The 55529-nt window shown below is 67.2% G+C and carries 56 protein-coding genes and 2 tRNA genes (1 of these 58 running past the window's edge); 41 read left to right on the top strand and 17 right to left on the bottom strand.

Going from position 1 to position 55529, the window contains the following annotated elements; all coding sequences use genetic code 11:
* On the top strand, positions 1-861 hold the 3' portion of the coding sequence (locus CYU89_RS15320) for an FAD-binding oxidoreductase (RefSeq protein WP_296282333.1). Its footprint begins 435 nt before the window's first position; the window shows 861 of its 1296 coding nt (coding positions 436-1296); the start codon falls outside the window, past its left edge; the stop codon is at positions 859-861.
* Positions 858-1202 carry a tRNA-binding protein gene (locus CYU89_RS15315; RefSeq protein WP_296282332.1) on the top strand — a complete coding sequence of 115 codons (345 nt, stop codon included), beginning with the start codon at positions 858-860 and terminating at the stop codon, positions 1200-1202. The genes CYU89_RS15320 and CYU89_RS15315 overlap by 4 nt, the downstream gene beginning before the upstream one ends.
* Before the next feature lie 66 nt (positions 1203-1268).
* Here CYU89_RS15315 and CYU89_RS15310 read toward each other — a convergent pair whose 3' ends face one another.
* Genes CYU89_RS15310 through CYU89_RS15300 form a run of 3 tightly spaced genes read right to left on the bottom strand, consistent with a single transcriptional unit; the run spans position 1269 to position 5529 of the window.
* Positions 1269-2474 (bottom strand): acetyl-CoA C-acyltransferase, encoded by a 1206-nt coding sequence (locus tag CYU89_RS15310; protein WP_296282330.1) that lies wholly within the window; start codon positions 2472-2474, stop codon positions 1269-1271.
* A 26-nt stretch (positions 2475-2500) separates the two neighbouring features.
* The gene (locus tag CYU89_RS15305) at positions 2501-4873 is read right to left on the bottom strand and encodes a 3-hydroxyacyl-CoA dehydrogenase/enoyl-CoA hydratase family protein (RefSeq protein ID WP_296282328.1); all 2373 of its coding nucleotides are present in this window, start codon (positions 4871-4873) and stop codon (positions 2501-2503) included.
* A 26-nt stretch (positions 4874-4899) separates the two neighbouring features.
* Positions 4900-5529 (bottom strand): TetR/AcrR family transcriptional regulator, encoded by a 630-nt coding sequence (locus CYU89_RS15300; RefSeq protein ID WP_296282326.1) that lies wholly within the window; start codon positions 5527-5529, stop codon positions 4900-4902.
* Between the two features lie 219 nt (positions 5530-5748).
* Between CYU89_RS15300 and ndk the strand changes: the two genes are divergently transcribed.
* The 9 genes from ndk (at position 5749) to moeB (ending at position 14886) form a co-directional block, all read left to right on the top strand.
* Complete coding sequence (ndk, locus tag CYU89_RS15295) at positions 5749-6174, top strand: nucleoside-diphosphate kinase (RefSeq protein WP_162337947.1); 426 nt, start codon at positions 5749-5751, stop codon at positions 6172-6174.
* A gap of 10 nt (positions 6175-6184) precedes the next feature.
* Entirely contained in the window at positions 6185-7408 is a 1224-nt protein-coding gene (gene rlmN, locus CYU89_RS15290; protein ID WP_296282322.1) for a 23S rRNA (adenine(2503)-C(2))-methyltransferase RlmN, read from the top strand.
* The gene (gene pilW / locus CYU89_RS15285) at positions 7398-8219 is read left to right on the top strand and encodes a type IV pilus biogenesis/stability protein PilW (protein ID WP_296282320.1); all 822 of its coding nucleotides are present in this window, start codon (positions 7398-7400) and stop codon (positions 8217-8219) included. The genes rlmN and pilW overlap by 11 nt, the downstream gene beginning before the upstream one ends.
* Positions 8216-9034 carry a helix-turn-helix domain-containing protein gene (locus tag CYU89_RS15280; RefSeq protein WP_296282318.1) on the top strand — a complete coding sequence of 273 codons (819 nt, stop codon included), beginning with the start codon at positions 8216-8218 and terminating at the stop codon, positions 9032-9034. Before pilW ends, CYU89_RS15280 begins: the two co-directional genes overlap by 4 nt.
* 61 nt (positions 9035-9095) lie before the next feature.
* Positions 9096-9731, top strand: a complete 636-nt coding sequence (locus CYU89_RS15275; protein WP_296282316.1) for a tetratricopeptide repeat protein — start codon at positions 9096-9098, stop codon at positions 9729-9731.
* Positions 9731-10915, top strand: a complete 1185-nt coding sequence (gene bamB / locus CYU89_RS15270; RefSeq protein WP_296282393.1) for an outer membrane protein assembly factor BamB — start codon at positions 9731-9733, stop codon at positions 10913-10915. The genes CYU89_RS15275 and bamB overlap by 1 nt, the downstream gene beginning before the upstream one ends.
* Before the next feature lie 183 nt (positions 10916-11098).
* On the top strand, positions 11099-12499 hold the full coding sequence (gene der, locus CYU89_RS15265) for a ribosome biogenesis GTPase Der (protein WP_296282314.1): 1401 nt from the start codon (positions 11099-11101) through the stop codon (positions 12497-12499).
* A complete protein-coding gene (gene glp, locus CYU89_RS15260; RefSeq protein ID WP_296282312.1) occupies positions 12496-13713 on the top strand; it encodes a gephyrin-like molybdotransferase Glp in 1218 nt (405 codons plus the stop codon). Before der ends, glp begins: the two co-directional genes overlap by 4 nt.
* An 18-nt stretch (positions 13714-13731) precedes the next feature.
* Entirely contained in the window at positions 13732-14886 is a 1155-nt protein-coding gene (gene moeB, locus CYU89_RS15255; protein WP_296282311.1) for a molybdopterin-synthase adenylyltransferase MoeB, read from the top strand.
* Here moeB and CYU89_RS15250 read toward each other — a convergent pair whose 3' ends face one another.
* Positions 14887-15837 carry an AraC family transcriptional regulator gene (locus CYU89_RS15250; protein ID WP_296282309.1) on the bottom strand — a complete coding sequence of 317 codons (951 nt, stop codon included), beginning with the start codon at positions 15835-15837 and terminating at the stop codon, positions 14887-14889. It lies immediately after the preceding gene.
* Between the two features lie 112 nt (positions 15838-15949).
* On the opposite strand from CYU89_RS15250, the gene CYU89_RS15245 reads away from it, so the two are divergent.
* The 4 genes from CYU89_RS15245 to CYU89_RS15230 all read left to right on the top strand — a co-directional run bounded on the left by CYU89_RS15245 (position 15950) and on the right by CYU89_RS15230 (position 20171).
* Positions 15950-16723 carry an SDR family oxidoreductase gene (locus CYU89_RS15245; RefSeq protein ID WP_296282307.1) on the top strand — a complete coding sequence of 258 codons (774 nt, stop codon included), beginning with the start codon at positions 15950-15952 and terminating at the stop codon, positions 16721-16723.
* Between the two features lie 99 nt (positions 16724-16822).
* Entirely contained in the window at positions 16823-17074 is a 252-nt protein-coding gene (locus CYU89_RS15240) for a hypothetical protein (protein ID WP_296282305.1), read from the top strand.
* 27 nt (positions 17075-17101) lie between these two features.
* On the top strand, positions 17102-18286 hold the full coding sequence (locus tag CYU89_RS15235) for a low temperature requirement protein A (protein WP_296282304.1): 1185 nt from the start codon (positions 17102-17104) through the stop codon (positions 18284-18286).
* Between the two features lie 40 nt (positions 18287-18326).
* Positions 18327-20171: a monovalent cation:proton antiporter-2 (CPA2) family protein gene (locus CYU89_RS15230; RefSeq protein WP_296282302.1), complete on the top strand. Its 1845-nt coding sequence runs from the start codon at positions 18327-18329 to the stop codon at positions 20169-20171.
* A gap of 6 nt (positions 20172-20177) precedes the next feature.
* Here CYU89_RS15230 and CYU89_RS15225 read toward each other — a convergent pair whose 3' ends face one another.
* The gene (locus tag CYU89_RS15225) at positions 20178-20972 is read right to left on the bottom strand and encodes an alpha/beta fold hydrolase (protein ID WP_296282300.1); all 795 of its coding nucleotides are present in this window, start codon (positions 20970-20972) and stop codon (positions 20178-20180) included.
* Positions 20965-21261 (bottom strand): DUF1244 domain-containing protein, encoded by a 297-nt coding sequence (locus tag CYU89_RS15220; RefSeq protein WP_296282299.1) that lies wholly within the window; start codon positions 21259-21261, stop codon positions 20965-20967. Before CYU89_RS15220 ends, CYU89_RS15225 begins: the two co-directional genes overlap by 8 nt.
* A gap of 70 nt (positions 21262-21331) precedes the next feature.
* On the opposite strand from CYU89_RS15220, the gene folD reads away from it, so the two are divergent.
* The 4 genes from folD (at position 21332) to tadA (ending at position 25944) form a co-directional block, all read left to right on the top strand.
* Positions 21332-22189, top strand: coding sequence for a bifunctional methylenetetrahydrofolate dehydrogenase/methenyltetrahydrofolate cyclohydrolase FolD (folD, locus tag CYU89_RS15215; protein ID WP_296282298.1), 858 nt, complete (start codon positions 21332-21334; stop codon positions 22187-22189).
* 195 nt (positions 22190-22384) lie between these two features.
* Positions 22385-23842 (top strand): IMP dehydrogenase, encoded by a 1458-nt coding sequence (gene guaB, locus CYU89_RS15210; RefSeq protein WP_296282391.1) that lies wholly within the window; start codon positions 22385-22387, stop codon positions 23840-23842.
* A 60-nt stretch (positions 23843-23902) separates the two neighbouring features.
* Complete coding sequence (gene guaA, locus CYU89_RS15205; RefSeq protein WP_296282296.1) at positions 23903-25468, top strand: glutamine-hydrolyzing GMP synthase; 1566 nt, start codon at positions 23903-23905, stop codon at positions 25466-25468.
* A complete protein-coding gene (gene tadA, locus CYU89_RS15200) occupies positions 25468-25944 on the top strand; it encodes a tRNA adenosine(34) deaminase TadA (protein ID WP_296282294.1) in 477 nt (158 codons plus the stop codon). Before guaA ends, tadA begins: the two co-directional genes overlap by 1 nt.
* On the opposite strand, the gene CYU89_RS15195 is transcribed toward tadA, so the two are convergent.
* On the bottom strand, positions 25941-26405 hold the full coding sequence (locus CYU89_RS15195; protein WP_296282292.1) for a DUF2721 domain-containing protein: 465 nt from the start codon (positions 26403-26405) through the stop codon (positions 25941-25943). The two genes, tadA and CYU89_RS15195, sit on opposite strands and share 4 nt — an antisense overlap.
* Positions 26406-26505: 100 nt before the next feature.
* On the opposite strand from CYU89_RS15195, the gene orn reads away from it, so the two are divergent.
* Positions 26506-27069 carry an oligoribonuclease gene (gene orn, locus CYU89_RS15190; RefSeq protein WP_296282290.1) on the top strand — a complete coding sequence of 188 codons (564 nt, stop codon included), beginning with the start codon at positions 26506-26508 and terminating at the stop codon, positions 27067-27069.
* 64 nt (positions 27070-27133) lie between these two features.
* Here orn and CYU89_RS15185 read toward each other — a convergent pair whose 3' ends face one another.
* Together CYU89_RS15185 and ppsA are read right to left on the bottom strand one after the other, a co-directional pair.
* Positions 27134-28084 (bottom strand): mechanosensitive ion channel domain-containing protein, encoded by a 951-nt coding sequence (locus CYU89_RS15185; RefSeq protein ID WP_296282289.1) that lies wholly within the window; start codon positions 28082-28084, stop codon positions 27134-27136.
* 95 nt (positions 28085-28179) lie between these two features.
* On the bottom strand, positions 28180-30552 hold the full coding sequence (gene ppsA / locus CYU89_RS15180; RefSeq protein ID WP_296282288.1) for a phosphoenolpyruvate synthase: 2373 nt from the start codon (positions 30550-30552) through the stop codon (positions 28180-28182).
* Positions 30553-30706: 154 nt separating this feature from the next.
* On the opposite strand from ppsA, the gene CYU89_RS15175 reads away from it, so the two are divergent.
* Both CYU89_RS15175 and CYU89_RS15170 read left to right on the top strand, forming a co-directional pair.
* Positions 30707-31528 carry a pyruvate, water dikinase regulatory protein gene (locus tag CYU89_RS15175; RefSeq protein WP_296282287.1) on the top strand — a complete coding sequence of 274 codons (822 nt, stop codon included), beginning with the start codon at positions 30707-30709 and terminating at the stop codon, positions 31526-31528.
* Between the two features lie 103 nt (positions 31529-31631).
* Positions 31632-32114, top strand: a complete 483-nt coding sequence (locus CYU89_RS15170) for a DUF1249 domain-containing protein (protein WP_296282286.1) — start codon at positions 31632-31634, stop codon at positions 32112-32114.
* Between the two features lie 23 nt (positions 32115-32137).
* Here CYU89_RS15170 and CYU89_RS15165 read toward each other — a convergent pair whose 3' ends face one another.
* The 3 genes from CYU89_RS15165 to CYU89_RS15155 all read right to left on the bottom strand — a co-directional run bounded on the left by CYU89_RS15165 (position 32138) and on the right by CYU89_RS15155 (position 32736).
* Positions 32138-32365, bottom strand: a complete 228-nt coding sequence (locus CYU89_RS15165) for a hypothetical protein (protein ID WP_296282284.1) — start codon at positions 32363-32365, stop codon at positions 32138-32140.
* A gap of 168 nt (positions 32366-32533) precedes the next feature.
* Positions 32534-32609: transfer RNA gene (locus CYU89_RS15160), tRNA-Glu, on the bottom strand.
* 51 nt (positions 32610-32660) lie between these two features.
* Positions 32661-32736 (bottom strand) — tRNA-Ala (locus CYU89_RS15155).
* Positions 32737-32873: 137 nt separating this feature from the next.
* Between CYU89_RS15155 and CYU89_RS15150 the strand changes: the two genes are divergently transcribed.
* From CYU89_RS15150 to CYU89_RS15060, 19 genes are read left to right on the top strand one after another with little or no spacing between them, the layout of a single operon-like run.
* Entirely contained in the window at positions 32874-33611 is a 738-nt protein-coding gene (locus CYU89_RS15150; RefSeq protein WP_296282282.1) for a beta-ketoacyl synthase chain length factor, read from the top strand.
* Complete coding sequence (locus CYU89_RS15145; RefSeq protein ID WP_296282280.1) at positions 33604-34401, top strand: lysophospholipid acyltransferase family protein; 798 nt, start codon at positions 33604-33606, stop codon at positions 34399-34401. Before CYU89_RS15150 ends, CYU89_RS15145 begins: the two co-directional genes overlap by 8 nt.
* On the top strand, positions 34388-34648 hold the full coding sequence (locus tag CYU89_RS15140; RefSeq protein ID WP_162337822.1) for a phosphopantetheine-binding protein: 261 nt from the start codon (positions 34388-34390) through the stop codon (positions 34646-34648). The genes CYU89_RS15145 and CYU89_RS15140 overlap by 14 nt, the downstream gene beginning before the upstream one ends.
* Before the next feature lie 23 nt (positions 34649-34671).
* Positions 34672-34926 (top strand): acyl carrier protein, encoded by a 255-nt coding sequence (locus tag CYU89_RS15135; protein ID WP_296282276.1) that lies wholly within the window; start codon positions 34672-34674, stop codon positions 34924-34926.
* 17 nt (positions 34927-34943) lie between these two features.
* Complete coding sequence (locus tag CYU89_RS15130; protein ID WP_296282274.1) at positions 34944-35495, top strand: hypothetical protein; 552 nt, start codon at positions 34944-34946, stop codon at positions 35493-35495.
* A complete protein-coding gene (locus CYU89_RS15125) occupies positions 35488-37173 on the top strand; it encodes an AMP-binding protein (protein ID WP_296282273.1) in 1686 nt (561 codons plus the stop codon). The genes CYU89_RS15130 and CYU89_RS15125 overlap by 8 nt, the downstream gene beginning before the upstream one ends.
* A complete protein-coding gene (locus CYU89_RS15120; protein WP_296282271.1) occupies positions 37163-37942 on the top strand; it encodes a glycosyltransferase family 2 protein in 780 nt (259 codons plus the stop codon). Before CYU89_RS15125 ends, CYU89_RS15120 begins: the two co-directional genes overlap by 11 nt.
* Positions 37939-38883 (top strand): acyltransferase, encoded by a 945-nt coding sequence (locus CYU89_RS15115; protein ID WP_296282269.1) that lies wholly within the window; start codon positions 37939-37941, stop codon positions 38881-38883. Before CYU89_RS15120 ends, CYU89_RS15115 begins: the two co-directional genes overlap by 4 nt.
* Complete coding sequence (locus tag CYU89_RS15110; protein ID WP_296282267.1) at positions 38876-40417, top strand: aromatic amino acid ammonia-lyase; 1542 nt, start codon at positions 38876-38878, stop codon at positions 40415-40417. The genes CYU89_RS15115 and CYU89_RS15110 overlap by 8 nt, the downstream gene beginning before the upstream one ends.
* Complete coding sequence (locus tag CYU89_RS15105) at positions 40407-40838, top strand: thioesterase family protein (protein ID WP_296282389.1); 432 nt, start codon at positions 40407-40409, stop codon at positions 40836-40838. Before CYU89_RS15110 ends, CYU89_RS15105 begins: the two co-directional genes overlap by 11 nt.
* A 41-nt stretch (positions 40839-40879) precedes the next feature.
* Complete coding sequence (locus CYU89_RS15100) at positions 40880-41461, top strand: outer membrane lipoprotein carrier protein LolA (RefSeq protein ID WP_296282388.1); 582 nt, start codon at positions 40880-40882, stop codon at positions 41459-41461.
* A complete protein-coding gene (locus CYU89_RS15095) occupies positions 41439-43820 on the top strand; it encodes an MMPL family transporter (RefSeq protein ID WP_296282265.1) in 2382 nt (793 codons plus the stop codon). The genes CYU89_RS15100 and CYU89_RS15095 overlap by 23 nt, the downstream gene beginning before the upstream one ends.
* A complete protein-coding gene (locus CYU89_RS15090) occupies positions 43817-45049 on the top strand; it encodes an NAD(P)/FAD-dependent oxidoreductase (protein ID WP_296282263.1) in 1233 nt (410 codons plus the stop codon). The genes CYU89_RS15095 and CYU89_RS15090 overlap by 4 nt, the downstream gene beginning before the upstream one ends.
* A complete protein-coding gene (locus CYU89_RS15085) occupies positions 45037-45585 on the top strand; it encodes a DUF3261 domain-containing protein (protein WP_296282261.1) in 549 nt (182 codons plus the stop codon). The genes CYU89_RS15090 and CYU89_RS15085 overlap by 13 nt, the downstream gene beginning before the upstream one ends.
* Positions 45582-46772 (top strand): beta-ketoacyl-ACP synthase, encoded by a 1191-nt coding sequence (locus tag CYU89_RS15080; protein WP_296282259.1) that lies wholly within the window; start codon positions 45582-45584, stop codon positions 46770-46772. The genes CYU89_RS15085 and CYU89_RS15080 overlap by 4 nt, the downstream gene beginning before the upstream one ends.
* Positions 46769-47227 (top strand): hotdog family protein, encoded by a 459-nt coding sequence (locus tag CYU89_RS15075; protein WP_296282257.1) that lies wholly within the window; start codon positions 46769-46771, stop codon positions 47225-47227. Before CYU89_RS15080 ends, CYU89_RS15075 begins: the two co-directional genes overlap by 4 nt.
* Complete coding sequence (gene fabG, locus CYU89_RS15070) at positions 47224-47958, top strand: 3-oxoacyl-ACP reductase FabG (RefSeq protein ID WP_296282256.1); 735 nt, start codon at positions 47224-47226, stop codon at positions 47956-47958. Before CYU89_RS15075 ends, fabG begins: the two co-directional genes overlap by 4 nt.
* Positions 47955-49196: a beta-ketoacyl-ACP synthase gene (locus CYU89_RS15065; RefSeq protein WP_296282254.1), complete on the top strand. Its 1242-nt coding sequence runs from the start codon at positions 47955-47957 to the stop codon at positions 49194-49196. The genes fabG and CYU89_RS15065 overlap by 4 nt, the downstream gene beginning before the upstream one ends.
* A 51-nt stretch (positions 49197-49247) precedes the next feature.
* Positions 49248-49688 carry an excinuclease ATPase subunit gene (locus CYU89_RS15060; RefSeq protein ID WP_296282252.1) on the top strand — a complete coding sequence of 147 codons (441 nt, stop codon included), beginning with the start codon at positions 49248-49250 and terminating at the stop codon, positions 49686-49688.
* Positions 49689-49735: 47 nt separating this feature from the next.
* On the opposite strand, the gene CYU89_RS15055 is transcribed toward CYU89_RS15060, so the two are convergent.
* The 5 genes from CYU89_RS15055 to CYU89_RS15035 all read right to left on the bottom strand — a co-directional run.
* A complete protein-coding gene (locus CYU89_RS15055) occupies positions 49736-52117 on the bottom strand; it encodes a heavy metal translocating P-type ATPase (protein WP_296282251.1) in 2382 nt (793 codons plus the stop codon).
* A complete protein-coding gene (locus CYU89_RS15050; protein WP_296282250.1) occupies positions 52114-52509 on the bottom strand; it encodes a heavy metal-responsive transcriptional regulator in 396 nt (131 codons plus the stop codon). Before CYU89_RS15050 ends, CYU89_RS15055 begins: the two co-directional genes overlap by 4 nt.
* Before the next feature lie 86 nt (positions 52510-52595).
* Positions 52596-53108: a DUF411 domain-containing protein gene (locus tag CYU89_RS15045; RefSeq protein WP_296282248.1), complete on the bottom strand. Its 513-nt coding sequence runs from the start codon at positions 53106-53108 to the stop codon at positions 52596-52598.
* An 11-nt stretch (positions 53109-53119) separates the two neighbouring features.
* The gene (locus tag CYU89_RS15040) at positions 53120-54019 is read right to left on the bottom strand and encodes a copper resistance protein B (protein WP_296282246.1); all 900 of its coding nucleotides are present in this window, start codon (positions 54017-54019) and stop codon (positions 53120-53122) included.
* Positions 54016-55529, bottom strand: a 1514-nt coding sequence (locus CYU89_RS15035; RefSeq protein ID WP_296282244.1) for a copper resistance system multicopper oxidase, incomplete at its 5' end; no start/stop codon positions are given. The genes CYU89_RS15040 and CYU89_RS15035, both read right to left, overlap by 4 nt.

Genomic DNA, 55529 nt, shown 5'->3' with positions numbered 1-55529 from the left:
CAGGCATTCGGACGTGACTGGCAATGGCGGGATCGTGACCAGGTACGCCGCGACCTTTTGACGGACCGGTACCACGATGCCCTGTTCGAACCGCAGGCGTTCCACTTCCATCCGTTGAAGTACGCGAACGGGCTCGTACGGGTGGCGACGGCGCAAGGCGTCTCGATCTTCGCCCGGTCGCCCGCGACATCGCTTGAGCGCGCCGGTGAGGGTTGGCGCATCACCACGCCGTCGGGCAGCGTCGAGGCCCGGCATGTCGTGCTGGCATGCGGCGGCTATCTCGCGGGCCTGCATCGCCAGGTCGATGCAGGCGTGCTGCCGATCGCCACGTACGTGATGGTCACCGCGCCGCTGGGCGCGCGCATGGACGAGGCGATGCGCACGCGCGCCGCGGTCTACGACACCCGCTTCGCATTCGATTATTACCGGCCGTTGCCGGACTCACGCTTGTTGTGGGGAGGCCGCATCTCGGTCCTGGACCGTTCGCCCCACGCGGTGAAACGCCTGCTGTACCGCGACATGCTCAAGGTATTCCCACAGCTCGATGGCGTCGAGGTCGACTACGCGTGGTCGGGGCTGATGAGCTACGCCCGTCACGAGATGCCGCAGATCGGTCAGGTGGAACCCGCTCTGTGGGTCGCGCAGGCCTTCGGGGGGCATGGTGTGGCGCCCACCACGCTCGCAGGCGAGCTGATTGCCGCTGCCATCGCGGAAGGCGACGAGCGCTGGCGCTCCTTCTCCCGCTACGGACTCGTGTCTGCCATGAAGCCTGCCGGCTTCCTGGGAGCCCAGCTGAGTTACTGGTGGGCGGAGGCGAAGGACGCCTGGAAGGCCCGCCGTGAAAAGGCGACTGAGGCATGAGTGCGCCGGAAGACGTCATCGGCTTGGATGACTTCATGCGTGTGCACCTGTGCGCGGGAACCGTGCTGCGGGTCGAGCCGTTTCCCGAAGCGCGCAAACCCGCGTGGAAGGTATGGGTCGACTTCGGCCCCCACGGTGTGAAGAAGACCAGCGCGCAGATCAGGGGTCTGTATGCGCCCGAAGACCTCGCGGGACGACAGATCGTCGGTGTCATCAATTTCCCGCCCAAGCAGATCGGGCCGTTCTCCTCGGAATTCCTGTTGACGGGATTCCCGACCGACGAGGGCGTGGTGGTGACGACGATCGAGCGCCCGGTGCCGGATGGAGCCCGCATGGCATGAGCGTGCTTCGCGGCAAAGAAATGGCGCCTTGCGGCGCCATTTCCATTTCTGCCTTGAAGACACGGCTTACAGCGATTCGAAGATCCCGGCTGCACCCATGCCCGTACCGATGCACATGGTGACCATGCCGTACTTCTTCTGGTGGCGACGCATGCCGTGCACGATCGTTGCGGTGCGGATGGCGCCGGTGGCACCCAGCGGATGGCCCAGGGCGATCGCGCCGCCGAGAGGGTTGATCTTCGAGGCATCCAGTTCGCTGTCACGGATCACGGCCAGTGCCTGCGCGGCAAAGGCTTCGTTGAGTTCGATCCAGTCCAACTGGTCCTTGGTCAGGCCTGCCTGCTTCAGGGCTTTCGGAATCGCCGCTATCGGGCCGATGCCCATCACTTCCGGGCGCACGCCGGCGACCGAGAAGCTGACGAAGCGTGCCAGCGGAGTCAGGCCGTAATCCTTGATCGCCTGCTCGGAGGCGAGCAGCACGCCGGCTGCACCGTCGCTCATCTGCGACGACGTGCCCGCGGTGACGGTGCCGCCGAACTGCGGGTTGCGGAACACGGTACGCAGCTTCGCCAGGCCCTCCAGCGAAGTATCGGCGCGCGGGCCCTCGTCCTGTTCGACCAGCAGCTTCTTCAGGCGCACCGTGTTGCCGGCGAGGTCTGGCTGGCGCGAGATCACCTCATAGGCGCTGATCTCGTCCCGGAACTCGCCCGCGGCCTGCGCTGTCAGGGCCTTCTGGTGCGAAGCCACGGCAAACGCATCCTGGTCTTCGCGCGAGATCTTCCATTCCTCGGCCACTTTCTCGGCGGTGATGCCCATGCCGTAGGCGATGGCCACGTGGTCGTTGTCGAACACGCTGGGCGCCATGGCGATCTTGTTGCCCATCATCGGCACCATGCTCATGCTCTCGGTACCGCCGGCGAGCATCAGGTCGGCGTTGCCGAGCCGGATCTGGTCCGCCGCCATCGCCACGGCCTGCAGGCCGGACGAGCAGAAGCGGTTGATGGTCTGCGCAGCGATCGTGTTCGGCAGGCCTGCCAACAGCAGGCCGATGCGCGCCACGTTCATGCCTTGCTCGGCCTCCGGCATCGCGCAGCCGATGATCGCGTCGTCGATGCGATTGACGTCGATGCCCGGCGCCTGCGCCACGACCGACTTCAGCACGTGCGCCAGCATGTCGTCCGGGCGGGTGTTGCGGAACACGCCCTTGGGCGCCTTGCCGACCGGCGTGCGGGTGGCGGCGACGATATAGGCTTCTTGTACTTGCTTGCTCATGTCTCGGTGTCCTGTGTCGTCGTCGGTCAATTACGCAGCGGCTTGCCGGTCTTCAGCATGTGCGCGATGCGGGCCTGGGTCTTTTCCTGCTGGGCCAGTTCGACGAAGTGCTTGCGTTCCAGCGTGAGCAGCCACTCCTCGTCGACCACAGCGCCGCGATCCACTTCGCCCCCGCACAGCACGGTGGCGATGCGAACCGCGATCTCGTAGTCGTAAGGGCTGATGAAGCGGCCTTCCAGCATGTTCACCAGCATCATCTTGAAGGTGGCGATGCCGACGTCGCCGGCCACCTGGATGCGGCGGGCGGGCAGGGGCGGGCGGTAGCCGGTCTCGGCCAGCGCCAGCGCTTCCTGCTTGGCGATGTGGAGCAGCTCGTAGGCATTGAAGGCGACCTTGTCGCCCGCGCGCATCAGGCCCAGTTCCTTGGCCTCGACGGCGGAGGCGGAGACCTTGGCCATTGCGATGGTTTCGAAGGTCTTCTTCAATTCGGCGAAGACGTCGCCGCCCGGACCGGCGGCTTGCGACGCCCGTACGGCGAGTTCCTTCAGGCCACCGCCGGCGGGCAGCAGACCCACGCCCGCTTCGACCAGGCCGATGTAGCTTTCGAGGTGCGCCACGGTGCGCGCACTGTGCATCTGGAATTCGCAGCCACCGCCCAGGGCGAGACCACGCACGGCGGCCACGACCGGCACCAGCGAGTACTTGATGGCCTGGCTGGTGGCCTGGAAGTTGGCCACCATCGCTTCGAACTCGGCGATCTTGCCGGCCTGCAGGGCGCCCAGCGCACCGGCCAGATCGGCGCCGGCGGAGAAGGGCTCCTTCGGCTGCCAGATCACCAGGCCCTTGAAGCGACGCTCGGCGATCGCGACCGATTCCTGCACACCGGCCAGCACCGCGTCGGACACGGTGTGCATCTTGGTCTTGAAGCTGATCACGCCGATGCCGTCGCCGTCGGTCCACAGGCGGACACCGTCATTCTCGAAGACGGTCTCGCCCTGCGGGAACACTTCGCCCAGCAGCGGATCCGGGAAACGCTGGCGCTGGTACACCGGCAGGGCGGAGCGCGGGAGCTTGGCATTCTTCGCGGGGCTGTAGCTGCCTTCGGGGGCGTGCACGCCCTCGCGTCCGTCGAACACCCAGTTCGGCAGCGGGGCGCTGCTCATGGCCTTGCCGGCCACGATGTCGTCGGCGATCCACTGGGCGATCTGTTTCCAACCGGCGGCCTGCCAGGTCTCGAACGGCCCCAGCGACCAGCCGTAGCCCCAGCGGATGGCCAGGTCGACGTCGCGCGCAGTCTCGGCAATGTCGGCGAGGTGGTAGGCGCTGTAGTGGAACAGGTCCCGGAACACCGCCCAAAGGAACTGCGCCTGCGGGTGCTGGCTCTCGCGCAGCTTCGCGAACTTCTCGGCCGGGTTCTTGATCTTCAGTATCTCGACCACCTCCGGCGCCGCGGTGCGGTCGGACGCGCGGTAGTCCTGCTTCTCCAGGTCGAGGACCACGATGTCCTTGCCGACCTTGCGGAAGATGCCGGCACCGGTCTTCTGGCCCAGCGCGCCCTTGGCGATCAGGGCCTCGAGCCACTTCGGGGACTTGAAGTAGGCGTGCCACGGATCGTCCGGCAGCGTATCGGCCATGGTCTTGATGACGTGGGCCATGGTGTCCAGTCCGACGACATCCGAGGTGCGATAGGTCGCCGACTTCGGCCGGCCGATCAGCGGACCGGTGACCGCGTCCACTTCGTCGAAGCCCAGCTTGAACTCACCGGTGTGGTGGGCCGTGGCCAGGATCGAGAACACGCCAATGCGGTTGCCGATGAAGTTCGGGGTGTCCTTGGCGTACACGACGCCCTTGCCGAGGGTGGTGGTGAGGAAGGTCTCGAGGCCTTCCAGCACCGAGGCGTCGGTGGACTTCGCCGGAATCAGCTCGGCCAGGTGCATGTAGCGGGGCGGGTTGAAGAAATGCACGCCACAGAAGCGATGGCGGAGTTGTTCGGGAAGGACTTCCGCCAGCTTGTTGATGCCCAGGCCCGAGGTGTTGCTGGCCAGGACGGCGTGGTCGGCCACGAACGGCGCGATCTTCCTGTACAGGTCCTGCTTCCAGTCCATGCGTTCGGCGATCGCTTCGATGATCAGGTCGCAGCCCTTGAGGTGCTCCAGGCCGGTCTCATAGTTCGCAGGGGTGATCGCTTCCGCCAGCGACTTGCTGGCGAGAGGCGCGGGGCTGAGCTTGGCCAGGTTGGCGATCGCTTTCTGCACGATGCCGTCGGGATGGCCGTCCTTGGCGGGCAGGTCGAACAGCACGGTGTCGACGCCGGCATTGGTCAGGTGCGCGGCGATCTGGGCGCCCATCACGCCGGCGCCCAGCACGGCCGCCTTGCGAACTAGCAGGGGTTTGGACATGGAATTTCCTCGGATTGCAGGGGGTGTCAGGTGTGGTCGGCGCGCAGGCCGGCCTCGGCGAAGCGGATGAGTTCGCGGGCGGCGCGTTCACGATGCGCCGCCTCGGTCACGCCCGTGGGGCGCTTGATCAGGCCGAAATCGGCCATGGCGTAGGTCAGGGCGCCGGAGAAGAAGTCCAATCGCCAGTACAGCTCTTCCTTGCTCAGGCCCGGCACGCAGGCGGCGATGGCCTTGCCGAATTCACGCAACACGTGGCCGTAATGATCGGAAAGGAACTTTCGCAGGCCATCGTTCTTCTCGGCGTAGGCGCGGGCGATCACGCGCACGAAGGCCCCGCCGCCGTGGCGGTCTTGGGCGAGGGCCAGGGCGGGTTCGACGAACGCCGCCAGGATGGGCTCCAGTGCACCCGGGTGCTCGACGAGCGCTTTTTCCAGCAGCGTCAGGCGCGCGGCGGTCATGTCGTCCATGCGGCGGCGGAAGACCTCATTGACCAGGTTCTCCTTGCTGCCGAAATGGTAGTTGACCGCGGCGATATTGACGTCCGCGCGGCTGGTGACCTGCCGCAGGGACGTGCCTGCGAACCCGTGCTGGGCGAACAGCTCTTCCGCTGCGCCCAGGATCCGCTCCTTGGTGGAAAAATGCGTGGTGCCGCCCATGACGCCTCCGGGACTGAATCAAACGCTTGTTTGACTCATTGTCGGCGGGGCGCCCCGGGCTGTCATGCTGCGTGGCAGCAATTCCTGCCCGGGCGGCTGCAAGCCGCGGCCGGATACGTTAGAATCTCGCTACGCTTTCTGGTCTAAGCCCGCGTTTCGACGCGGGTTTTTCATGTTAACCTCGGGTCTTCAGTGGCCCGCCCAACGGAGATAATCCCCATGGCGCTGGAGCGCACCCTGTCGATCGTCAAGCCCGATGCCGTCGCCAAGAACGTCATCGGCGAAATCTATGCCCGTTTCGAAAAGAACGGCCTCAAGATTGTCGCCTCGAAGATGAAGCACCTGTCGCGTCGTGAAGCGGAAGGCTTCTACGCCGTCCACCGCGAGCGTCCGTTCTTCAACGCGCTGGTCGAATTCATGATCTCCGGCCCGGTCGCCATCCAGGTGCTGGAAGGCGAGAACGCCGTTCTGAAGCATCGCGACATCCTCGGCGCGACCAATCCGAAGGACGCTGCGCCGGGCACGATCCGCGCCGACTTCGCCGATTCGATCGACGCCAATGCCGCGCACGGTTCGGACTCGGTCGAGAACGCCAACATCGAGATCGCATACTTCTTCGCCGCCACTGAAGTGTTTTCGCGCTGAGCGACATGCGATGAGCAGCCACGAACTGCCGCCGATCGAGTTGAAACTGGCCACGGACGCTCCGTCCGTGGCCATCGGCGTGCCCGTGTCTGCGAAGCAGAACCTGATGGATCTTGACCGCGAAGGACTGGAACAGTTCTTCGTCGGCAAGCTCGGCGAGCAGAAGTTCCGCGCGCACCAGGTGATGAAATGGATCCACCATCGGTACGTCACCGATTTCGATCAGATGACCGATCTCGGCAAGAACCTGCGCGCGAAACTGCAGGAACATGCCGAGGTCGTCGTACCGCAGGTGGTGTTCGACAAGCCCTCGTCGGATGGCACACACAAGTGGCTGCTGGGTATGGGCGTGGATGGCAAGAACGCCGTCGAAACCGTCTATATCCCCGACAAGAACCGCGGCACGCTGTGCGTTTCGTCGCAGGTGGGCTGTGGCCTCAACTGTACGTTCTGCTCGACGGCCACGCAGGGCTTCAACCGCAACCTCACCACCGCCGAGATCATCGGCCAGGTATGGGTGACGGCGCGGCATCTGGGCAACGTGCCTGCGCAGAACCGTCGCCTCACCAACGTCGTGATGATGGGGATGGGCGAGCCGCTGCTGAATTTCGACAACGTCGTGCGCGCGATGAACATCATGCGCGACGACCTGGGTTATGGCTTGGCGAGCAAGCGCGTTACGCTCTCGACGTCCGGCCTGGTGCCTATGATCGATCGTCTGTCCACCGAAACCGACGTTTCGCTGGCCGTCTCGCTGCATGCGCCCAACGATGCGCTGCGTGAACAGCTGGTGCCGCTCAACAGGAAGTACCCGATCGCCGAGCTGATGGCGTCCTGTGTGCGCTACCTGCGTGCGAACAAGAAGCGCGATTCGGTGACGTTCGAATACACCCTGATGAAAGGCGTGAACGACCAGCCCGAACACGCGCGCCAGCTCGCGCAGCTGATGCGCAAGTTCAGCAACGCCGCGCAGTTGAAGGACGCCGGCAAGGTCAATCTCATCCCGTTCAATCCATTCCCCGGAACGCGCTACGAGCGCGCGCCGGAAGAAGACATCCGTGCGTTCCAGAAGCTGCTGCTCGACGCGCAGGTGCTGACGATGGTGCGCAGGACGCGCGGCGACGACATCGACGCCGCCTGCGGTCAGCTGAAGGGGCAGGTGATGGATCGCACGCGCCGCCAAGCCGAGTTCCGGCGCCAGTTGCAGGAACAGGGCATCGACGATGCGGCATAAGGCGCTCTGCCTGCTGCTGATTCCCATCCTGCTAGCGACCGCCTGCAGCCGCCTGACCTTCGTTCGCCCGAAAGGCAAGATGGGCCAGTTGGCGGGTCAGGAAGAGGTAGAGGACTATGAGGTTCGGGACAGTCCCGAGGTCAAGCGCCGCCAAGCGGTTCACACGATCCTTGCCCGTTCGATGCAACGGTTGCAGGCAGGCGAGTTCGAGGCTGCCGGGAAGGAAGCCCGCGCCGCGCTGAAGCTCGATCCGGGTTCGGCGGATGCGCTTACCCTCCTGGCCGTGAGCGAGGATCGCCAAGGGCGCCTGCAGAGTGCAGGGGAGCTCTATCGGCGTGCGGCTGACGTGGCGCCCCGCGATGGGTCGACACAGAACAACTATGGCACTTGGCTGTGCGCCAACGGATTTGCGGCGGAGTCGCTCGTCTGGTTCGATCGTGCGGTCCAGGCGCCCGGCTATGCGACGCCGGCCGCCGCACTGGCGAACGCCGGAAGCTGCGCGCTGAAGGCGGGCCAAGTGGAGCGCGCGTCGCGCGACCTGCGTCAATCGCTGGCCATGGATTCCGCGAACGCCGTGTCGCTGGAAGCCATGGCCGAGCTCGAGTTCCGTCGCCAGCAGTACCTGTCGGCCCGCGCGTTCGTGGAGCGCAGGCTTGCGGCTGGCCCGGCCAGCCCGGCGGTGTTGAAACTCGCATCACAAATTGAAGAAAGACTCGGCGACAAGGCCGCTGCCAGTCGATATGTTCAGCGGATTCGGGCGGAGTTCCCCGACGCGCAGGACGTCAATTCTGGGGGAAATGCAGGGCCATGATGCAATCGGTAGTCGGGGATGTGTCTCCGTCGCAGGGGTGCGGCGAGGCGTTGAAGCAGGCACGCGAGCAGGCCGGCCTGTCGGTTCAGGAGGCCAGTACGCGGCTCAAGATGCCGGTGAAGGTGCTTCAGGCGCTCGAGGCCGGCCAGTGGGAGCAGTCCGGTGGCGCGGTGTTCGTGCGCGGGCAATTGCGCAGCTATGGCCGACTTCTGAAGGTGGACGTCGAGCCGTTCCTGCAGCAGGCGGACGCCGTGGTATCCAGGCCGGCCGAACTGGTCAGCCATTCGCATACGCCCCGCGTCCAGTACGTGTTCGAGAGTTTCAAGCGGCGTGCCGTCTATGTCGTGCTGACCCTGGTGATCGCCACCCCGGTGTGGATGGCGCTGCGACCCACCGCGGGGCCTGGCCCCGATGCGGCAACGGCCTCGCTGGATGTCGTTCCGGCGTCCAACCGCTCCGGTGAAGCAGGCGCAGAGGTTTCTGCGCCCGCCAGTCGGCCGCAGGCTGCGCCTTATGTCGCGTCCCTGACTCCGGTGCCGCGCGCTACGCCATCGTGGTTGACCTTGACGTTCAAGGGCGACAGCTGGGTGGAAGTGAATGCACCCGACGGTCGCAAGGTCGAGCACGCATTGCTGCGTGCGGGCGAAGAGCGTCGTTATGCACAGGGCGAAGTCGGGCGAGTAAAACTGGGCGACGCGACGGCGGTCGAGGTTCAGCAAGCCGGGAGTACGGTGGACTTGGCGCCGTACCAGCGAGCGAACGTTGCACGCTTTACGGTATCCTCTGAGGGTTCCCTGGCGCCGGTCGTTGACTGACCCGCGTGCGGGTCTGTCCAACCTAGACCGAGACCCCGCATGAGACGGGGCAAGAGAGCGCATGGCGATTGATGATCTGCTCGACGAGCACGAACAAAGCGAACGTGTCCGCAGCTGGCTGAGGAGCAACGGTGCCGGCCTGCTGGGCGGCGTGGTCCTCGGCCTCGGCGTGATTCTGGGCTGGCAGTGGTGGCAGAAGGATCGGGCCGCCAAGCAGGAACAGGCCTACCAGGGTTACCAGACGGCCGTCGAAGGTCTCGCCAAGGGAGATCTGAAGCAGGCGGCGGGCGCGGTGGATGCGCTGGTCAAGGCAGACGAACTTTATGCGGACGCGGCCGGCCTTCAATTGGCGAAGGCGCAGCTCCAGGCGGGTGAGCGCGATGCCGCCATCGCCACCCTGCGCGCGCTGACGCCCGATGAGGCGCTCCGTCCGTTGGTCAACCTGCGCCTGGCGCGGCTGTTGATCGATGCCGGCAAACATGATGAAGCGCTGACCTTGCTCGCCAAGGCAGACGATGCCTCGAGTCTAGAAGTGCGCGGCGATGCGCTGCTTGCGACGGGCAAGGCGAAAGAGGCGCAGGAGGCCTATACCCGCGCGCTCACGACGCTGGATGCGGTGTCTCCGCAGCGCAGGCTGGTCGAACTCAAGCTGATCGACGCCGGCGGCACGCCGCCGAAGTCGGGGGGTGCGGCATGATGCGCCAGATTTCCCCGGTCGTCCGTCTGGCCGCCGCCGCCGCGCTCGTTGCGGCACTCGGTGGCTGCAGCACCGTCAAGGGCTGGTTCTCCGGCAAGGACAAGGAAGGCGAGAAGCCAGTCGAGCCGGCTGAACTCGTTGACGTGATCCCCACCGTTACGGTCGCGAAACTGTGGAGCGCCAACGTGGGTAAAGGCGAAAAACGCCTTGGCCTGCAGCAGGCCCCCGTGGTCGATGGTGGCCGCGTCTATGCCGCCGCCGTGGAGGGCGGCGTACGCGCTTTCGACCTGCAGTCCGGCAAGCAAGCGTGGCAGTACAAGTCCGACCTGCGCCTGTCCGGCGGGCCTGGTGCGGGGAATGGCCTGGTCGTCGTGGGCACCCTCGATGGCCAGGTGATCGCACTGGATGCGGCCACGGGCGCCGAGAAGTGGCAGGCCAAGGTGCCGAACGAAGTCATCGCGGCGCCCGTCGTCGGCGACGGCGTGGTGTTCGTCCGCAGCAACGATGGGCGCGTGACGGCGTTGGCGGCGGATACGGGTGAACGCCGCTGGTTCTGGACGAACGAACTTCCCAGCCTGACCGTGCGCGGCAATGCGCCTGTGGTCGTCGGCCCTGGCATCGTGTTCACGGCGGGCGACGACGGCACGGTCACCGCGCTTTCGGCGAGCGATGGCCGGTCGATGTGGACCCAGACGGTCGGCACGCCGGAAGGGCGCAGCGAACTTGAGCGCATGGCGGATGTCGATGGTGCGCCGGTGCTCGAAGGCACCACGCTGTACGCGACCAGCTACAAGAAGGAAACGGTCGCGATCGAAGGGCCCTCCGGCCGTCCGCTCTGGACGCGCGACAACGGCGGCGTCGGAGGGCTGGCGGTGACCAGCAGCGCCGTCCTCGTGTCGGATCCTGCCGGAACGGTATGGGCGCTCGACAAATACAGCGGCAGTGCCCTGTGGTCCAACACCACGCTGGCACGTCGCTCGCTCACCGCCCCGACGATGCACGGCGACTACGCCGTGGTAGGCGATTACGACGGTTATCTTCACTGGCTGAAGACGGACAACGGCGAAGTGGCGGCGCGCGCGCGCGTAGGCGGCAAGGCCATCCGAGGCAAGCCGGTCGCCGCAGACGGGATCCTGGTGGTCCAGGACGTGGAAGGCGGGCTGACGGCCTTCGGCTTCAAGTGATCCATCAGGGAGAGTGGCCACGCCACCTCCCCCTTGTTGACGAAAAGGGCCGCATTGCGGCCCTTTTTCGCGGAGGGGGGCGTATTCCGATACCATGGCCGCCCCTTGCCTGACCGGACCGGTCGCGCCTTCCGCGCGATGCCGGGCGCCCGGCGCCCCTCATTCCTCACGGTTGCTCCCTGCATGTTGCCCCTCGTCGCCCTGGTGGGCCGTCCCAACGTTGGCAAATCCACCCTGTTCAATGCGCTGACGCGCAGTCGTGACGCGCTGGTGCACGACCAGCCGGGCGTGACCCGCGACCGCAATTACGGCGTCTGCCGCGTGGACGAGGACGTCCCGTTCCTGGTCGTCGATACCGGCGGCATCGCCGGCGAAGAAGAGGGGCTGGCCGGCGCCACGGCACGACAGGCGCGTGCGGCGGCGGAAGAGGCCGACCTGGTCCTGTTCATCGTCGATGGTCGTGAAGGCGCTTCCGCGCTCGACGACGAGATCCTCGCCTGGCTCCGCAAGACGGCCCGTCCGACCTTGCTGGTCATCAACAAGATCGATGGCATCAATGAGACCACCGCGCTCGCGGATTTCGCGCGCTACGGCTTCGCCGATGTCATCACCATTTCCGCCTCGCACCGCCAGGGTATCGACGACCTGCTGGAGGAGGTGCACGAGCGGCTGCCGGAGGAAGGCGCGACGGCAGGCCTGGACAACGATCCGAACCGCATGCGCATCGCCTTCGTCGGCCGTCCCAACGTCGGCAAGTCCACGCTGGTGAACCGGCTGCTGGGCGAGGAGCGCATGATCGCCTCCGAGGTGCCGGGGACCACGCGCGATTCGATCGCCGTGGACATGGAGCGCGACGGTCGCCAGTACCGGCTCATCGATACCGCGGGCCTGCGCCGCAAGGGCAAGGTGGAAGAAGCGGTCGAGAAGTTCAGCGTGGTCAAGACGCTGCAGGCCATCGAACAATGCCAGGTGGCCGTACTGCTGCTGGATGCGACCGAAGGCGTGACCGACCAGGACGCCAGCGTGCTTGGCGCGGTGCTCGATGCCGGACGCGCACTGGTGGTGGCGATCAACAAGTGGGACGGGCTGACCGCCTACCAGCGCGAACAGGCCGAAGCCTTGCTCGCCCGCAAGCTGGGGTTCGTGGAATGGGCCGAGGTGGTGCGCATCTCCGCGCTGCACGGTTCGGGGCTGCGCGAGCTGTTCAAGGCCATCCATCGCGCGCATGCGTCGGCCACGAAGGAATTCGGCACCAGTGAAGTCAACAAGGCGCTCGAGATCGCCTACGAGACCAATCCGCCGCCCAGCATCCGCGGGCATGTCTCCAAGTTGCGCTATGTGCATCCGGGCGGGGCGAACCCGCCGACCTTCATCGTGCACGGCACGCGCCTCAAGGTGCTGCCGGAGTCGTACAAGCGGTACCTGGAGAACTTCTTCCGCAAGCGCTTCAAATTGGTGGGCACGCCCGTGCGTTTTGTCTTCCGCGAGGGCGCGAACCCCTACGAAGGCAAGAAGAACGTGCTGACCGAGAAGCAGATCGCCAAGAAGCGCCGCCTGATCCGGCACGTCAAGCGCGGCAAGTGACGGGCTACCCGACCCGCATCGATTTCGCCACCGCTGCGGAGATCGTCCGCAGCGTCGCAGCCAACCGCATGCTGAAGGCCGAGCGCGTACCCGTCACGCGCGCCAGCGGCCGCATACTGGCCGAAGACATCATCTCGCCGATCGCGCTGCCCCCGTTCGACAACAGTCGCATGGACGGCTTTGCGTTCGCACATGCCAGTCTGGCCGGGGATGGCACGACGTCGCTGCGCTTGATCGGTGAACAGTTCGCGGGTCGCCTGCAGAGCCTGGTGGTCGGCATCGGCGAATGCATCCGCATCACCACCGGCGCACCGTTGCCGGCGGGCGTCGATACGGTCGCGCTCAAGGAAGACTGCGTCGAGGAAGGTGGGGCTGTCCGCGTGCCGGCAGGTATCGCCCGCGGCGCAGACGTCCGTCCAAGTGGCGAAGATGTTCATGCGGGCGTACGCGTCCTCGAGCACGGGCAATGGCTGACGCCGGCGCGGGCGTCGCTCGCCGCCGCCCTCGGCATCGCATCGCTCACCGTCGCCCAGCGCCCGACCGTTGCGGTGTTCACCACCGGCGACGAACTGGTCGAGCCAGGCCTGGCGTTGGCACCCGGCCAGATCTACAACAGCAATCGCGAGCTGCTGATGGGGCTGTTGCGGGCGGAAGGTCTTGAGCCGACCGCGTGGCCGTCGCTGCCTGACGATCCGGAGCGCATGAAGACCTTGTTGGCCGATGCCGCGGCGGCGTTCGACGTGGTCATCACCTGCGGTGGCGTATCGGCGGGCGAGAAGGACCATCTGCCCGGCTTGCTTGCCGCGCATGGCCGCATCCACTTCTGGAAGGTGCGGATGAAGCCGGGCATGCCGGTCTTGTTCGGCGAAATGGATCGCGCGCTGTTCCTGGCACTGCCGGGAAATCCGGTGTCCGTGCTGGCGACCTTCCTGACGCTCGGCCGCGGCCTGCTGGACGGCATGCAGCGTCGCCGCGAACCCAGGACGCGGTGGACAGCGGTATTGGGAGCACCCTGGCGGAAATCCCACGAGCGCCTGGAGTTCCTGCGCGGTTGGCTGGCCAGCACGGCGGATGGCCGCTTGCAGGTCATGCCCAATGCGGCCGATGCCTCGCATCACTTGCGGGGAGCGGCCGACAGCAATGCCCTGATCGTGCTGCCGGAAGGCGCGCGCGACTATCGCGCCGGCGACATCATCGAAGTGATCGCCTGCTGAGGCCGACCGCGCCGCGACTTGCGCGATAATCGCCGCATGGCCATCCGTGAAATCGATCCCCGGGACGTTGCCGCGCTGCTTGCGCAGGGCAGTGTGTTCATCGACGTGCGCGAGGAGCACGAGCGCGCCGGCGGGCAAGCCGAGGGCGCGCGCGGCATCGCCAAAGCCGCACTCGAAGGCGATCCCGCCGCGCACCTTCCGGACCGCGCTGCCAGCATCGTGCTGATCTGCCAGAAAGGCGGCCGTTCGCTGGAGACGGCACGCGTACTCGAAGCGGCGGGCTATACCCGACTGGCCTCCGTCGCGGGCGGAACGTCGCGCTGGATGGACGAGCATCGTCCCATGGTCGTGCCTGCGATGTCTGCGGACGCGCGTGATTTCAACGAGCGCTACTCGCGGCACCTGCTGCTGCCCGAGGTCGGCGACGCCGGCCAGCGACGCCTGCAGCAGTCGCGGGTCCTGATGATCGGTGCCGGTGGTCTGGGTTCGCCAGCCGCGTTCTACCTGGCGGCTGCCGGGGTAGGGCAGTTGCGGATCGCGGACGATGATGTGGTCGACCGCAGCAACCTGCAGCGGCAGATCCTGCACACCGAGGCGCGCATCGGCGAGCCGAAGGTCGCCTCGGCACGGGCAACGCTCGCGGCGCTCAACCCGCGCACGCAGGTGGACGCGGTGGCGGAGCGTGTCACCGCCGACAACGTCGAACGGCTGCTGGAAGGGGTGGACGTCGTGCTGGATGGCGCCGACAACTTCCCGGCCCGCTACCTGCTCAACGATGCCTGCGTGAAGCTCGGCAAGCCGCTGGTGTATGGCGCCGTGCAGCGTTTCGAGGGCCAGGTGAGCGTGTTCGACGCGGGACGCCATCGCGGCGAACAACCTTGCTATCGCTGTCTGTTCCCCGAGCCTCCGTCGCCCGAATTCGCACCGAACTGCGCTGAAGCCGGCGTGCTGGGCGTGCTGCCCGGCGTGATCGGCCTGCTGCAGGCCACGGAAGTGATCAAGTTGCTGCTGGGCGTCGGTGACACGCTGGCGGGCCGGCTGCTGCACTTCGATGCGCTGGCCATGCGCTTCCGCGAGACCCGTCTGCGCCACGATCCTGACTGCCCCGTGTGTGCCGCCGGGCGCCCCTTTCCCGGCTATATCGATTACGCGGCATTCTGCCGGGCGAGCTGATCAGTCCAGCGGGCGCATCCGCAGGCCATCGCGGAACTGGCGGGGCGTGATGCCCGCGTCGCGCTTGAACGAGGCGCTCAGGTGGCTGTGGCTGGCGAAGCCGCACGCGAGGGCGATGGCGGTGATGTCATCGTTCCGGTTGAGCAGGTACCAGCGTGCGCGGCGCAACCGCTGCGCCAGGATGTATTGCGCCGGCGTGGTGCCGAACGTGCGGCGGAAAGCGATGAGCAACTGGTGCACGCTCATGCCGGCGAGTGCCGCGAGCGTGGACAGTGCGATGCGTTCACCGAGGACGGTTTCGATGTGGTCGCTGAGTCGCCGTGCAACGGGCGGCGACAGAACGACGGGCGAAGTGACCGGCGTGGCCGGCAACCGGTAGGCGTCGTAGAGGTGCTGTCGCAGCAGCAGCTGCAGACGCTCGGCCATCATCGCCGACAGGTCGTCGCCCTGCTGGCTGAGCCGTACGAGGCGAGCGACGCTGTAGTGCAGGAATTCATCGCGATGGCCGAGTCGCGGCATCAGGCCCTCGATCGCGGCGCGGCGATCGGTCCCCATGTCCACCTCGGCGGTGGGCGAAACGCGCAGCTCCGCGTACGTGATGATCTGACCGGATGCCTGGCTGGCATAGCGCTTTCCGGCAGGCACCAGCCAGATGTCGCCCGGCGAGGGAGGCATGTGGGTGGCGCCGACCCCTTCGATCTCGGTATCGAGTTCGCGCATGGTTCCGCCGAGATGGACGATGACGGTGTGACGCGGCTCGTCGATGGACCAGAGCGTGCGTTGGCGTATGTCTTCCTTGCACAGCAGCACTTCCACGCCCGGCCAGTGCGCTTGCGCCAGCACGCGGTACTGCGGCGTCTGGCCGGGTTCCGGATCGGTGGCGGTCGCGGGGGCATCGTGCGCGTCACTAATGTGAGTCGAGGCCGGAGAATTTGATAGCGCAGGGGACATCGTGAAAGCCCGCCGGAATGCGTTCACCTCATCTTAGGCGCGCCTCGCCGCTCTTGCCCACCCTGTCGATGGGCATCGCCGCGAAGGTCCGTCCCAAGCCAGGAGCATTTCCATGACTGATCATTCCATCCGGGGCAAGGTCGCCCTGATCGCCGGAGGCGCCAAGAATCTCGGCGGCCTGATCGCCCGTGACCTCGCGCAGCAAGGCGCTGCCGCCGTTGCGATCCACTACAACAGCGACGCGACCCATGCCGACGCCGAGAGGACCATCGCCGCGGTCCGCGATGCCGGCGCCCGCGGCGTCGCGATCCAGGGCGATCTGACCACGGCGGGCGGCGTCGAGCGCCTGTTCGCCGACGCCATCGCGATGGTGGGCAGGCCGGACATCGCCATCAATACGGTCGGCAAGGTATTGAAGAAGCCGATCACCGACATCTCGGAAGCCGAGTACGACGCAATGTCGGCGGTCAACGCGAAAGCGGCGTTCTTCTTCCTGAAAGAGGCTGGCAGACATGTCAACGACAACGGCAAGGTGGTCACGCTGGTGACGTCGTTGCTCGGAGCGTTCACACCGTTCTATTCCTCCTACGCGGGCACGAAGGCACCGGTCGAGCACTTCACGCGTGCGGCAGCGAAGGAGTTCGGCGCGCGCGGCATATCGGTGACTGCGATCGGCCCTGGTCCGATGGACACCTCGTTCTTCTATCCGGCAGAAGGCGCCGACGCCGTCGCGTACCACAAGTCGGCGGCCGCGCTGTCGCCCTTCAGCAAGACCGGCCTGACCGACATCGAGGATGTCGTGCCCTTCATCCGCCACCTGGTCAGCGACGGCTGGTGGATCACGGGCCAGACGCTGCTCATCAATGGCGGGTACACCACCAAGTGACCCCTGCGGCGGGTGGTCCCGTACCGCCCGCCCATGCCGAGGGTCCGCCCCTCCGTTGACGTAGGAGCGGGCCCTCGGCCACCGCACAGGACCTTATCGATGCGCACCCTGATCTTCATCCTCGCCGGTCTGCTGCTGGTGGGTATCGCGATGTGGCTGGCAACGCCGGCCAAGCGACGCTCCGTCGCGGCGGTCTTCAGCGTCGGCTGGCTCGTCGCCGTCCTGTGGAACCTGCGCACCGGCATGTCGCACGGCTATTCGCTGCAGGAAGAGCTACCCATCCAGGCCTTGATCTACGCGGTTCCGGTGGCGACGGGAGCGTGGCTGGCGTGGAAGGCCACGAAGCACTGAATCTTCCCCCCGCCGGGAGTCGACTGCTTGAACACCTCGCAGCACCCGTTGCTCCGCACGCTCGGGCAACCCGCACGCGTGGCCAGCGTTGAACTGTTCTTCGACCTGGTCTACGTGTTCGCCATCACCCAGCTGTCCCACTACCTGCTGGAGCACCTGTCGTGGCCCGGCGTCCTGCAGACAGCGACACTGTGGTTCGCGGTCTGGTTGGGGTGGCAGTACACCGCGTGGGTCACCAACTGGTTCAATCCCGAGCATCTGGTCATCCGCACCATGCTGATGGTGCTGATGGCGCTGGCCCTGCTGGTGTCCGCCGCCATCCCGGACGCTTTTGGCGAGCGGGGGCTGCTTTTCGCCTGCAGTTTCGCCGCCATCCAGGTGGGGCGCACCCTGTTCGTGCTGTACAGCCTGGGTCCTGGGCATGCATTGACGCCCAATTTCCTGCGCATGCTGTGCTGGTTGCTGGTGTCCGCCGCGCTGTGGATCGCCGGTGGTGTGAACGAGGGATCTTCTCGCCTGGTGCTGTGGTTGCTGGCGGTGGGCTGCGAGTACCTCTCGCCGATGGCGGGTTTTCCGGTACCGGGCCTCGGACGCTCGCAGACGTCGGACTGGACCATCGATGGCGGCCATCTGGCGGAACGCTGCCAGTTGTTCGTCATCATCGCGCTGGGCGAATCGGTACTGGCGACGGGCGCATCCTTTGGCCATGCGGCCCATCCCGGACTGGCAGTGTGGATCGCATTCCTGGTGTCGTTCATCGGTTGCGTCGCCATGTGGTGGATGTACTTCGACACCTCAAGCGGCGACGCCGCACACGTAATCGAGCATTCGGACGACCCGGGCCGGCTGGGTGCCTACTTCCACTACGTCCATGTGGTGCTGATCGCCGGCGTCATCGTGTGCGCAGTGGCGGATGACGTGGTGGTGGCGCATCCGCTGGAGCCGGTGAAGGCCCGGTACGCCGCCGTCGTGGTTGCCGGTCCGCTGGTTTACCTGCTGGCCAATGCGTGGTTCTCGCGCGTCGTCCACGGACGCTTTCCGTGGCCGCATGCCCTCGGGATGGGAGCATTGCTGGCGCTGTGGTCGCTGCTGCCGCGCCTCAACCTGCTGACCGCAGGCGCACTCACCACGGCGGTGATGGTGCTGGTGACGATGTGGGTGGCCTACCACCGGCGGCAGGACGCCGCGGCGACGCGGCGTTCGGATTCCTGACGGAAGACGCGGGCCGGGAGTCCTCCGGTAGACTCCCCGGATGAGCGCAGAATCCGGTGCAAGCCAGCTGGTCAGTGTCGTCGCCCTGCTGGGTGCCGCCGTCGTCGCGGTGCCTATCTTCCGGCGACTGGGCCTCGGCTCGGTGCTCGGTTACCTGGCCGCCGGGCTGGCGATCGGCCCGTTCGGCCTGAAGTGGTTCTCCGACCCCCAATCCATTCTGCACGTCGCCGAACTCGGCGTGGTGATGTTCCTGTTCGTGATCGGCCTGGAAATGCGGCCGAGCCACCTGTGGAGCCTGCGCAAGCAGATCTTCGGCCTGGGAGCACTGCAGATCGCGGTATGCACGCTGTCGCTGACGGGGGTGGGCCTGGTCTTCGGTTATTCGCTGCCGGTGTCCTTCATCGGCGGCATGGGCTTCGTGCTGACCTCCACGGCGGTGGTGATGCAGTTGCTCGCCGAGCGAGGGGATGTCGCGCTGCCGAATGGGCAGAAGGTCGTCTCGATACTGCTGTTCGAGGACCTGCTGATCGTGCCGCTGCTGGTGCTGGTCGCCTTCATGTCGCCGCAGGTGGCGCAGCCGGAGGAGGGTTCCCGCTGGGTGTCGATCGGCATCGCGGCTGCGTCGCTCGGCGGTCTGATCGCCGCCGGCATCTGGCTGCTGAATCCGTTCTTCCGCATCCTCGCCGCCGCCAAGGCGCGCGAGGTGATGACCGCAGCCGCGCTGCTGGTCGTGCTGGGCGCCGCGCTGCTGATGCAGTTGGGTGGCCTGTCGATGGCGATGGGCGCCTTCCTCGCCGGCGTTCTGTTGTCCGAATCGACGTTCCGCCACCAGATCGAAGCCGATATCGAGCCCTTCCGCGGCATCCTGCTGGGTCTGTTCTTCCTCGGCGTCGGCATGGCGCTGGACCTCGGCGTGGTGGCGAGCAACTGGCCGCTGATCGTCGGCGCGGTGCTGGCGATGATGGCGGTCAAGGCGGCCTGCATCTACGTCGTCGCCCGGGTGACGCGCAGTCCGCACGCCGAGGCGCTGGACCGCGCGGTACTGATGGCGCAGGGCGGCGAGTTCGCGTTCGTGCTGTTCGCCGCCGCGGCCTCGGCAGGGATCATCGATGCCACCGTCAATGCGAACCTGACCGCCATCGTCGTGCTTTCGATGGCGCTCACGCCATTGTTCGTGCTGCTGCTGCGCCGCTTCACTCATCCCGATGCCCCGTCGATGGAGGGGATCGAAGAGGCCAAGGGCCTGAGCGGCAGCGTGCTGATCATCGGCTTCGGGCGCTTCGGCCAGGTGATGAGCCAGTCGCTGCTGGCGCGCGACGTGGACGTGACCATCATCGATACCGACATCGAGATGATCCGCAGCGCCGAGGAGTTCGGCTTCAAGATCTACTACGGCGACGGCACGCGGCTCGACGTGCTGCGTGCCTGCGGTGCGCAGACGGCGCAGTCCATCGCCATCTGCATCGACGACAAGGACGCCGCGAGCCGCATCGTGGAACTGGTCAAGCACGAGTTCCCGCAGGCCCAGGTGCTGGTGCGCTCGTTCGACCGCGAGCATTCGCTGGCGCTGATCGGCGCAGGCGTCGACTACCAGATCCGCGAAACGTTCGAGTCCGCGGTGGAGTTCGGCAAGGCGGCGCTGATGAGCGTCGGCATCGCGCGCGAGGATGCCGATGCCATTGCCCTGGAGATCCGTCGACGCGACGCCGAGCGCCTGGAGCTCGAGATCGCCGGTGGCGACCTGCGATCCGGCATCCCGGCGCTGTATGGCAATGCGAAGCACACCAAACCCACACCGACGCCGTTCACCAAGCCCAAGCGTGAAGCGAAGGCCCTCAACGAGGAAGCCGCCGAAATTATCGGCGAGGAAGAAGAAGAGGAGTAGCCGGCGCTAGTCGGCGTCGCGCTGCAGGAAGTTGCGGATCGCCGGCCAGTAGGCCGCGTCCGCCGACAGGTCGTCGTGGCTGGCGCGCGGGAAGTCCACGATCTGTGCCTGTCCTCCGTAGGTGGTCAGCAGCCGGTCGGTGTGCGGCGGCGGCACGACGGCATCGCGACCGGCGCGAAGCACCAGCAAGGGACCGCGGTAGCCGGGCAGCCGCGCGGCCGAGTCGTAGCGGTCGGTGAGCAGCCATCGGACCGGAAACACCGGATAGTGCGACTGGGCGACCGCCGCCAGACTGTCGAACGGCGTCACCAGCACCAGCGCCGCCACATCGCGCTGCGAGGCCACGTAGGTCGCCACACCGCTACCGAGGCTGCGCCCCACGACGGCGATCCTGCCGCCGGGATGCCGGCGTGCCACATCGTCGTACAGGGCGAGGGCATCGGCGAACAGCACGGCTTCCGATGGCTCCCCGTCGCTCGCGCCATACCCGCGGTAGGCCAGCAGATACACCGAGTGCGACGGCAGCCAGTGCGCGAAGGGTTCGCGGTTGGCTTCGACACGCTCCGCATTGCCGCCGAAATACAGCACGGCATCGGCGCGACCGGGCGTTGCGACCCCGCCCCGCAACACCGCATCCGGCCGCGCGAGCGAGAAGGTCGTCCGCGCCCGATCGGTCTGGGTGAACTGGGGGTAATAGATCAGGCGGTGCTGCTGCAGGTAGAGCAGGGCGCACAGCCCGAAGTAGGCCACGAGCGCCAGCACCACGAACCACGCCAGCACGCGCCGTGCGCGGTCAGCCATGCCGTTCCTGCGCCGCCTTGAAGGCGGCCAGCTGCTCGGGCGTGGCATCGCGATGGTGCAGGGCCTTCCAGTCCGCGAACGGCATGCCATAGACGCGTTCGCGCGCCTGCTCCTTGTCCATCGCGACCCCGGCCTCTGCTGCCGCTTCGCGGTACCAGTCGGCCAGGCAGTTGCGGCAGAAGCCGGCCAGGATCATCAGGTCGATGTTCTGCACCTCCGGGCGATCCTGGTTGAGGTGCTGCAGCAGGCGGCGGAAGGCGGCGGCGTCTAGGGCAGTGGTATCGGTCATGGTGTCCGTGGGTCGCGTTCGGGCGGGTTAATCGGGGACAATACGCGCCGACTCTACACTGCGCCCCTCCATGATTGCCCGAATCCTCGATGGCCGCCGCATCGCCGAGAACCTGTTGGACCAGTTGAAGGTCAGGGTCGACGCACGCGTTGCCGCAGGGCAGGGTCGGCCTGGCCTGGCGGTGGTGCTGGTCGGCGGCGATCCTGCCTCCACGGTCTATGTGCGAAACAAGCGTCGCGCCGCTGAAAAGGTCGGCATTGCCGCCTACGACTACGACATGCCGGAAGGTACCTCCGAGGCCCAGTTGCTGGCATTGATCGACGAGTTGAATACGGACCCGAAGATCCACGGCATCCTGGTGCAACTGCCGCTGCCGGGGATTCCCGATGCCAGCCGCCTGATCGAGCGCATCGACCCGCGCAAGGACGTGGACGGGTTCCATCCGGCCAATGTGGGCCACCTGGCGCTGCGCCAGTTCGGTCTGCGCCCGTGCACGCCACGCGGCATCACCACCTTGCTTGGCTACACCGACCAGCCGGTCCGCGGCCGCAACGCGACGATCGTCGGCGTCAGCAACCATGTGGGCCGCCCGATGGCGCTGGAACTGCTGATCGCCGGCTGCACCGTGACCAGCTGCCACAAGTTCACCCCCCGCGACGTGCTGCAGGCCAGGGTCGGCGATGCCGACATCCTGGTCGTGGCGGCGGGCAAGCCGGGGCTGATCCCGGGCGAATGGGTCAAGCCGGGCGCCGTGGTGATCGATGTGGGCATCAACCGACTGGAAGACGGTCGGCTGGTTGGCGATGTCGGCTTCGACGCGGCCGCACAGCGGGCCAGTTGGATCACCCCGGTCCCGGGCGGCGTGGGGCCCATGACGGTCGCCACGCTGATGCAGAACACGCTGGAAGCAGCCGAAGCGGGCCTCTGAGCCGCCGCTTTTTGCTGGTCGTGGGAGCGACGTAAGTCGCGATGAAGTGCCCGGACTCCCCCATCGCGACTTACGTCGCTCCCACAGGTGCCCGGATGATGTGTGCGGGAAAGCATTGTTCCGGCTTTGGCGGCAGCCGGAAGCCCCGCCGATCAGGGTATAATGCCGCGCTTCCCCAACTATCCGGGCCCGCCGATGCTGCGCATCCAGGCTGAAGCACTGACGTACGACGACGTCTCCCTTGTCCCCGCCCATTCCACCGTCCTGCCCAAGGATGTCAGCCTGGAGACGCGCCTGACGCGCGACTTGCGGCTGAAGCTGCCGATCGTCTCGGCCGCCATGGATACGGTCACCGAGGCCCGCCTGGCCATCGCCATGGCCCAGCTGGGCGGCATCGGCATCCTGCACAAGAACCTGACCGTTGAGCAGCAGGCCGCCGAAGTGGCCAAGGTCAAGAAATTCGAAGCCGGCGTCATCAAGGAGCCCTTCACCGTCGGGCCCGAAACCACCATCGCCGAAGTGCTCAAGCTCACCCGCGCCCGTAACATCTCCGGCGTGCCGGTGGTGGACGGCGGCCAGCTGGTCGGCATCGTCACCAGCCGCGACATGCGCTTCGAAACGAAGCTCGACGATCCGGTCCGCCACATCATGACCAAGAAGGATCGCCTGATCACCGTGCGCGAAGGCGCCAGCGACGGCGAAGTGCTGCAGCTGCTGCACAAGCACCGCATCGAGAAGGTGCTTGTGGTCAATGACGCGTTCGACCTGCGCGGGCTGATCACGGTCAAGGACATCCAGAAGAAGACCGACAACCCCAACGCCGCCAAGGACAGCGCCAGCCGCCTGGTTGTCGGCGCCGCGGTGGGTGTGGGCGGCGATACGGACCAGCGCGTCGAGGCGCTGGTGGCTGCAGGCGTGGACGTCATCATCGTCGATACCGCGCACGGTCATTCGCAGGGCGTGCTGGACCGCGTCAGCTGGGTCAAGAAGCGCTTCCCGCAGCTGCAGGTCATCGGCGGCAACATCGTCACCGGCGACGCTGCGCTCGCGCTGATGGACGCCGGCGCGGACGCGGTGAAAGTCGGCGTGGGCCCGGGTTCGATCTGCACCACGCGCATGGTCGCCGGCGTCGGCGTGCCGCAGATCACCGCGATCGACATGGTCGCAGAAGCATTGCAGGACCGCATTCCGCTGATCGCCGACGGCGGCATCCGCTACTCGGGCGACATCGGCAAGGCGATCGCCGCCGGTGCGTCGACGGTGATGATCGGTGGCCTGTTCGCGGGCACCGAAGAGGCGCCGGGCGAAGTCGAACTGTTCCAGGGTCGCAGCTACAAGAGCTACCGGGGCATGGGCAGCCTGGGCGCGATGGAGAAGGGGTCCAAGGACCGCTACTTCCAGGACGCCAGCGACGCCGACAAGCTCGTGCCGGAAGGCATCGAAGGTCGCGTGCCTTACCGCGGTTCGGTCGGCGGCATCATCCACCAGCTCGTCGGCGGCCTGCGCGCCACGATGGGCTACGTGGGCTGCGCGACCATCGAGGACATGCGCAGCAAGCCGAAGTTCGTGGTCATCACGGGCGCCGGCCAGCGCGAGAGCCACGTGCACGACGTGCAGATCACCAAAGAGCCACCGAACTACCGGATGGGCTGATCGTTGCCAGAGAAGGGAGACGCCAGCGTTTCCCTTCTTCGTTTATAGCCGCAGGACACCATGACGAATATCCACACCGACAAGATCCTCATCCTCGATTTCGGCGCGCAGTACACGCAGCTGATCGCCCGCCGCATCCGCGAGATCGGCGTCTACTGCGAAATCTGGGCGTGGGACCACGACCCGGACGAAATCGCGAAGTTCGGCGCGAAGGGCATCATCCTGTCCGGTGGCCCGGAGTCGACCACGCAGCATGGCGCACCCGCGGCGCCGCAGCAGGTGTTCGACAGCGGCCTGCCGATCCTCGGTATCTGCTACGGCATGCAGACCCTGGCCGCGCAGCTGGGAGGTGCGACGGAAGCCGCCGACGCGCGCGAGTTCGGCCACGCCGAGGTGCAGCTGGTCGCACACGATGCGCTACTGGGTGGCCTGAGCGATCACCAGGGTGCGCCGCGCATCGACGTGTGGATGAGCCATGGCGACCACGTCGCAAAGGCGCCGCCGGGCTGGACGATCACCGCCACCACCGACCGCATCCCGGTCGCGGCGATGGCGTTGGAAGAGAAGCGGTGGTACGGCGTGCAGTTCCATCCGGAAGTGACGCATACCAAGCAGGGCCAGACCCTGCTGCGCCGGTTCGTCGCCGAGATCTGCGGCTGCCAGACCCTGTGGACGGCGGCCAACATCATTGACGACCAGATCGCGCGCGTGCGCGAACAGGTCGGCTCGGACGAGGTGATCCTTGGCTTGTCCGGCGGCGTGGATTCATCCGTCGTGGCTGCGCTGCTGCACAAGGCGATCGGCGACCAGCTGACCTGTGTGTTCGTGGATACCGGCCTGTTGCGCTGGCAGGAAGGTGACCAGGTGATGGCGATGTTCGCCGAGCACATGGGCGTCAAAGTGGTGCGCGTCAACGCGGCCGATCGCTACTTCAAGGCGCTGGAAGGGGTCGCCGATCCGGAAGCCAAGCGCAAGATCATCGGCAACCTGTTCGTCGAGATCTTCGAAGAAGAGTCGAACAAGCTGAAGAACGCCAAATGGTTGGCGCAGGGCACGATCTATCCGGATGTGATCGAGTCGGCCGGCAGCAAGACCGGAAAGGCGCATGTCATCAAGAGCCACCACAACGTCGGCGGCCTGCCCGAGCACATGAAGCTGGGCCTGGTCGAACCGCTGCGCGAGCTGTTCAAGGACGAAGTGCGCCGCCTCGGCGTCGAACTCGGCCTGCCGCGCACGATGGTCTATCGCCATCCGTTCCCGGGCCCCGGCCTGGGCGTGCGCATCCTGGGCGAAGTGAAGCCCGAGTACGCCGAACTGCTGGCCAAGGCCGATGCGATCTTCATCGACGAACTGCGCAAGGCCGATCTGTACGACAAGACCTCGCAGGCGTTCGCCGTGTTCCTGCCGGTCAAGTCGGTGGGCGTGGTGGGCGATGCGCGTGCGTATGAGTGGGTGATCGCGCTGCGCGCGGTCGAGACGATCGATTTCATGACCGCGCACTGGGCGCACCTGCCGTACGACTTCCTCGGCACCGTCTCCAACCGCATCATCAATGAGCTGCGCGGCGTCTCGCGCGTGGTCTACGACATTTCGGGCAAGCCGCCGGCCACCATCGAGTGGGAGTGATGGCCGGCCACGACGACGAGCACTGGATGCGGCACGCGTTCGCCCTGGCGGACCGTGCCGAGCGCGAGTTCGATGAAATCCCTGTCGGCGCCGTGTTGGTGGGTGCCGATTGCCAGGTGCTGGGCGAAGGCTGGAACCGCAACATCCTCGACCACGATCCGACGGCGCATGCCGAGATCGTGGCGATGCGTGAAGCGGGCAAGGCGACAGGCAATCATCGGCTGATCGACAGCACGCTCTACGTGACCCTGGAGCCGTGCGCGATGTGCGCCATGGCGCTCGTGCACGCCCGGGTCGCGCGCGTGGTCTACGGCGCCAGCGACCCCAAGACCGGCGCTTGCGGCAGCGTATTCGACCTGATCGCCGATCCGCGGCACAACCACCGCATCGAGGTCCGGGGCGGTGTGCTGGGCGATGAGGCAGGGCGCCGCCTGACCAACTACTTCCGCGCCAAGCGCGGGCGACCGCTCGTCTAGGGTGTCGGGAACTTCCGTTTCACCTTGCGGTGGTCCATCTCTTCGTTGATGGCCGTGACCGCCAGTGTCGACTCGCGTGCGAGCAGCAGGCTCGCCGCCAGCATGGCCACTACGCCTAGGGCGGCCAGCCACGTGGGCAGCGAGCCGAGCCGATGGCCGGTGAACGTGTCCACGGCAACGGCCAGACTGGTGCCGACGAAGCAGCTGATCGCGCCATAGAGCAGCTGGCCCGCGCGCAGGATGATCAGACTGCGCAGGCGCTGCAGTCCGATGCGCTTCTCGAGCAGCGTGCGGTCGGCTTCATCTTCCGCGTCGGCCAGTTCGCGCAACAGGGTGCGTGCCCGGTCGATGATGCGCGCCAGGCGGTTGTTCGCCGACAGCAGCAGCGATGCCGTTGCGGTCAGGAAGAATGCCGGTGCCAGCATCGCGGTGAGCACGGCATGGTCGGTGGAGGGATTCATGGGCCGGTCGCCGGGGTGGTCTGCGTTATGATGACATGAAGCGGTGTTGCCGCATCCCCGGTGAGGATTCCCGGGCTTTCTCTCCGTCACGGATTCCCGCATGGCCTCGAACAACGCGAACAATGACCGCCTGATCTGGATCGACCTGGAGATGACAGGGTTGGATACCGATCGCGATTCCATCCTGGAAATCGCCACCGTGGTGACCGATTCGAAGTTGAACGTACTGGCGGAGGGCCCCGAGTTCGCGATCGCGCATCCGGTCTCCGTGCTGGAGGCGATGGACGACTGGAACCGGAACCAGCATGGCCGGTCGGGGCTGTGGAAGCGCGTGGTGGAAAGCGACGTGTCGCTGGGGCAGGCCGAAGCGCAGACGGTGGCCTTCCTGGCCGAGTGGCTGCCGGCGGGCGCTTCGCCGATGTGCGGCAACTCGATCTGCCAAGACCGCCGCTTCCTGCATCGGCTGATGCCGAGGCTGGAGAAGTACTTCCACTACCGCAACCTGGACGTCAGTACGCTGAAGGAGCTGGCGCGACGCTGGGCGCCGCAGGTGCTGGAAGGGGTGCGCAAGCAGGCCAGCCATACGGCACTTAGCGACGTGCGCGATTCGATCGAGGAACTGCGCCACTACCGCAAGCACATGGCGGCGCTCGCCGGCGAGTGACCTGGTGTGCGCCATGCGCACTCCGCTCTGGAACCATCACCGCGCGTCGGGCGCAGGTCGTACGCTACGTGGCCGGTTTCGCCACGTCGCCGTCGTCGGCCACGCCCTTGGTGACGATATCGCCCAGCGGCGCACCATCGCCGTTGTGGTGGTAGACGTGCAGGTCGCGTTGCGGATAGGGGATGTTGAGCCCTTGGCCGATGATTTCGGTGCGTACGGCCTCGGTGAGGTCGCTCCTGGCCTCGCCGAAATCCTTGGTCTTGGCCCACGCCAGCAGGATCAGGTCGACGCTGCTCTCGCTCAGCTTGCTGACGATCACGCTCGGCGCGGGCTCGTCCAGCACGAGGGGATGGTCCTGTGCGATCTTCAGCAGGATGGACTTGGCCTGCTTGAGATCGTCGTCATAGCCGACGCCCACCGGGATGTCGACACGGCGATGCGGCTTGGCAGTGAAATTGATGATCGGCGCGGTGGTGATCAGGCTGTTCGGAAGCACGATCAGGCGGTTGTCGAGCGTGCGCATGCGGGTCTGGAAGATGCGCACCTCCTCGACGATGCCTTCCAACCCGCCGGCTTGCACGAAGTCGCCATCGCGGAAAGGGCGCAGCACGATCAGCATCACGCCGGAGGCGATGTTCGATAGCGAATCCTTCAATGCCAGGCCCACCGCCAGGCCGGCGGCACCGAGCACCGCGAGCATCGAGGTCGGGTTGACGCCCAGCGAGGTGAGCGCGGTGATGATGACCAGCACCATCATGGCCGCGTAGCTTGCGCGGCGCAGGAAGCCTCCCAGCGTCGCGTCCGCATGCGTGCGGCCCAGCACGCGCTCGAGGCCCGCGCTCAGGCGTTTGGCCAGCCACATGCCGATCAGGAAGATGACGGCCGCGGCCAGCAGCTTCAGGCCCCAGGTCTCTAGGAGCTGGAGCCAGTCGATGCCGCGCAGCTCCTTGAGCAGGACGTCGGGTTGGGTGGGAATGGCGGGGAGGGCCGGGGGCGAGGCGGGGGATGCGGACATGCAGGACTCCTGAAATGCAGCACGCCCCATCAGGGGCGTGCTGTGTCTACAGGGCGATGGTAACCGCGTTCGCGTGAAGACGGTCGCGCGGGCGGTCAGCCCGCCTTGGTCTTCGCCAGGCGCAGCCAGGTGTCGACGACCGTGTCGGGATTCAGCGATACCGATTCGATGCCTTCGGCCATCAGCCACTCGGCGAGATCGGGATGGTCGCTGGGGCCCTGGCCGCAGATGCCGACGTACTTGCCCTTGCTGCGTGCGGCCTTGATCGCCATCGAGAGCAGCTTCTTGACCGCCGGGTTCCGCTCGTCGAACAGGTTGGCGACGATGCTGGAATCGCGATCCAGTCCGAGTGTCAGCTGGGTCAGGTCGTTCGAGCCGATCGAGAAGCCGTCGAAGATGTCGAGGAATTCCTCGGCGAGCAGCGCGTTCGACGGCACCTCGCACATCATGATGATCTTGAGTCCCTTCTCGCCCTGGCGCAGACCGTGCTTCGCGAGCACGTCGATGACCTTGCGGCCTTCCTCCAGCGTGCGCACGAACGGGATCATCACCCACAGGTTGTCCAGGCCCATGTCGTCGCGCACGCGCCGCACGGCCTGGCATTCCAGCGCGAACGCCGGTTCGAACGACGGATCGACGTAACGGCTGGCGCCGCGGAAGCCGATCATCGGGTTTTCTTCATGCGGCTCGTAGCGGCTGCCGCCGATCAGGTTGGCGTACTCGTTGGACTTGAAGTCCGACAGGCGCACGATCACCGGATGCGGCGCGACCGACGCGGTGATGGTCGCGATGCCCTCGGCCAGGCGATCCACGTAGAAGCTGACCGGATCGGCGTAGCCGGCGGTCTTGGCGTCGATCTTCCTGCGGACATCGAGGTCCTGGCGGTCGTACTCCAGCAAGGCGAGCGGATGCACGCCGATGTGGCTGGCGATGATCATTTCAAGTCGTGCCAGGCCGATGCCCGCATTCGGCAACTGGCCGAAATCGAACGCGCGCTCGGGGTTGGCCACGTTCATCATGATCTTCAACGGCGCTTCGGGCATCGCCGCCAGATCGGTCGTGGTGCGCTCGAAGGGAAGGTTGCCGGCGTAGATGAAGCCAGTGTCGCCTTCCGCACAGCTCACCGTGACCTCGACGCCGTCGTCGATCAGGTCCAGTGCGTTGCCTGTCCCGACCACGGCCGGCACGCCGAGCTCGCGCGCGATGATCGCCGCGTGGCAGGTGCGGCCGCCGCGGTTGGTGACGATGGCGCTGGCGCGCTTCATCACCGGCTCCCAGTCGGGGTCGGTCATGTCCGCCACCAGCACGTCACCCGGCTGCACGCGGGCCATGTCGTCCAGCGAGCGCACCACGCGGGCGACGCCGCTGCCGATCTTCTGGCCGATGGCGCGCCCCTCGGCGATCACCTCGCCGCGCTTCTCCAGCGCATAGCGCTCAATCTGCGTGGCCTTGGCGCGCGACTTCACGGTCTCCGGGCGCGCCTGCACGATGAAGAGCTTGCCGGTGACGCCGTCCTTCGCCCACTCGATGTCCATCGGGCGGCCGTAATGCTGCTCGATGACCAGGGCCTGCTTCGACAGTTCGTGCACATCCTCATCGGTGATGGAGAAGGTGGCACGCAGGTTTGCCGGCGTGTCTTCCGTGCGGACGCGTTCGCCGGGTACGTCTGAATACACCATGCGCAGCGCCTTGCTGCCGAGCGAGCGGCGCAGGATGGCCGGCTTGCCCTGTTTCAGCGTGGGCTTGTAGACGTAGAACTCATCCGGGTTCACCGCGCCCTGCACGACCATCTCTCCCAGGCCGAAGCTGGAGGTCACGAACACCACGTCGCGGAAACCGGATTCGGTGTCCAGCGTGAACAGGACGCCCGAGGCGCCGACGCCGGAGCGCACCATCAGCTGCACGCCGGCCGACAGGAACACGTCCTCGTGCTTGAAGCCGTGGTGCACGCGGTAGGCGATGGCGCGGTCGTTGTAGAGGCTGGCGAAGACTTCCTTCACCTTGTGCACGACATCGTCGGCGCCGGTGACGTTGAGGAAGGTTTCCTGCTGGCCGGCGAACGACGCGTCGGGCAGGTCCTCGGCGGTAGCCGACGAGCGCACGGCCACGGCGATGTCGCCGCCGCCGTTTTCGGAGGACAGCTTCGCGTAGGCAGCGCGGATGTCGGCATCCAGGTCGGGCTGCAGCGGCGCGTCGATGACCCAGCCGCGGATCTCCTTGCCGGCGGCCGTCAAAGCCGCGACATCCTCGACATCGAGCGTGGCCAGCTTGTCGAAGATGCGCTTGGACAGGTCGTTGTGCGCGATGAAGGCCTTGAACGCCTCCGCGGTGGTCGCATAGCCTCCGGGGACCGACACCCCCAGGTTGGCCAGGTGGCCGATCATTTCGCCCAGTGACGAATTCTTGCCACCTACGCGGGCCAGGTCGGCCAGGCGCAGCTCGTGCAACCACAGGATGTTCTCGTTCAAGCGCAATGCTCCGAAGCAGGCCGCGCCATGCCGATGACCATCGGCGTGGGGTGCCGTGTCCATGGGGAAAGAAGCGATATGATGCAGTGCATACCAATTGCAGACAAGCTTGATCTGACGGGGGTTTCCATGGTGAAGCGGGAAGGGGAAGGGCATGTCTGAGCTGCGCCCGGTGTTCTATGTCTCCGATGGCACCGGTATCACCGCCGAGACGATCGGCCACAGCCTGCTGACCCAGTTCGCCGGCATGCGCTTCCAGACGGACCGGCTCTCCTTCGTCGATGACGAGGAAAAAGCGCGCGATGCCGCCGATCGCATTCGCCGCATGGGCGAAAAGCTGGGCAGCCGGCCCATCGTCATCAATTCGTGCGTGGATCCGGCGCTGAGCGCACTGGTCGCCGAAAGCGGCGCACTGATGCTCGACGTGTTCGCCCCCTTCATCGAGCCGCTGGAGCGCGAACTCGGCCAGCAGCGCCAGTCGCGCGTGGGGCAGGCGCATGGCCTTGTGGATTTCGAGACCTACCACCGGCGAATCAATGCGATGAATTTCGCGCTGACCCACGACGACGGCATGGCGGTGAACTACGACGAGGCCGACGTGATCCTGGTGGCCGTATCGCGTGCGGGCAAGACGCCCACCTGCGTCTACCTGGCATTGCATTACGGCATCCGCGCAGCGAACTATCCATTGACCGATGGCGATCTCGAGACCGACAGGCTGCCGCCGCGACTGCGCCCCTATCGGCGCAAGCTGTTCGCGTTGACCATCGATCCTGATCGCCTGCACCAGATCCGGCAGGAGCGCCGCCCCAACTCCAGCTACGCGAAGATGGAAACCTGCAAGCGCGAGGTGGCCGCGGCCGAGGCGATGTTCCAGGTGGAACGGCTGCCCACGCTCAGCACCACCAACAAGTCGATCGAGGAGATTTCCAGCAAGGTGCTTTCCACGCTGGGCCTGCAGCGCGACATGTACTGAGGAAGGCCGGGCCCGGCGGTGGTCCCGGGAACCCTTAACTTAGGCCGCACCCGGCGAGGCGTCAATGCTGCCGCCGGCGCGCAACCGCGTGTAGGATCGGACCATGTCCCAGGCACTCGCACGTAACGCCCGCATTCCCCGGCTTGGCCGCTTCGGCTGGCTGATGGCGCTCTACGCGGAAAACCACGCACGGCTGACGCGCCTGTTCGCGCCGGAGCACCTGGCGGTCGGTACGTACGTCTCCCGTATCGGCGATGGGCTCGACGTACGCCTGGATGTCATCGAGACCCATCGGTACACGGTCGAGTTGCGCCTGACCTACGACATCTGCGACCCGCTGACCGGCGAACCGGACCCGTCCGCGTTCGTCCGACTGTATCGCGATGCGCACCAGGCCGAGGCGACGCACTGTTATGTCGGCCGGCGATGGCAGGACGTCATCGGCCTGTATCCCCCGCCGGCGGAAGTCATCAGCCACCGCATGCGCATGAATACCTTCCTCGGCAAATGGCTCGAGTACCTGGGCGAGCAGGGGCATGGCGTGGCGACATTGCGACCCGTCACGACGGCGCGCGACGTCGCCTGACGTCGCATCGCCTTACCGGTGGTTCAGGCCACGCGAACGAAGCGGATGGCGTTGAGCCGGCTCAGGCCGTGACGGTTGTCGCGGGAAAGATTCGTCACGTCGACCGCACCCCGCGCTTCCAGTGCCAGCAGGCGAAGCGCGATGGCGTCGAACGTCGCCTCGTCCAGTCCCAGCGATCCCGCACTCCATCGCGTGTCCCGATGGAGCGGCACGTGGGAAACCAGCTCGTCTACAAGGGTGTCGTGTGTCATGGCGGCGGCCGGGGAGGGTGGGTACTGCTGCGCCACGCGGTGGGAGGACCGGTGGCCTTCCGAGGTTTTTACGCGCGCCCTCGTGATGTTCGCGTGGATGTCTTCGAGGCCGCGTGCGCGCTCGGCGAAGGCAAAAAGAAAGGCCCGGTTTCCCGGGCCTTGAAAGATTGGCGTCCCCACGGGGATTCGAACCCCGGTCGCTACCGTGAAAGGGTAATGTCCTAGGCCTCTAGACGATGGGGACGCACGAAAGTTGTCGCCAGATTTTACTCCGGACGGCCTATTGTCCGGAAGTTGGTGGAGCCAGGCGGGATCGAACCGCCGACCTCCTGCATGCCATGCAGGCGCTCTCCCAGCTGAGCTATGGCCCCACGTGCTGGCAGGAGCGGAATGATAGCTAGGCAATTTCCGATGCGCAAGCATCCGTTACGAAAAATTTCACGGCTGGCGGTGGAAGGTGCATGCGGTTGAAATAAGCGACCGGACATCGAGAGGCATCGCAAGGCGGATGATCGCGTTTTCAGTGAAGGAATGGTCCGCATGGGCGCCCGGTCTGGTGGACCGCGACGCATGGCGTGCGTGGGCCACCGCCCCGTGGCTGCCGGTTGGCGAAGAAACCCCTGCGCTGGCGGAGGTGCCCGCGATGCAGCGAAGGCGCATCGAGCGGCTCGGGCGGATGGCGATCCAGACGGCGTTCTGGTGCCAGCGCGCTGAAGAAAACGGCACGCCCCTCATCTTCGCGTCGCGGCACGGCGACGTGGCGCGTTCGATGGAACTGCTGGAAGCCCTGGCGACTGAGCAACCACCGTCGCCCACCACGTTCGGCCTGTCGGTGCACAACGCCATCGCGGCGCTGTACTCGATCCTGCGACGGGAGCGCGGCAACTACATCGCCCTGGCCGGTGGCATGGCGACGGTAGAAGCCGCGTGCGTCGAGGCGGCGGTATTGCTGGCGGATGGGGCGCAGGAGGTGCTGCTGGTGGTGTACGAAGCGCCGCTGCCCGGGATCTACGCCAGCTTCGCGGACGAGCCGGACGCCGGTTTCGCCTGGTGCTGGCGTATCGCGCCTGCCGACGGCTCGGCGCCTGCATTGCGGCTGTCGTGGGAGGGCGAGGCGGGCGAATCGGAGCTCGCGGCCGCCACCTTGCCGCACGGTCTGGAGGTCCTGCGCTTCCTGCTGTCGGGCGAGGCGGCATGGCAATGGGGGGCCGACGGCATGACATGGCGGTGGCAGCGCGATGCGTGAACGCGTCGACCGTGCCTGGCGCGTGTTAGGTACCGGACTGAGCTTCCTTGCGTTCGGCGTCGGCGGGTTGTTCCTGGGCGTGTTCGTGCTGCCGCCGATGCTTTGGCTGGTGCGTGACTCCGAGCGCCGCCGCCGCTGGTCCCGGCGCATCGTCCAGCGCAGTTTCGCCGCCCATGTCGAACTGATGCGCCGCCTTGGGCTGATGACGTACGAGATCCGGGGCCGCGAGCGGCTGGCGCGCAGGGGCCTGCTGGTCCTTGCCAACCACCCGACGCTGATCGACGTCGTCCTGCTGGTGTCGCTGCTTCCCAATGCGGATTGCGTGGTGAAGTCGGCGGTGGCGCGCAATCCGTTCATGCGCGGCCCCGTGCGTGCCGCAGGCTACGTCGCCAACGACGACGGCGCAGGGCTGGTGGAAGACTGCATTGCCGCGGTCCGCGCCGGTGGCGCGCTGGTGATCTTCCCGGAAGGAACCCGGACCACGCCGGGGCAGCCGTTGAAGCTGCAGCGCGGGGCCGCGAACATCGCGGTGCGCGGCGCGCTGGACATCACGCCGGTGCGGATCACGTGCTCGCCGCTGACGCTGGGGAAAGGGGAGAAGTGGTATCGTGTGCCGCCGGTGCGATTCCACATGGTGATCGATGTTCAGGAAGACCTGCCGATCGCCCCGTTCCTGAACGGAATGGAGGGGGCGGATCCAGCGGCGGGGGGAGAGGCGCTGGCAGCCCGGCGGCTCACGGAACATCTGGCCAACTACTTTGCGGGAGATCCATCGCGTGCAGGCACTTGAGCACGAGATCAAGGAATTGATCATTTCATCGCTGTCGCTGGAGGACATCACCCCCGACGACATCGATACCGGCGCCCCGCTGTTCGTGGAGGGGCTGGGACTGGATTCGATCGACGCGCTCGAACTGGGCCTTGCGCTGCAGAAGCGCTACGGCGTGGCGCTCTCCGCCGATTCGCAGGAAACCCGCCGGCATTTCGCCAGCGTGCGTGCCCTGGCGGACTTCGTCGCCTCGCAAGGCAAGGCCTGAGCAGGGACGGCAGGACTGGCAAGATGACCAAGAACGAACTTTTCGACCGGATCGTGACGATCCTGCATGACAGCTTCGAGATCGAGCCCGCGCGCATCACGCCCGACGCCCGGCTCTACGATGACCTCGACATCGACAGCATCGATGCAGTGGACCTGATCGTGCAGCTGAAGCCGCTGCTTGGCCGCAGCCTGCAGCCGGATGCCTTCAAGTCGGTGCGCACGGTGCAGGACATCGTGGACGTGCTGTACGGCCTGATCCGCGACCAAGCCGCCTGAGCGCAGGCCGCGTGCCCGTGTCCCGGATAGGCGCGGCCATCTTCGTGGCGTTGTCGGTGGCTTACCCCCTAGTGGTCTATTGGGCGATGGGTCGCTTCGAGCCGCGCTGGCTGGCGGTCCTGCTGCTAGCCCTCGCGGTGCTGCGCGCCATCGCGACGCGCCAGGCGGTCTGGCTGGTGGCGGCCGCGGGCGCCGCACTGCTTGCGGCCCTGGCCACCGTGTTCAACCAGGCGTTGCCGCTCAAGCTCTATCCGGCCCTGATCAATGCGGTGATGCTGGTCGTGTTCGCGAGCAGCCTGGCGTTTCCGCCATCGGCGGTGGAGCGCATCGCGCGGCTGACCGAGCCCGACCTCCCGCCCGCCGGCGTTGCTTACACGCGCCGCGTCACCCAGGTGTGGTGCGGCTTCTTCGTGCTCAATGGCGCGCTCGCGCTGGTCACGGCGCTGTGGACGTCCGACCGGACGTGGGCGCTCTACAACGGATTGATCGCCTACGGACTGATCGGCCTGTTGTTCGGCGGCGAGTGGCTGGTGCGCCAGCGGGTGAAGGCAGGACATCGCCATGACTGAGTGGCGCTCGTTGGACGAGGTCGCGCTGCGCCCGTTGCCGGGACGGGCGTTCATGGCGGCGGGAAGCGAGTCGGCGGACCATGCGGTGTTCCAGCACGAGGCGCTGCGCTGGCAGGCGACGTTCCACCGTCTGCCGGGGTCGAGTTGGGCGCTGCATTTCGATGACGCCTCGCGCTTCGCCGCCGCCCTGTATGGCGCGTGGCATGCGGGCAAGACCGTGGTGTTGCCGGGCGACGCGCTGGCGGGCACCCAGGCCCGCCTGCGCGCGCACGTGGACGGTTTCGTGGGCGACTGGCTCGAGAGCGATGCCGCGTCGCCGGATGATCTGCCGTACGCCCCCTGCGTGGCGCGACCGCTGGACGCGGACGCCACGCGTCTCGTCGTCTTCACCTCCGGAAGCACGGGCGAGCCTGTCGCCATCGAGAAGCGCCTGCGGCAACTCGACGCCGAGGTGCACGCGCTGGAAGCCGCGCTCGGGCGCGGCCTGGACGGCGTGGCGGTGCATGGCACCGTGTCGCACCAGCATATCTACGGCCTGCTGTTCCGGGTGTTGTGGCCGCTGGCTGCGGGCCGCGCCATCGTGCCGCGTGCGTTCTTTCCCGAAGATCTGCTGGCCGCGATGGACGGCCAGGACGCGGTGCTGGTCGCCAGTCCGGCGCACCTCAAGCGCTTGCCGGCGCAGCTGTCATGGGCATCGCTGCATGGGCGGCTGCGCGCGGTGTTCTCGTCGGGTGGCGCGTTGCCCGCCGATGCTGCGCACGATGTGGCCCGGCTGCTGGGCGTGCCGCCCACCGAGATCCTGGGCAGCAGCGAGACCGGCGGCATCGCCTGGCGCCGCTGGGAGACGGAAGTTCCGGTCTGGACGCCGTTACCCGGCGTCGACTGGCGTTTGCAGGAAGGCGTGCTCGAAGTGCATTCGCCGCACCTGGCCGGCGACGCGTGGTGGCGCAGCCAGGACCGCGCGGAAGCCGATGGTGCGGGCGGATTCCGTCTGCTGGGCCGGGCAGACCGTATCGTGAAGGTGGAAGAGCGTCGCGTCTCGCTGGATGCGCTGGAGCGCCGGATCCAGGCGCACCCGGCGGTCAGGGAGGCGCGCGTGCTGCTGCTCGGTGGCGCGCGCAGCGCGCTGGCGGCCGTCGTCGCGATGGCCGACGGCGTGCCGGTGCCGCAAGATGCGATGGCCCGGCGTGCGCTGTCGCAGTCGTTGTCGCGGCACCTGGCGGAGATGCAGGATGCGGTGACCCGGCCGCGGCGCTGGCGCTTCGCGACGGCGTTGCCGACCAACGCGCAAGGCAAGGTCACCGAGGCGGCACTGACCGCCCTGTTCCGCCCCGAGCGCCCGGCCGCATGCTGGACGCTCCGCGAGTCGGCGCGCGCACGCGCCGACATGTCGCTGGACGCGTCGCTCGCCGTCTTCGACGGCCATTTCAACCAGGCCGCAGTCCTGCCGGGGGTCGCGCAACTCGACTGGGCGGTACAGCTGGCGCGCGAGGTCTTCGCGATTCCCCCGTGCTTCCTTCGCATGGAAGCGCTGAAGTTCCAGCGCGTGGCGCGTCCCGGCGATCTGATCCACCTGGACCTGGAATGGCAGGCGGATCGCGCCACGCTCGTGTTCCGCTACACCTCCGTGCAGGGTCCGCATGCCAGTGGTCGCGTGGTGTTTGCCCATGAGGCGTGAATCCGTGGCGCCGCCGCTCGCCTTCCGCCCGCTGGTCGTGATCCCGGTGTTCGACCACGAGCACGCCATCGCCACGATGGTGGCGGGCGTGCTACACACCGGCAACGCCTGCCTGCTGGTGGATGACGGCTCGGGCCCGGCGTGCGCCCTCGAGCTCGACCGTCTGGCCGCGCTGCATGCGCCGCAGGTGCGCCTGCTCCGGCTGCCGGTGAACCAGGGCAAGGGAGGCGCCGTGCTGGCGGGGTTCCGCGACGCGAGCCGCCATGGGCACACCCATGTGCTGCAGATCGATGCCGATGGCCAGCACGACCCCGCCGACATTCCGCGCTTCCTCGCGCTGGCGCAGGCGCATCCGGGCGACGTGATCTGTGGCGTGCCGGTCTACGACGAGAGCGTGCCGAAGGGCCGGCTCTACGGCCGCTACCTCACCCACGTATGGGTGTGGATCAATACCGTGTCCTTCGCGATCCGCGATTCGATGTGCGGCTTCCGCGTCTATCCGCTGCCTCCGGTGCTGAAACTGATGGACGAGGAGACCATCGGGCGGCGCATGGACTTCGACGTGGAGGTGCTGGTGCGCCTGTTCTGGCGCGGCATCCGCGTGCACAACCTGCCGACGCGCGTGACCTATCCGCTCGATGGCGTGTCGCACTTCGACGTATGGCGCGACAACGTGCGCATCAGCCGCATGCATGCGCGGCTGTTCTTCGGCATGGTGCGGCGGCTGCCGCGCCTGCTGCGCGGCCGCAGGTCGGTGGCGTCGCCATGAGCCGGCGCAGCGAGCACTGGGCCGACATCGGCGAATCCACGTCCGTACGCGGGATCCTGCTGCTCTGCGCGGTGCATCGCTGGCTGGGGCGCTGGCCCTTCCGCTTGTGCGTCTATCCGGTGGTCCTCGTGCATTGGCTGCTCAATGGCACCGCGCGGCGTGCGTCGCTACAGTACCTGCGGCGCCTGCATGCCCATTCGGGCGTGCCGCCGTCGCGGCCGGGCGTGTGGCAGAGCCTGCACCACTTCGCGATGTTCGCCGAGACGATGCTCGACAAGATCCTCGCGCTGGGCCACCGCTACCCGATCGGACGCGTCCGCATGCAGCGGGAGGGCGTGCTGGCGCGGGTCAGGTCGGGGGAGGGCGGGCTGATCGTCACCGGGCACCTGGGATGTCTGGAGCTCTGCCAGGTGATGGCCGAGCAGGTTCCCGGCCTTCGCCTTACGGCGCTGGTGCACACGGCGCACGCCGAGCGCTTCAACCGCATGATGCGTCGCCTGGACGAGACCACGCGCGTGGAACTGCTCCAGGTCACGGACCTGGGGCCCGCCGATGCGGTGAGGTTGTCCGAGCGCGTGGCGCGGGGCGAGTTCGTCGCCATCGCCGGCGATCGCGTCCCGCTGCGCGGCGGGCGTACGGTGACCGCCTCCTTCCTGGGCCATGAAGCCCCGTTCCCGATCGGCGCCTACGTGCTGGGTGCCGCGCTGAAGTGCCCGGTGTTCACCATGGCGTGCACGCATGAAGGCGACGGCTACCGGGTGCGCATGGACGCGTTCGCCGAACGCATCGCGTTGCCGCGCGGCTCGCGCGATGCCGCCCTGGCCGGCTACGCTGCGCAGTTCGCGCGGTGGCTGGAACAGCAGGTCCACCTGTCGCCCTACGACTGGTTCAACTTCTACCCCTTCTGGGATCAGGTACCGAATGAGCCCCGCAATGAATGACTCCGTGGCGCCGGTCTTCGGCGACGCTCCGCTGCGCATCGAGGACGTCGTCGCCCTGGCGCAGCGCCGCGTGTCGCCGGTGCTGTCCGCAGATCCGGCCTTCCGGGCGCGCATCGCGCGCGGCGCCGACTTCCTCAGTCGACTGCTGGAGGAGGAGGGCGTCATCTATGGCGTCACCACCGGGTATGGCGATTCCTGCACGGTGAACATCCCGCCGGCACTGGTCGCGGAACTGCCGCACCACCTGTACACCTACCATGGGTGCGGCCTCGGCCGCTTCCTGGACGAAACCGAGACACGTGCGGTGCTGGCGGCGCGGCTGGCGTCGCTGGTGCGGGGTATGTCCGGTGTCAGCGTGCCGCTGCTGGAAGGGTTGGCGACCCTGCTGCGCCACGACGTGCTGCCCCTGATTCCCGCGGAAGGATCGGTCGGTGCGAGCGGCGACCTGACGCCGCTGTCGTACGTGGCCGCCGTGCTGTGCGGCGAGCGCGACGTCATGCACGGCGGGCGCCAGCGTCCGGCACGCGACGCGCTCGCCGAGATCGGCATGGCGCCGCTGACGCTGCGTCCCAAGGAGGGACTGGCGATCATGAACGGAACCGCCGTGATGACTGCGCTCGCCTGCCTGGCGTTCCATCGCGCCGAATACCTGTCGCGCCTGGCGACGCGGTTGACCGCGTTCAACGTGCTGGCCGCCGACGGCAACGCGCACCATTTCGACGCCGTACTGTTCGCCGCGAAGCCGCATCCCGGCCAGTCGCGCGTGGCGCAGCGATTGCGCGAAGACCTGCACAGCGACCGGCCGCCCCGCAACGAGCAGCGCCTGCAGGACCGTTACTCGTTGCGTTGCGCGCCGCACGTGATCGGTGTGCTGGAGGACGCACTGCCGTTCCTGCGCCAGCTGATCGAGACCGAACTCAACAGCGCCAACGACAATCCGCTGATCGACCCCGAGCGCGAGCAGATCCTGCACGGAGGCCACTTCTATGGCGGACACATCGCGTTCGCGATGGATTCGCTGAAGAACACCGTGGCCAATGTGGCCGACCTGCTGGACCGGCAGCTGGCCCTGATCGTGGATGCGCGCTACAACCACGGCCTGCCGGCGAACCTGTCCGGCGCGACCGGGCCGCGCGCGGCGATCAACCACGGCCTGAAGGCGTTGCAGATCAGCGTGTCGGCGTGGACCGCCGAGGCCTTGAAGCTGACGATGCCGGCGTCGGTGTTCTCCCGGTCCACGGAATGCCACAACCAGGACAAGGTGAGCATGGGGACGATCGCGGCGCGCGACTGCCTGCGCGTGATCGAGCTGACCGAGCAGGTGGTCGCCGGCATGCTGATCGCCGCACGCCAGGCACTGGCCCTGCGCGAGCGCGTCGGGCTGCAATCCACGCTGGGCGAAGGCCCGGCGACGATGTACGCCGACCTGCAGGCGCGCATCGCGCTGGTCGAGGAGGATCGCGCACTGGATGGCGAACTGCGCCAGCTGCTGGTCGACATCCGGGAGGAACGCTGGGATGTCTATGCCGCCTGACCTGCGCGCCGACCTGGCGATCGAGATCCCGCTCAGACCCGCCTTCCACGATTGCGATGCCATGCAGGTGGTCTGGCACGGCCATTACTTCAAGTACCTTGAAATCGCCCGTTGCGCGTTGCTGCAGCGGTTCGACTACGACTATCCGCAGATGCATGCATCCGGCTACATGTGGCCGATCGTCGATACGCGCGTGAAGTACATCCGGCCGCTGCGGTACGCGCAGGCCCTGCTCGTGACGGCCCGCATCAGCGAGTGGGAGAACCGCTTGAGGATGGACTACGAGATTCGCGACGCCGGCAGCGGCGAGGTGCTGACGCGCGCGCACACGATCCAGGTGGCGGTCGACGCCGCTTCAGGCGAGATGCGCTATCAGTGCCCGCCTGTCCTGTGGGAACGGTTGGGAGTCGCTGCGCCATGAACAAGATCCGCGGTCTCGTTTCCGCTTTCGCGCTTGCCCTCATGGCGGGTGGAATCGTCAACCCGGCGTCCGCCGATCCGTTGGCGGAGGTGCGCTCCCAGGTGGCACAGGTGCCACTGTTGCGGGGCGAGTTCAGCCAGGAAAAGCAGGTGGCCGGCTTCAGGAATCCGCTGCGCTCGAATGGCCGTTTCCTGCTGGTGCGCGACAAGGGCGTGGTGTGGTCGACGACGGCGCCGTTCCCGTCCGAAACCGTCATCACGCAGGACCGCATCCTCAGCCGCCAGCGCGACGGCAGCCGCCGGGTGGAAGTCGATGGCCGGCAACAACCCGGGCTTCGCAGTGTCAACGCGATGATGTTCGCGCTGATGAGCGGCGACATGAAGGCGCTGACGTCGACCTTCGAGGTGAAGGCGGAGCCTGTGGCGCGTGGCTGGAAGATGACGCTGGTGCCACGTTCGCGGCAGGTGGCGCAGGCATTCACCTCGGTGCGCCTGTCGGGCGACCGCTATGTTCGTGAGGTGGAGCTGCGCGAGGCCAACGGCGACCTCACGCGCCTGCGCTTCAGCGGCATGAGCGAATCGCCCGCGACCCTGTCGCGCGATGAGGCGGCCCGGTTTGAGTGATCCTGTGCCCGCGGTGACGAGGGTGCGACCGTTGCGCGGCTGGCGCTGGCTTGCCGTGGCGTGGTTGGTGGTACTGGCCGCCGTGGCGTGGCACCAATGGCGGTTCTGGCAGTCGCCGCGCATCGACAGCGACGTGCTGGCGCTGCTGCCCCAGGAGGCCGGCGACCCGACGGTGTCCGATGCGACCCGACGCATCGCGGAGAACAGTGCGCGCGACGTGGTGGTCATGCTGGGCGCCACGGAGGTGGAGGACGCGCTGAAGGCACGGGCGGCGTTCGAGGCGTCGCTTGCACGCCCGGCGGCGCAGGCGATGCTGGCGTCGGCTGGGTCGCCGGAAGACTGGTTCGCCCAGGCGCGCGACGTGCTGGCACCGCATCGCGATCGCTTGCTGACTGCGTCCCAGCGGGACACGCTGGCGCAGGCGACGCCCGAAGCCTTGGCCGAGTCCGCACTGGCGTCGCTGTACGGTCCCATGGGGGCGCCGCGCCTGACCGAGTGGCGCAGCGATCCACTCGGACTGTGGCCGCAGTGGTGGCAGGCGCAGGCGGCCGCGTCGGGGATGGCAGTGGACGGTGACGGACTGCTGCAGGTCGAGAACCGCCACTGGGCGGTGCTGCAGTACACGTTGCGCACCTCGGCCTTCAGGCTGGACGGCGAACGCCATCTGCAGGATCTGCTCGACGCGGCGACCGGCGCCGCGATGGCGGCGGCGCCCGGCATCCGCGTGCTGAAGGCCGGGGTGCCCCTGCATGCCGAATCGGCCGCGGTGCAGGCCCGCCGCGAGGTCAATACCATCGGCTGGGGCTCGCTGGCGGCCGTGCTGCTGCTGGTGTGGCTGGCGTTCCGCTCGCTGCGTCCCCTGTTGCTGGTGGCGATGTCGCTGCTGGTCGGCTGCGCGGTCGCGATGACGGTCACTGTGCTGGTTTTCGGAAAGGTGCACCTGCTGACGCTGATCTTCGGCGCAAGCCTCGTTGGCGTGGCGGAGGACTACGGCATCCACTGGTTCGCATCGCGTCAGGGCGTGGCCAGCGAGCGACGCTGGTCGCTGCTGCGCCATCTGCTGCCCGGCCTGTGGCTGGCACTGCTGACCAGCGCCATGGCGTATCTGGCGCTGGGGCTGGCACCGTTCCCCGGCCTGCGGCAGATGGCGCTGTTCTCCGTGGTCGGCCTGGCGTCGGCCTTCCTGACGGTGATCTTCTTCTTCCCGTGGCTGGATGGTGGGCAGGTCCGCACGACCGGCTTCTCGCGTTGGCTGGGCGGTACGCTGGCGCGATGGCCGCGCCTGTCCGGTCGTCGTGGCGGTGTCGCGCTCGCCGTCGTCGTCCTGGCCATCGCGGTGCCCGGCCTGATGCGCGTACAGGGCAAGGACGACCTTCGCGGCCTGCAGTCGTCGCCACCGGCGCTGATCACGCAGCAGCGCGATGTCGGTCGCCTGCTGGGCATGCCCAGCCCGGCGCAGTTCTTCCTCGTGCAGGGGCGCGATGCCGAACAGGTGCTGCAACGCGAGGAACGCCTGGTGGCGCGCCTTCGCGAAGCGGAGGCGAACGGGAAGGTCGGTGGTCACCGCGCACTGAGCGATTGGCTGCCCTCGAAGCGCCAACAGGACGAAGATGCTGCGCTGACGTCGCGTATCGAGCGCGACGTACTGGCGCGCTTGTCCGCGGTCACCGGAGAGTCGGTGGCGCGCGGCGAATTCGCCCCGGCGGCGATGGACATCGAGGCCTTCCTCGCATCGCCGGCATCGCTGCCGGTGCGCCATCTCTGGCTCGGGCAGGTGGGCGAGGGTGTGGCGTCGGTGGTGATGGTCAACGACCTGTCGCGGCCGGACGCCCTCGCAACGTTCGCGGCGCAGGCGGTGGGTCTCGAGGGTGTGCGCTGGGTCGATCGCACGGCCGACATTTCACGCCTCCTCACGCACTACCGCCACATGATGTCCTGGCTGCTGCTGGCGGGCGTGGCAGTGGTGTTCGTGGTGCTGGCCGTACGCTATCGCGGACAGGCCTGGCGTGTGATCACGCCGACGGTGCTGGCGGGCGTGCTGACCGTGGCATTGCTGGGCTGGCTGGGCCAGCCGTTGCAGTTGTTCAACGTGCTGGCGCTGATGCTCTTGCTCGGCATGGGGATCGACTACGGCATCTTCCTGGTCGAGCACCGTGGCGATGCCAGCGCGTGGCTCGCGGTATGCGTGGGGGCGGCCAGTACCTGGCTGTCGTTCGGCCTGCTGGGGCTGTCGGCGACGCCTGCCTTGCGCGCGTTCGGCCTGACCCTGCTGTTCGGCATCGGCCTGGTCTGGCTGCTGTCGCCCCTGTTCCGGCCTGCGCCGGATGTTTCTCCCTTGCCTGGACACGACGTGGAATGAAAACGGAACGCACCGACATCCTGATCATCGGCGCAGGCCCCGCCGGCTCGGTGGCGGCCGCCCTGCTGCGGCAGCAAGGTCGCAAGGTCCTCATCATCGAGCGCGAACAGTTCCCGCGCTTTTCCATCGGCGAGAGCCTCCTCCCGCAGAGCATGGAATACATCCAGGCCGCCGGACTCCTGCAGGACGTGGTGGAGGCGGGCTTCCAGTACAAGAACGGCGCCGCTTTCGTGCGCGGGGAGCGCACCACCGAGTTCGATTTCCGCGACAAGTTCTCGGAGGGCTGGGGGACCACGTACCAGGTGCAGCGTGCCGACTTCGACCATGTCCTGGCGAAGGGCGCCGAGCGCATGGGGGCCGAGGTGCGCTACCGCCACGAGGTGCTGTCCGCCGAGCCCGGTCATGCTCCGCGCGTCACCGTGCGCTCGCCGGACGGCGAGGAGTACGTGATCGAAGCCGACTTCATGCTCGACGCCAGCGGCTTCGGCCGACTGCTGCCGCGCCTGCTGAAGCTCGAGTCGCCGTCGAACTTCCCGGTACGCGGCGCCATCTTCACCCACGTGCGCGACCATATCCCCCCCGGCGCGGGCTTCGATCGCAACAAGATCCTGATCACCACGCATCCGGAACACGTCGACGTCTGGTACTGGACCATCCCGTTCTCGAATGGCTGCTGCTCGCTCGGCGTGGTGGCGGAAACCGCGTTCCTCGATCGCTACGCGGGCACCGACCTGGAGCGCCTGCAGGCCATCGTCGGCGAAGACCCCAACCTGACGCGGTTGCTGAAGAACGCCGAATGGGCGGTGCTGCCGGTACGCCAGATCACCGGCTACTCCGCCAACGTAGCCTCGCTGTGGGGACCGGGTTATGCGCTGCTGGGCAATGCGGGCGAGTTCCTCGATCCGGTGTTTTCCTCGGGTGTGACCATCGCGTTCAAGTCGGCGCAACTCGCCAGCGAATGCCTGCGCCGCCACTACGCCGGCGAACCGGTGGACTGGGAGACCGAGTTCGCCATTCCGCTGCGTGGCGGCGTGCAGACCTTCCGCCGTTTCGTCGAGTCGTGGTACGCGGGTGGTTTCCAGAAGATCATCTTCCACCCGGATCCGCAGCCGGACATCCGACGCATGATCTGTTCGATCCTCGCCGGCTATGCCTGGGACAAGAAGAATCCCTACGTGGCCGACACGCAGCGCCGCCTGCAGGTGCTGGAGCAGCTGTGCACCGGTTGATCGCACTGCTGCTCGCCGGCGTGCTGCTGGCGGGATGCGCAACGCGTCCGCAAAAGCCCGCGGTGGAACTTCCCGCGTTGCGACTGGCGCCTGCGGCGCTGGGCCACGACCTGGCCGTGCAACAGCGCCTGGTGTTCCGTTTCGGCCCGCACGTGCGCGAACTGGATGCGCTGCTGGAAGTCGACGCCACCGATGTCCGGCTCGCGGTACAGGCCATGGGCCGGACCGGCGTGCAGCTGCAGTGGGATGGCAAGGCGCTCGTAGAGCAACGCGCGGCGTGGCTGCCCGCTGCCGTCCGCGGCGAGCGGGTGCTCGACGATGTGCAGTTCAGCCTGTGGCCGGCGGATGCGATCCGGGCCGTACTTCCCGCGGACTGGACGCTGGTCGAGCAAGGGGCGTTCCGTGAGTTGCGCAGGAACGGACAGGTCTGGTTGCAGCGCGAGCAGGTCGATGCCACGACGCTGCGCGTACGCAATGGCGTCGACGACTACGAACTGACGATCGAATCCGTGGCCGGCGGAGCGCTGGATCCATGAGGGGCGGTGCGATCTTCCTGAACGAGCTCGGCATCGTCTGTGCGCTCGGCGAGGGGACGGAGGCCGTGCGCGAGGCGCTGTTCCGCGATGACGCGCCGGGTGGTGTGATGCTCGACGACACGTTCATGCCCGGGCGAAGCCTCGCACTGGGGACGGTCGAGGGCGGCCTGCCGTCGCTCGCGCATCATCCGCTCCCGTTGCACGGTCGCAACAATGCCTTGCTGCGTGCGGCCTACCTCCAGATCGGGGACGCCGTGCAGCAGGCCATCGACCGGCACGGCCCCGCGCGGGTCGCCATCGTGGTCGGCACCAGTACCTCCGGCATCGGCGAGGCCGAACGGGCGATGACGCACTGGCAGCATCACCGGCAATGGCCCGACGGCTTCCATTACGTGCAGCAGGAAATCGGCGCGCCGTCGCGCTTCCTCGCCGCCGAATCGGGCGCCCGCGGTCCCGCCTGGACGATCTCCACGGCGTGCTCTTCCAGCGCGAAGGCCATGGCATCGGCGGCCCGCCTGCTGCGCAGCGGACTGGTCGATGCGGTGATCACAGGGGGATCGGATTCGCTGTGCGAGTTCACCGTGCGCGGCTTCATGGCGCTGGAGTCCGTGTCGGCCGAGCGCTGCAACCCATTCTCGGCGAACCGCCACGGCATCAACATCGGCGAAGGGGCGGCACTGTTCCTGATGACGCGTGCGGAAGGCCCCGTCCGCCTCGCGGGGTGGGGCGAGACCGCCGACGCACACCACATCTCGGCGCCCGAGCCGCAGGGCATCGGTGCCGTCACCGCCATCGGCCAGGCGCTGGCGCGCGCGCAGCTGTCGCCGTCGCAGATCGATTACGTCAACCTGCACGGAACCGCGACGCCGCAGAACGACGCGATGGAAAGCCGAGCGGTGACGGCGGCGCTCGGCGGTGAGGTGCCGGCGAGTTCCACCAAGCCGTTGACCGGGCATACGCTCGGTGCCGCGGGCGCGATCGAAGCCGGCCTGTGCTGGCTGGCGATGACCGACAATCCCCGCCATCGGCTGCCACCGCACTGGTGGGATGGCGTCGTCGACGGCGACCTTCCGCCGCTGGCGTTCGTGGCACCCGGCGCCACCGCCAACGGGCCGCTGCGCCATGTGCTGAGCCAGTCGTTCGCGTTCGGTGGCAGCAACGCCGTACTGGTATTCGGAGCAGGATGATGCGCGAGCTGTACGACATCGCGCGCGTGGTGCCGCATCGCGGCACGATGCGCATGGTCGATCGATTGGTGGACTGGGACGAGGACACCGTGGTGGTCGAACTGCGGGTGCCCGACGAGGGGCCGTTCAGCCATGCGGAGGGCGTGCCCGCCTGGGTGGGCATCGAATACATGGCCCAGACCATCGCCGCCTGGGCCGGCTGCCACGCGCGGGCCTCGGGGCGTGAACCGTCGATCGGGTTCCTGCTGGGCACGCGCCGTTACGAGAGCCGGACCTCGTGGTTCCGCGCCGGCAGCGTGCTGCAGGTGGAGGCGACCCGCGAGTTGCTGGGCGACAATGGGCTGGGCATGTTCCGCTGCCGCATCCTGGGGGACGGCGAGGAACTGGCGACCGCCAACGTGTCGGTGTTCGAACCACCGGACGCGATGGCTTATCTGGAGAGTACGCAGGAATGAGTGCAGACAACACGATCCTGGTCACCGGGGGGAGCCGGGGGATCGGCAAGGCCATCGCGTTGCGGCTTGCGCAGGACGGTTTCGATATCGTCGTGCATTGCCGCAGCCGTGTGGAAGAAGCGGAGGGCGTCGCCGGCCAGGTCCGTGCGCTGGGACGTGCGTCGCGCGTCCTGGCCTTCGATGTGGCCGACCGCACCGCGGCCGCGCAGGCACTGGAGGCCGACGTCACCGCGCACGGGGCGTACCACGGCGTGGTCTGCAACGCCGGCATCGCCCGCGACACCGCGTTCCCGGCGATGAGCGCCGATGACTGGGACGCGGTGCTGCGGACGAACCTCGACGGGTTCTACAACGTGCTCAACCCGCTGGTCATGCCGATGGTGCGGCGGCGCAAGCCGGGCCGCATCGTCACGCTCTCGTCGGTGTCCGGCCTGGTGGGCAACCGGGGACAGGTGAACTACAGCGCGGCGAAGGCCGGCATCATCGGCGCCACCAAGGCGCTGGCGCTGGAACTGGCCAGTCGCGCGATCACCGTGAACTGTGTCGCCCCGGGCCTGATCGACACGGAGATGGTCAGTGGCGAGGTGGTCGACGAGGCGCTGAAGATGATCCCGATGAAGCGTGTCGGCACGCCCGGGGAAGTGGCGGCCGTCGTGGCGTTCCTGATGTCGCCAGAGGCGTCGTACGTCACCCGGCAGGTGATTTCGGTCAACGGAGGACTGGTCGGATGAGTCGGAATGATCGACGCGTGGTGGTCACCGGCGCAGGCACCATCAGTCCCCTGGGACACGACTGGCCCAGCGTGCACCTTCGCTTGCGCGAATGCCGCAACGCCGTGCGCCACATGGATGATTGGGCGAAGTACGAGGGCCTGAACACCCGGTTGGCCGCGCCAGCCGAACCCTTCGACCTGCCCGCGCATTACAACCGCAAGACCACGCGCAGCATGGGGCGGGTCGCGCTGATGTCCGTGCGCGCCACCGAACTCGCCCTCGAGCAGGCCGGACTGCTGGGTGATCCGGTGCTGACGAGCGGCCGGATGGGCGTGTCGTATGGCTCGTCCGCCGGCAGCCACGAGGCCGTCGGCGACTTCGGCCGCATGCTCAACGAGTACACCACCGAAGGCATCAACGCGACCACGTACCTGAAGATGATGAGCCATACCGCGCCGGTGAATATCGGCGTGTTCTTCGGTCTCACCGGGCGCGTGTACACCACGTCCAGCGCATGTACATCCGGCAGCCAGGGCGTCGGGTGCGCTTACGAGGCGGTCCGCAGCGGCAAGCAGGTCGCGATGATCGCCGGCGGTGCCGAGCAGCTGGATGCGACCGCCGCGGCGGTGTTCGACACGCTGTTCGCCACCAGCGTGCGCAACCACCAGCCCGAGCTGACGCCGCGTCCCTTCGATGCCAACCGCGATGGCCTGGTCCTGGGCGAGGGCGCGTGCACCCTCGTGCTGGAGGACCTGACGCATGCGCAGGCGCGTGGCGCCGAGATCCTGGCGGAGATCGTCGGCTACGGCACCAACAGCGATGGCCAGCACGTCACCCAGCCCAGTGCGGACACGATGGCGCAGGCGATGCGCCTGGCGCTGGAAGACGCAGGCCTGTCGCCGGAAGCGATCGGCTATGTCAATGCGCACGGCACCGCCACCGACCACGGCGACATCGCGGAAACCGCGGCCACGGCAGCCGTGTTCGGCAACCGCATGCCCATCAGTTCGCTGAAGAGCTATGTCGGCCACACGCTGGGCGCCTGCGGCGCGTACGAATCGTGGATCACGCTGCAGATGATGCGGGAGGGCTGGTTCGCCCCCACGCTCAACCTGGAGGAACGCGACCCGCGCTGCGCCGCGCTGGACTACATCACGGGCGAGGGCCGCGAACTGCAGACCGATTACGTGATGAACAACAACTTCGCGTTCGGCGGCATCAACACGTCGCTGATCTTCAAACGCTGGAAGGGCTGAAGCCCGACACACCCCCTCATCGCCGTTCGTATCCCTGAAAGGAGTAGCACCATGAAACGACTTCTGACCGCAAGCCTGCTGACGCTCGCCGCACTGGCCCCGCACGCGAGCGCGGCCGACACCCGCCTCGAACTGCCCTTGCAGGAGCTGGTGGACTCGCCCGAAGCCAAGGCCGCCGGCATCGATGGCAGCGTGCGTTTCTATCTCGCGGGCCAGAAGACCCCGACCGTGGTATCGCGCTTCGGTGAGGACGTGACCAACAGGAAGACCAATGGCGTGGGCAAGTCCGATGCCGAATCCTGTCGCTGGGTCGCATTGTCTGCGCTGAAGGCCCTGCAGGAGGGTGCGAAGGACCGTGGCGCCAACGCGGTCATCGACATCGTCAGCTATTTCAAGAAGAACGAGTTCCGCAGCGCCACGAACTATGAGTGCCATGCGGGCGGCATCATGAGCGGCGTCGCGTTCAAGGCGACCTACGCCAAGGTCAAGTAAGCGACCTCGAGCTCCGCGGCGGCCGCCCCGGGGCGGCCGTATGTCCTTCAGTCGCCGGGCAGGCGCGCGCGTCGCAGGCGTAGTGCATTGCCTACCACCGAGGCCGAGCTGAGGCTCATCGCCAGTGCGGCGAGCATCGGCGAGAGCATCGGTCCGCCGAACAGCCCCAGCACGCCCGCCGCCACTGGCACGCCCAGGGCGTTGTAAGCGAAGGCGAACGCCAGGTTCTGTCGCATGTTGCGCACGGCCGCTTCGGAGAGTGCTTTCGCCCGGCCGATCCCACGCAGGTCGCCCTTCACCAGCGTGACCTGGGCGCTCGACATGGCCACGTCGGTGCCGGTTCCCATCGCGATGCCGACATCGGCGGCGGCGAGGGCTGGCGCATCGTTGATGCCGTCGCCGGCCATCGCGACGTGTCTGCCTTCCTGTTTGAGGCGTGCCACCAACGCTGCCTTGTCGGCGGGGCGCACATCCCCATGGACCTCGTCGATGCCCAGTCTGGCCGCAACGGCACGTGCCGTTCGTTCGCTGTCGCCGGTGGCCATGACGATGCGCAGCCCACGTTCGCGCAGTGCCCGCAAGGCTTCCGGCGTGCTGGCCTTGATGGGGTCCGCGACAGCAATGCTGCCGGCGGGCGCGCCATCTACCGACAGGAACATCACGCTGCCCCCTTGCTCGCGCATGCCCTCGGCATCGGCCTGCAATGGCTGGATCGGCACGCCTTCCTCCTGCATCAACCCCGCATTGCCGAAGGCGAGGCGATGCCCCTCGACGACCCCGCGCACGCCGATACCGCTGCTGGATTCGAAGTCCTGCGCAGGGGAAAGCACCAGGCCGCGCTTTCTTGCTTCCTGCACGACCGCCTGTGCGAGCGGATGCTCACTGCCCGCATCCAGGCTGGCGGCCAAGCGCAGGACCGTCTCCTCGTCGAACGGGGCCCGCGCGTCCACCGCCTTGAACGCGGGTCGTCCCTCCGTCAGCGTACCGGTCTTGTCCACGATCAGCGTGTCGACCTTGCGCAACGTCTCGATCGCTTCCGCATCGCGGAACAGCACGCCGGCCTGCGCCGCGCGGCCGCTGGCGACCATGACCGACATCGGCGTCGCCAGGCCCAGCGCGCAGGGGCACGCGATGATCAGGACGGAGACGGCATTGAGCACGCCATGCGTCCACGACGGTTCCGGGCCGAAGAATCCCCAGCCCATCAGGGTCGCGAGCGCCGCGCCGAGCACCGCCAGCACGAACCAGAACGATACGCGGTCGGCAAGCTTCTGCAGCGGCGCACGACTGCGCTGCGCCTGGGCGACCAGCTGCACGATCTGCGCCAGTACGCTGTCGCTGCCGATCTTCTCCGCGCGGATCACCAGGCTGCCCGCGCCATTGAGGGTGGCGCCGATCACCCGGTCGCCCGGGCTACGTTCCACCGGCATGGGTTCGCCGGTGAGCATGGATTCGTCGATGTGGCTGCGCCCGTCGGTCACTACGCCATCGACAGGGACTTTTTCGCCGGGGCGTACACGCAGGCGATCGCCCACGTGGATATGGGTCAGCTCGATGTCCTCGTCGGTGCCGTCGTCGCGCAGTCGCCGCGCGGTTTTCGGTGCCAGGCCCAGCAACGCCCGGATGGCGGCCGAGGTTTGCGAACGTGCCTTCAACTCCAGCAGCTGGCCCAGCAAGGTGAGCGACACGATCACCGCCGCGGCTTCGAAGTAGACGCCGACATGGCCATGCTCGCGGAACGAGGGCGGAAACACTTGTGGTGCAAACACGGCGACGACGCTATATCCGTAAGCCGCAGCCACGCCGGTGCCGATCAGCGTCCACATGTTCGGACTGCGGTGCCGGATCGACTGTGCCCAGCGCTGGAAGAACGGCCACGCGGCCCAGAGCACGACCGGGGTGCTGAAAGCGAACTCCAGCCATGTGCGCACGGAGGGTGGGATCACGGAGAGGTACATGCCGCCCATCGCCAGCACCAGCGTCGCGGCGCTGAAGGGCAGCGTCCACCAGAAGCGTCGACGGAAATCGGTCAGCTCGGGGTTCTCTCCGTCCTCCAGCGAAGGCAGCATCGGTTCCAGCGCCATGCCGCACAGCGGACAGGTGCCGGGGATGTCGCGAACGATCTCCGGATGCATGGGGCAGGTGTACTGCGTGCCCGGTGGTGCGACTGCGGCAGGTGCGGGACCCACGGGGTTGAGATAGCGCATTGGGTCGGCGAGGAACTTCGCACGGCAACCGGAGGAACAGAAGTGGTAAGCGTTGCCCGCGTGCTCCGCCTGATGCGGCGTGGTTGCCGGATCGACCTGCATGCCGCAGACCGGATCGACGGTGCCCGACGCGTCCTTCGCATGAGCGTGGTGGCCTACACAGCAGGCAGGCTTGGTTGCGGGCGCGTGATGTGCGTCGTGGTGGTGCGGCGAAGGGTTCATGCCTCGCCCCCGAGCGCCGACAGGATCGGGCACTGGTCCAGCGCGCCGTGCCCCGGGCAGGCACGCACCAGCGTCTGCAGGCCATCGCGTACGCGCGTCAGCTCGGCGATGCGCTGCTCGACATCGATGAGTTTGCTGGCCGCCGCCGCGCGGATCGCGGCCATGTCGCCGTCGTCGACACGACTGAGTGCGAGCAGGTCGCGGATCTCTTCGAGCGTGAAGCCCAGCGTCTTCGCGCGACGGATGAAGGTGAGCCGCAGCACGTCGTCGGCTTCGTAATGCCGGTAACCGCTGGCGGTGCGGGTCGGGGGCGGCAGCAAGTGCTGCCTCTCGTAGTAGCGCACGGTGTCGATGGGGACGCCCGTGCGTCGGGACAATTGGCCGATGTTCATGCGGGAACTCCTTGAAGTGCCTGCAGTCTGCACCCTGGAGTACGCTCCAGAGTCAAGCGTGGGGCCGGCATCCGTGCCGGCGGCAATCAGGGCCTGTGTTCGGCGTACGGCTTCGTGCTTCCGTCCTTGCCCAGCGCGAGCACGGTGTACGGAGGCGCGTCGACACCGTCCACCTCCATACCGGGCGAGCCGAGCGGCATGCCCGGCAGGACCAGGCCACGGATGGCCGGCCTTTCGCGCAGCAGGCGACGGATGTCCGATGCCGGCACGTGGCCTTCGACGACGTAGCCTTCGATTTCGGCCGTGTGGCACGACGCATGCTCGGGGAGGATGCCGAGGCGCTCCTTCACCGGGCTCATGGCTTCTTCGACGCGATCGTGGACAGTGAAGCCGTCCTTGCGCAGGTGCTCGACCCACAGGTGGCAACAGCCGCAGTACGCATCGCGGTGGACGGTGATCTTCGGCGTGGTCGCCGCTGCGGCCTTTCGGGGCGGCGCGGCATGCGCGCTTTCGGTCGTCACCGCCGGCGAACAGGCGGTGGCGAGGAAGGCGAGCAGGCACAGGGCGATGGCGCGGGGCAGGGGAGTGCGTTGTTTCATGGTGTGCTCCATCAGAACCAGATCCGGATGCCCGCCACGACGCGCGTGTCACGGGCGGATTCGCCGGCCGAACGCTTGAGATCGGCGGTGTCGCCGAGCGCGCGTTCGTGCACCACACCGACGTACGGCGCGAAACGGCGGGTGACTTCGTAGCGCAGGCGCAGGCCCGTTTCGATGCCGGTGAAGCCGCTGGCGATACCGTATTCGATGTCGTCGCGCGCGGCGACGTCCACCTCGACCAGGGGCTGCAGAATCAGCCTGTTGGTGATGCGCAGCGTGTACTCGGCTTCGACGTTCGCAGCGACCTGGCCGCCTTCGCCTACATACGCCGTCGCCGACACTTCGAACCGGTAGGGCGCCATGCCCTGCACGCCGACGGCCGCCCACGTACGCGCATCGCCGGGCTTGAAGTCCTGCTTCACGCCGGCCACCACGTCCCACCAGGGCGACACACTGCGTCCGTACAGCACTTCCAGGTCGGCACTTTCGGTATGGCCGCCGACACGTTCGCCTTCACTGCGCAGCCACAGGCGATCGGTATCGGTGCCGAACCAGGCGCTGCCTTCCCAGGCCTGGCCGGTGCCTTCGTCGGCATCCCATACCTCCAGCCGGTTGAAGGTCACCTTGCTGTTGAAGGCCGGCGCATGCTCCATCGCGTGGTGGTCGATGTCGGGGAATGCAGCCTTCAGGTCCTCGGCGGTGACAGGTGGCACGGGCGCGCGCGGTGCCGACATCGCGGCGTGGTCATGCGCGCTGTGTCGCGCATGCTCATCCTGCTCCACCGCCGGCTCGCTGGCCGGAGGCGCGTGCTGCGCATGGTCGTGGTGCTGCGCGAACGCCGGCACGCCGGTGCCCGCCAACAGGGCAGCGACGCAGGCGAGACGGAGTGGGGCGGGGAAGGAGGTCTTCATGCTTCGATCCTCACTTCCCGCATCATGCCGGCTTCCATGTGGTACAGCAGGTGGCAGTGGAATGCCCACCGACCGAGCGCATCGGCGCGGACGCGGTAACTGCGTCGCGTGCCCGGCGGCATGTCGATGGTGTGCTTGCGCAGCTGGAAGCCACCTTCTGCGTCCTCCAGATCGCTCCAGACGCCGTGCAGGTGGATCGGGTGCTGCATCATCGTGTCGTTGACCAGCACGATGCGCATGCGCTCACCGTACTTCAGCCGCAGCGGGTCGGCGCTGGCGAACGGAATGCCGTCGAACGACCAGGCGAATTTCTCCATGTGTCCGGTCAGGTGGAGTTCGACGGTGCGTCCCGGCTCGCGTCCATCGGGATCGTCGAACAGGCTGCGCATCGCGCCATAGGTCAGTACGTGGCGGCCGTTGTCGCGCAGGCCGATGCCGGGATCGTCGAGCTTCGGTTCGCTGGCCGAGGACTGCATGTCGACCAACGGGTTGCCGGATTCGCTGGAGGAATGGTTCGGCGCGTTGGATCTCGCGCCGTGCGCGCCATGATCCATCGCGCCCATGCTCGCGCCGCAGCCGCCTTCGCCCATCATCGCGCCGCAGCCGCCTTCCATGCCCTTGCCGGCGCCGTGTCCGCCCATGTCGTGGCCCATGTCGGCCATGGTCAGCAGTGGACGCGGATCCCGCGAGGGGATGGTCGCTTCCAGTCCGTCACGGACGGCCAGCGTGCCGCGTGCGTAGCCGGTGCGTCCCATGTCCTGGGCGAAGATCGTGAAGGCATCCTGCCCCCTGGGCTCGACCAGGACATCGAAGGTCTCCGCCACCGCAATGCGGAATTCATCCACGCTGACGGGATGGATGTACTGGCCGTCGGCAGCGACCACGGTCATCTTCAGTCCCGGGATGCGGACGTCGAAGTAGGTCATCGCACTGCCGTTGACGAAGCGCAGCAGCACCTTCTCGCCCGGTTTGAACAGGCCGGTCCAGTTGCCCGCAGGCGCTGCGCCGTTCACCAGATAGGTATAGGTGTGCGCGTTGATGTCGGAGATGTCGGTGGGCGTCATCCGCATCCGCCCCCACATGCCACGATCCTCGATCGTTTCCGCCAGGCCGTCACGCTTCGCATCGCGCACGAAATCCACCAGCGTGCGCTGGTAGTAGTTGTCGTGTTCCGGCATCTTCTTCATGCGGCGGTACAGCGCGGCCGGCTCCAGGTCGGTCCAGTCCGACAGCAACACCACGTGTTCGCGGTCGTGGTGGTACGGCGGCGGCTCGCGAGGATCGATGATGAGCGCACCGTACAGGCCGGCCTGTTCCTGGAACAGCGAGTGGCTGTGGTACCAGTACGTACCGGATTGCTTCACCTGGAAGCGGTACTGGAAGGACTCGCCCGGCCCGATGCCGTTGAAGCTCAGGCCCGGCACGCCATCCATGTTCGACGGCAGCAGGATGCCGTGCCAGTGGATGGAGGTCATGTCGCGCAGGCGATTGCTGACGCGCACGGTCACGG

It is taken from the genome of Pseudoxanthomonas sp. (assembly GCF_002863005.1).
In the GTDB taxonomy this organism is placed as follows: Bacteria; Pseudomonadota; Gammaproteobacteria; order Xanthomonadales; family Xanthomonadaceae; genus Pseudoxanthomonas_A.
The sequence above is the reverse complement of the archived record's forward strand: the minus strand, read 5'-3'. Positions and strand labels throughout refer to the sequence as shown.

Coding starts and splice junctions, on each gene's coding strand:
- CYU89_RS15315 (WP_296282332.1), top strand. CDS start 858: ATGAGTGCGCCGGAAGACGTCATCGGCTTGGATGACTTCATGCGTGTG.
- CYU89_RS15310 (WP_296282330.1), bottom strand. CDS start 2,474: ATGAGCAAGCAAGTACAAGAAGCCTATATCGTCGCCGCCACCCGCACG.
- CYU89_RS15305 (WP_296282328.1), bottom strand. CDS start 4,873: ATGTCCAAACCCCTGCTAGTTCGCAAGGCGGCCGTGCTGGGCGCCGGC.
- CYU89_RS15300 (WP_296282326.1), bottom strand. CDS start 5,529: ATGGGCGGCACCACGCATTTTTCCACCAAGGAGCGGATCCTGGGCGCA.
- ndk (WP_162337947.1), top strand. CDS start 5,749: ATGGCGCTGGAGCGCACCCTGTCGATCGTCAAGCCCGATGCCGTCGCC.
- rlmN (WP_296282322.1), top strand. CDS start 6,185: ATGAGCAGCCACGAACTGCCGCCGATCGAGTTGAAACTGGCCACGGAC.
- pilW (WP_296282320.1), top strand. CDS start 7,398: ATGCGGCATAAGGCGCTCTGCCTGCTGCTGATTCCCATCCTGCTAGCG.
- CYU89_RS15280 (WP_296282318.1), top strand. CDS start 8,216: ATGATGCAATCGGTAGTCGGGGATGTGTCTCCGTCGCAGGGGTGCGGC.
- CYU89_RS15275 (WP_296282316.1), top strand. CDS start 9,096: ATGGCGATTGATGATCTGCTCGACGAGCACGAACAAAGCGAACGTGTC.
- bamB (WP_296282393.1), top strand. CDS start 9,731: ATGCGCCAGATTTCCCCGGTCGTCCGTCTGGCCGCCGCCGCCGCGCTC.
- der (WP_296282314.1), top strand. CDS start 11,099: ATGTTGCCCCTCGTCGCCCTGGTGGGCCGTCCCAACGTTGGCAAATCC.
- CYU89_RS15250 (WP_296282309.1), bottom strand. CDS start 15,837: ATGTCCCCTGCGCTATCAAATTCTCCGGCCTCGACTCACATTAGTGAC.
- CYU89_RS15245 (WP_296282307.1), top strand. CDS start 15,950: ATGACTGATCATTCCATCCGGGGCAAGGTCGCCCTGATCGCCGGAGGC.
- CYU89_RS15240 (WP_296282305.1), top strand. CDS start 16,823: ATGCGCACCCTGATCTTCATCCTCGCCGGTCTGCTGCTGGTGGGTATC.
- CYU89_RS15230 (WP_296282302.1), top strand. CDS start 18,327: ATGAGCGCAGAATCCGGTGCAAGCCAGCTGGTCAGTGTCGTCGCCCTG.
- CYU89_RS15225 (WP_296282300.1), bottom strand. CDS start 20,972: ATGGCTGACCGCGCACGGCGCGTGCTGGCGTGGTTCGTGGTGCTGGCG.
- CYU89_RS15220 (WP_296282299.1), bottom strand. CDS start 21,261: ATGACCGATACCACTGCCCTAGACGCCGCCGCCTTCCGCCGCCTGCTG.
- folD (WP_296282298.1), top strand. CDS start 21,332: ATGATTGCCCGAATCCTCGATGGCCGCCGCATCGCCGAGAACCTGTTG.
- guaB (WP_296282391.1), top strand. CDS start 22,385: ATGCTGCGCATCCAGGCTGAAGCACTGACGTACGACGACGTCTCCCTT.
- guaA (WP_296282296.1), top strand. CDS start 23,903: ATGACGAATATCCACACCGACAAGATCCTCATCCTCGATTTCGGCGCG.
- tadA (WP_296282294.1), top strand. CDS start 25,468: ATGGCCGGCCACGACGACGAGCACTGGATGCGGCACGCGTTCGCCCTG.
- CYU89_RS15195 (WP_296282292.1), bottom strand. CDS start 26,405: ATGAATCCCTCCACCGACCATGCCGTGCTCACCGCGATGCTGGCACCG.
- orn (WP_296282290.1), top strand. CDS start 26,506: ATGGCCTCGAACAACGCGAACAATGACCGCCTGATCTGGATCGACCTG.
- CYU89_RS15185 (WP_296282289.1), bottom strand. CDS start 28,084: ATGTCCGCATCCCCCGCCTCGCCCCCGGCCCTCCCCGCCATTCCCACC.
- CYU89_RS15175 (WP_296282287.1), top strand. CDS start 30,707: ATGTCTGAGCTGCGCCCGGTGTTCTATGTCTCCGATGGCACCGGTATC.
- CYU89_RS15170 (WP_296282286.1), top strand. CDS start 31,632: ATGTCCCAGGCACTCGCACGTAACGCCCGCATTCCCCGGCTTGGCCGC.
- CYU89_RS15165 (WP_296282284.1), bottom strand. CDS start 32,365: ATGACACACGACACCCTTGTAGACGAGCTGGTTTCCCACGTGCCGCTC.
- CYU89_RS15150 (WP_296282282.1), top strand. CDS start 32,874: ATGATCGCGTTTTCAGTGAAGGAATGGTCCGCATGGGCGCCCGGTCTG.
- CYU89_RS15145 (WP_296282280.1), top strand. CDS start 33,604: ATGCGTGAACGCGTCGACCGTGCCTGGCGCGTGTTAGGTACCGGACTG.
- CYU89_RS15135 (WP_296282276.1), top strand. CDS start 34,672: ATGACCAAGAACGAACTTTTCGACCGGATCGTGACGATCCTGCATGAC.
- CYU89_RS15125 (WP_296282273.1), top strand. CDS start 35,488: ATGACTGAGTGGCGCTCGTTGGACGAGGTCGCGCTGCGCCCGTTGCCG.
- CYU89_RS15120 (WP_296282271.1), top strand. CDS start 37,163: ATGAGGCGTGAATCCGTGGCGCCGCCGCTCGCCTTCCGCCCGCTGGTC.
- CYU89_RS15115 (WP_296282269.1), top strand. CDS start 37,939: ATGAGCCGGCGCAGCGAGCACTGGGCCGACATCGGCGAATCCACGTCC.
- CYU89_RS15110 (WP_296282267.1), top strand. CDS start 38,876: ATGAATGACTCCGTGGCGCCGGTCTTCGGCGACGCTCCGCTGCGCATC.
- CYU89_RS15105 (WP_296282389.1), top strand. CDS start 40,407: ATGCCGCCTGACCTGCGCGCCGACCTGGCGATCGAGATCCCGCTCAGA.
- CYU89_RS15100 (WP_296282388.1), top strand. CDS start 40,880: ATGGCGGGTGGAATCGTCAACCCGGCGTCCGCCGATCCGTTGGCGGAG.
- CYU89_RS15095 (WP_296282265.1), top strand. CDS start 41,439: ATGAGGCGGCCCGGTTTGAGTGATCCTGTGCCCGCGGTGACGAGGGTG.
- CYU89_RS15090 (WP_296282263.1), top strand. CDS start 43,817: ATGAAAACGGAACGCACCGACATCCTGATCATCGGCGCAGGCCCCGCC.
- CYU89_RS15080 (WP_296282259.1), top strand. CDS start 45,582: ATGAGGGGCGGTGCGATCTTCCTGAACGAGCTCGGCATCGTCTGTGCG.
- CYU89_RS15075 (WP_296282257.1), top strand. CDS start 46,769: ATGATGCGCGAGCTGTACGACATCGCGCGCGTGGTGCCGCATCGCGGC.
- fabG (WP_296282256.1), top strand. CDS start 47,224: ATGAGTGCAGACAACACGATCCTGGTCACCGGGGGGAGCCGGGGGATC.
- CYU89_RS15065 (WP_296282254.1), top strand. CDS start 47,955: ATGAGTCGGAATGATCGACGCGTGGTGGTCACCGGCGCAGGCACCATC.
- CYU89_RS15060 (WP_296282252.1), top strand. CDS start 49,248: ATGAAACGACTTCTGACCGCAAGCCTGCTGACGCTCGCCGCACTGGCC.
- CYU89_RS15055 (WP_296282251.1), bottom strand. CDS start 52,117: ATGAACCCTTCGCCGCACCACCACGACGCACATCACGCGCCCGCAACC.
- CYU89_RS15050 (WP_296282250.1), bottom strand. CDS start 52,509: ATGAACATCGGCCAATTGTCCCGACGCACGGGCGTCCCCATCGACACC.
- CYU89_RS15045 (WP_296282248.1), bottom strand. CDS start 53,108: ATGAAACAACGCACTCCCCTGCCCCGCGCCATCGCCCTGTGCCTGCTC.
- CYU89_RS15040 (WP_296282246.1), bottom strand. CDS start 54,019: ATGAAGACCTCCTTCCCCGCCCCACTCCGTCTCGCCTGCGTCGCTGCC.